Raw genomic sequence first — 57130 nt, forward strand, 5'->3', positions numbered from 1 at the left:
GGGCGGGGACCATCCCAGGTTCCTGTGGTCTTCCCCGCGGGGTGTTCCCCCGGCGCACCCGCGTGGGCACCATGGCGGGGTGCAGACGAGACGGCCGGCCGGGCGACGCGGCCTCGTGAGTTCGGTGCAGGACGTCACCGCGGAGCGCGTGGACCTGCCGACCCTGGCCGAGGAGCTGCTCGCGGCCGTCGCCCGCCACGTCCCCTTCGACTTCGCCTGCTTCGCCACGACCGACCCCGCGACGGGCCTCATCACGTGGGCGCACAAGTCGCGGTCGCTCGGCGTGGGCGACGAGGAGTTCGCCGCGACCGAGTACGGCCCACCGGACGTCAACGGGTTCGCCGAGATCGTCCAGCGCCGCCCGCCGCTGGGTCTGCTCTCCCTCGACACCGGCGGCGAGGTGGACCGGTGCCGGCGCCACCGCGAGTTCACGGCCCCGCGCTTCGGCTTCACCGACGAGCTCCGGGTGGCGTTCCTGAGCCGGGACGCCCCGTGGGCCCTGCTGGCCCTCTACCGCGGCCCGGGCGATCCGCCGTTCACCGCCGAGGAGGCGGCACCGCTGGTCGCGATCGGCGAACTGGTCGCCGAGGCGGTGCAGCGCAGCCTGTTCGACCTGGCCGAACCCGTCGGTGGTTCGGCGGCCGGGGCCGGGCCGGCCGTCCTGCTCGTCGACGGCGACGACCGGGTGACCCGGTTGACCGCCGCGGCCCGCACCGCGGTGGACGAACTGGGCGGCTGGGACCACGGGTCGCTGCCCGCGAACGTCCTGGCCGTGGTGGCCTCGGCGCGGCACGGGGCCCGCGACGGCGAGACCCGGGTGCGGGGGGGTCTCCGGCGGCTGGCTGACCCTGCGCGCGGCGGCGCTGGCTCCCCCGGACGCCGCCGGGGACCCCGGCGGCGACGTCGTCGTCACCGTGGAACCCACCCCCCGCGGGGCGCTGAGCCGGCTCGCGCTGGCCGCCCACGGGCTGACCGCCCGCGAGGAGGACGTCGCCCTGCTGGTGCTGCAGGGCGCCGACACCCGCGCCGTGGCGGCGGCCCTGCACCTGTCGCCGTGGACGGTGCAGGACCACCTCAAGGCGATCTTCGCCAAGCTCGGGGTCGGCAGCCGACGGGAGATGACCGCCCGGCTCGTGCTGGACTGAACCGGGGGCGCTCCCTGCCACACTGACGCGGTGCCGAAAAGACCTCGTCGCCGGCCGCGGTGGCGCGAACGCAGCCGTCTGGTCCGCCTGTGGCGGCTGGCCCGCACCCGCCGCCCGCGGACCTTCACCGAGAAGGTCCGCTACAAGATGCTGCGCGACCACCGCCCGCTGATCGTCACCCTCGCCGACAAGGTGGCCGTGCGCGACCACGTCGAGGCACTCGTCGGTCCCGGTCACCTGCCCGCGCTGCACGCGGTCCTCGACGACCCCTCCGACCTGGCCGCGCTGGACCTGCCGGAGTCGTACGTCCTCAAACCCAGCCACGGCAGCGGGGCGGTCGTCGTGGTGTCCCCGCAGGCCCCCGCCGAGGCCCGGCTGCCCGTGGCCCACTACAGCTGGGTGTACTGCCACGTCCGCCCCGAGCACGCCGACCGCGACCACTTCGTCGCCATCGCCCGGCACTGGACGAGCCAGCTCTACGGGCAGGGACCGAACCGGGAGTGGGCCTACGGGCACGTGCCGCGGCGCGTCGTCGTCGAGGAACTGCTGCGCGGGCCGGACGGCTCCGTCCCCGACGACCACAAGTTCTTCGTGTTCCACGGCCGCTGCCACGCCGTGCAGGTCGACTCGGGCCGGTTCGGGCACCGGACCCAGGACTTCCACCGCCCGGACTGGGAGCACCTGCCGCTGTCCGGTGGACCGCCGTGGGCCGACCCGCCGCACCCGCGCCCGGAACGGCTGACCGAGATGCTCGCCCTGGCCGAACGCCTCGGCGCGGGCACCGACTTCGTGCGCGTCGACCTCTACGCCCTGCCCGACCGGGTCGTCGTCGGGGAACTGACGAACTACCCCGCCGGCGGGAACAGCCCGTTCCACCCCGCGCACTTCGACGCGGAGTTCGGGGTTCCGTGGACCGTCCCGCGCCGCTACCGGTGAGCGCGCGTCACCGGTGCAGCGCCCTCGTCAGGGCCAGGTGGGGAACTCCGATCGCGTTGCCGCCCAGCAGGAGCGCGGCGTTCACGACGGGCAGCGCCCCGCGCCCGCGACCGGGCCACCCGTACCGGCGCGCGACCACCAGGGTGCCGGTCGTGCACAGGCCCGAGCCGGTGAGGAACAGCGCCGTCGTCCCGGCCTCGGCGTGGACCGCGCCGGGTCCCGTGCGGTGCGCGCGCCGTTCGCACGCCACCGCGACGATCCCCGGGACCAGGCTCAGGGCGCCCGCGCGTCGCGGCGGCGAGCACGCCGAGGGCGGCGACCGACGTCGCGTCGAGGGCCAGCACCGCGCACAGCCCGCGCAGCGCCCGACCGGTGCGCACCTCAGCCGTCCTCCGGCCCGGTGCGCAGCCACTTCTCGACCTGCGCCCGGGCGACGCGCGCCATGGTCGTGGCGTGCCGGGTGAAACCGTGCGGGGAGGCGGGGAACACCCGAAGGTCGACGTCGACGCCCGCCGCCGCCAGCCGGGCCGCCATCGCGAGGTTGTCCTCCAGCAGGACGTCGTCCGCGCCGACCACGAGCAGGACGGGCGGCAGGCCGCGCAGGTCGGCGAAGACCGGTGAGACGTCGGGCAGCGTGCGGTCGGGGACGTGGCCGGCGTACGCCCGGAGGAAGAACTCGTCCGCGATGCGCCGCCCCGCGGGGGTCGTCCCGCTGAGGTCGTAGGTGCCGAACTCCAGGGCCGCCCGGGCGAAGGCCCCCGGCACGCGCAGCAGCGTGGTCACGGCGAGGGTGGCGCCCGCCGAGAGACCCCCGATCGTGCGGGGGACGTCCCCGAAGCGGTCGACGACCCAGCGCGCGGCCGCCGCGCAGTCGTCCGGCGCCGCGGGCCAGGGGTGCTCGGGCGCCAGCCGGTGCTCGACACCGACGACCACGACCCCCAGCTCCCCGGCGAGGGCCCGCTGCTGCACGTCGTCCGGGGACCCGAGGAAGAACCCGCCGCCGTGCAGGTCGAGGTGCACCCCGCGGACCGGACCGGCGGGCCGGTGGACCCGCAGCCGGACCCCCTCGGGCGTCGCCTCCACGACCGCCGGGGGGTCGGAGGGCAGGGGCGTGGGGACCGCCGCGCGGGCGGCGGCCAGTTCCCCCGGTCCGGACGGACCGCGCCGCGGGGTGCGACGGGCGTAGAACTCCCGCGACTCGGCGGCGAACTCCGCGAGGCGGGGGTCGATGAGGTGGTCGAGCCCCAGGCGCACGGTCCGACCCTAGGCCGGGAAACGCCCCCGCGGACCCGGGGCCGTCCCCTAGGTTCCCCCTGTGCTCCTCGCCGACCAGGTCGCCCTGCTCCTGCTCGACGGCCGCGGTGGCCGGCGGCTGTCCGCCCGGGCGGCGGGCACCGTCCTCGCGGGGGCGCTGCTGAGCGAACTGGTCCTGCTGCGCCGCCTCGGGGCGGACCCCGACACGGGCGTGCTGCGGGTCCGGCCCGGCCCCGCCCTCGAACCCCGGCTCGCGGCGGCCCTGGCGGCGGTGACGGACTCCGGCGGCGACACCGCCCGCAGCGTGCGCGCGCTGGCCGCCGCGGCACCGTGGGACGACGCCGTGGCGACCCTGGCGAAGACCGGCGCGCTGCGCACCGAGAAGCGGCGGCGGTTCCTGGTGCTGACGTCGGTGCGCTGGTTCCCGCGCAAGGGGTCCGTCGTGGGGCTCCAGACGCGGCTGCGGACGGCGCTGACGGCCGCCCGGAAACCGGCGAGGGCGCGGGCAGTGGACCCGGCGACCGTCAGCCTCGCCGTGCTGCTCGCCGGGACCGCTGCCCTGCGGTGGGTGGTGCCGGACCTGCCGCGCGGTCTGGACGCCGACGACGCCGCCGAGGTCCTGGCCGGGGCCCGCCGGCTGGACCCGGAGTTCCAGGGGGCGCTGGAGGACCTGGAGTCCGCGGTGTCCGTCCGCGCGGGTGCGTGGTCCTCGGACGGGGACTCCTCCGACTGGGCGTCGGGCGACGGCGGGGGGCACCACCACGGGGGGCACCACGACGGGCACCACGGGGGCTGGGACGGGGGTTCCGACGGCGGTTCCGACGGGGGCGGGGGCGACGGTGGTGGCGGGGGCGGCGGGGACTGACCCTGCGCGCGGGCGGGACCGGCCGCACGATGGCCCCACCCGTCGCCCGCTGGAGGTCGCGCCCGTGAACCCGTCCCCGAACCCGCCCGTGAACCCGTCCGTGGTCGTCTTCGACGTCAACGAGACGCTGTCGGACCTGCGTCCCCTGGCGGACCGGTTCGTCGCGGTGGGCGCCCCCGCCCACCTGGCCCCGCTGTGGTTCGCCACCGTGCTGCGCGACGGGTTCGCGCTGGCCGCCGTCGGGGACGCGCGGCCCTTCGCGCAGCTGGGGGCCGAGGCGCTGCGCAGCCTGCTGCCCGGCGCGGGGGTCGAGGCCACCGACGACGCGGTCCAGCACGTGCTGGACGGGGTGGGGCGCCTGCCGCTGCACCCCGACGTCGCCGACGGGGTCCGCGGTCTGCGCGCCGACGGGCACCGCCTGTTCACCCTCAGCAACGGTTCCGCGGAGGTCGGCGAGCGTCTGCTCACGGCCGGCGGGGTGCGCGGGCAGTTCGAGGCCGTGCTGTCCGTGGAGGCCGCCGGGGTGTGGAAACCGGCTCGCGCCGCCTACCGGTACGCCGCGCGCGTCGCCGGGGCGGCGCCGGAGGACGTGCTGCTGGTCGCGGTGCACCCGTGGGACGTGGACGGGGCGGCGCGGGCGGGGCTGCGCACGGCGTGGATCGACCGCTCCGGGGTGCCGTACCCGGCGTCGGCCACCCGCCCGGACGTGCGGGCGACCGACCTGGCGGACCTGTGCGCGCAGCTGGCCGGGTGAGGCGGGACCGTCACCCGCGCCGCGGCAGCCGCCGGTCCGCGAACCGGAACGCGGTCAGCAGCAGCACCGAGAGCACGACCACGAACCCGGTGTTGCGCAACGCCGCCCAGAACCCGAGCTCGTCGACGTCCAGGAACGGGTAGGGGTACCAGTCGACGACCGACCCCCGCACGAACGTGTACGCGATCCACGCCAGCGGCCAGACGAAGGCCCAGGCCAGCGTGCGCCCGTCGACGCGCGGGCGCGGGCCGAACACCAGCCAGCCCAGGAACGCCATGACGGGCGAGACGTAGTGGAACCCGGCGTTGATCCACCAGGCGACCCCCGTCGGGTGCAGCAGCGGCGCGAGGACCGCGCCGAACACCAGCCCCGTGACGGTGATGCCGAGCAGCGCGTCCAGGCGCAGGACCCGCCAGAACCGCCCGTCACGCACCGGGTCCAGGACGAGCGAGACCGCGGCGGCGAGGACCAGCAGGTTGGACTGGACGGTGAAGTAGCTGACGAACCGGACGAAGGCCGTCGTCCGGGAGGTGCCCGACTCCCCCGAGTTCACGTCCGCACCCGCACCGAGCAGGACGACGGTCTGGGTGACGAGGCTCGCCAGGACGACGAGGACGAGGACGGCGTGCCAGGCCCGGGAGACGGCGGGTGATCTCACCCGGCCATCCTGCCCGGCGGGGTTGGTCATCGTTGCCTGATCACCAGCCCAGGAGGCCGGCCACCTCCCCGGTCGTGAGGTCGAGCACCTGGCTGTGGGACGCCCCCTCGGGCGTCACGACCTCGACGGTGCGCTGCTCGGGGTCGACGAGCCACACCTCGCGCACGCCGCGTGCGAGGTAGAACGGCACCTTGGCGCGGCTGGCGTCGTCCGGGGAGACGATCTCCACGACGATCGTGGCGGTGGGGACGTAGAGCTGCAGCTCGGCGTCGACCGGGACGAACGCGAGGTCGGGGACGCGGAAGTCGTTCTCGACGCCGAGGTTGAACTCGGCCAGTCCTTCCAAGCCCCTCTGCGCGGCGCGTCCGTGGAGGGCGACGACGAGGCGGATCGCGAGCCGGGCGTGGCTGGCGTGGGCGTGCGGTGTCACGTGGTAGATCCCGTCCCAGATCTCGTCGCGCTTGTCCAGACCCAGCGCGCGGCGGCGCTCCAGCCAGTCGTCGAGCGCCCCTCCGTGGGCGACGAACGTCGTGGGCGCGGTCATGCCCGCATCCTCTCAGCCCGGAGGCAGGTCGTCACCGCGTGACGGCCCTGTCCACAGCCCGCCGGCAAACCGGTTTCCCGTGTCGGAGCCGGCTCCTAGGGTCGGCCCCGTGACCACGTTGACCGACCGCCCCGCCACCGCCCTGCTCGTCGTCGACGTCCAGCGCGACGTCATGGCCGTCGGCGTCGACGCCGAGCGCGTCGTCGCCACCGTCGCCGGGCTCGTGGACCGCGCCCGCGCGGCGGGCACCCCGGTGGTGTGGGTGCAGCACTCCGGCGACGGGCTGCCGCGGGGCAGCGAGGGCTGGGAGTACGTGCCCGAGCTGGTGCGCGAGGAGTCCGAACCGCTGGTGCACAAGCTCTACGGCGACTCCTTCGAGGCGACGGACCTGGAGGCGGTGCTGGCCGGGCGGGGCGTGGGCCGCCTCGTGGTGGCGGGTGCGCAGTCCGACCAGTGCATCCGCTCGACGCTGCACGGGGCGTTCACCCGCGGCTACGACGTGACGCTCGTGGGCGACGCGCACACCACGGAGGACCTCACGTCCTACGGCGCTCCCGACCCGGAGCTGGTGATCGCGCACACGAACCTGTACTGGAGCCACCAGGCGGCGCCGGGCCGCACGGCCGCCGTGCTGACGGCCGCCGAGGTCGAGTTCGCGTGAGGGTCCAACCGGAGACCGCCGCCGACCACGACGCCGTCCGGGCCGTGCACCGGGCGGCGTTCGGGGCCGAGGGGGAGAAGGTCGCGACGCTGGCCGACCGGCTGCGCGCGAGCGGCGCGGTCTCGCTCGTGGCGGAGGTGGACGGGTCCGTCGTCGGTCACGTGGTGGTGGGGCGGAACCTGCTGGACGCGCCGCCGCAGCTGGTCGACGTGGGCGTGCTGTCGCCGCTGGGGGTCCTGCCGGGGTTCCAGCGCCAGGGGATCGGGACGGCGCTGGTGGCAGCGGCCCGGGAGGCGGCGGCCGGGCAGGGCTAGCCCGCGCTGTTCCTCGAGGGCGACCCGGCGTACTACGGACGGCTCGGGTTCCGCCCGGGCGGCGAGCTCGGGTTCCGGCGGCCGTCGCTGCGGATCCCCGCACCGACGTTCCAGGTGGTCCTGCTGGACGGGTACGAGGACTGGATGACGGGCACGCTCGTCTACGACCGGGTGTTCTGGGACCTGGACGCGGTGGGGTTGCGCTGAGGGGTCAGGCGGCCGCGAGCCGGTCGCGGCCGGCGCGCTTCGCCGCGTACAGGGCGGCGTCGGCCCGCGCGTAGAGGTCCTGGGCGCGGTCGGTGGCCGCCTCGGCGAGCCCGGCGCTGATGGACAGCGGGACGAGCGTGCCGTCGGGCAACCGCAACGGGTTCTCCCGCACCGCGTCGACGAACTGCTGGGCCCGGTAGGAGGCGATGTCCAGCGGGCAGTCGACCATGAGGACGGCCAGTTCGTCGCCCCCCATGCGCGCGACGACGTCCCGGTCCCGGCACCGCGCGGTCAGCAGGTCGGCGACGTGCGTGAGGGCCGCGTCGCCGCCGAGGTGGCCGTGGGTGTCGTTGATCGTCTTGAACCGGTCGAGGTCGATGATCACCAGGCAGACCCGGCCGCCCGCGACGGCGCGGTCGGTGGCGGCGTCCAGGACGCGACGGGTCGACAACCCGGTGAGGGCGTCGACGCCGGCCTGCTCGCGCAGACGCTCCACGAGGCGTTCCTGGTTCGTGCCCGCCCGGGACAGCACCCCGCAGATCAGCACCAGCAGGACCGCCACGTAGGCGAAGTCGGTCACGGCCCGTTCCGGTTCCAGGAACCGCCCGACGACGACCGCCTCGCCCACGAGCGTCGCGGACGTCACGACGAGCGCACCGCCGACCCGCAGCTGGGCGGCGGCCCAGATGACGGGGGCGATGAAGAAGACCTGGCCGGTGACCCCGGCGTCGGCGCTGAGCAGGTCCAGCCAGACGATGGTGGCGACGCCGGTCAGCGGGGCCAACCCCACGAACGGGGCGACGCGGTCGGCGGGCGAGCGCAGCAGCAGGGCCGTGCCGAGCGTGAGCACGGCGAACGCCACGACGTTGTGGGTGTGCAGCCGCCCGTCGGCGAGCACCCCGGCGCCGAGGTTGGTGACGATCGTGGCCATGAGGGCGACGGCGGCCCACACGCGCGCCGACCGGGGGTTGCGGGCGCTGAGGGACCGCACGACGGCGGTCCGGTCGGGGAGGCGCGCGGGACGGGGCACGGTTCCGCATCGGCAGGAGCGGTCGCCGTGCGGAGGGGGACTACCTCGTACGGCCCAGCGGAAGCACCCGCCACGGACGGGTGTTGCCGTGTCCATGAGCACTCGTGAGCACAGGGTCCCTGGGCCCGACCACCCGATCACGATCACCCCGACGGACGGGGAGGTCGTCGTCCGCGTCGGCGGGGACGTCGTCGCCCGCTCCACGTCGACGCTGACGCTGCAGGAGTCGACCTACCCGGCCGTGCAGTACGTGCCGCTGGCCGACGTCGACGCGCGCTTCCTGGAGCCCACCGCGACGCGCACGTGGTGCCCGTACAAGGGCGAGGCGTCGTACTGGACGCTCACCGCCGGCGGCACCGAGCAGCCCGACGCGGTGTGGGGCTACCCGGACGCCTCCCCGGCCGTGGCGCGGATCGCCGGGCACGTCGCGTTCTACCCGGACCGGGTGGACCTGACCGTCGGCTGAGGCCGCGGGCACGACGGTCCGTCGGGGGCGCCCGGAGCGCCCCCGATGGCGCTGCGTCGCGGGCAGGACGACAGTCGGCCCTGTGAAGCCCACCCCGGACCTCCCCGGCGCGACGGACCGTCCCGACGAGCCGGAGGGCGAGGTGGAGGACGCCTTCGACCGGCTGGTCGACGAGGGTGAGGACCGGCTGCGCCGCCCCCTCCTGCCGCTGGTCAGCGTCGGGCTGCTCGGCGGCATCGACGTCGGCACCGGCCTGCTGGCCTACCTCGTCGTGAAGCACGAGACGGGGAACGGCCTGCTGGCCGGGCTGGCCTTCTCCGTGGGTTTCGTGGCGCTGCTGATGGCCCGCAGCGAGCTGTTCACCGAGAACTTCCTCGTGCCCGTCACCGCCACCGTCGCCCGGCGTGGCACCCTCGCGCAGCTGGGCCGGCTGTGGGGGGTCACCCTGCTGACCAACCTGCTCGCGGGCTGGGTCATCACCTGGATCGTCGTGACCGCGCTGCCCGACCTGGCCCCCACCGCGATCGCCTCGGCCGAGCACTTCGTCGACCTCGGCGTGGGGCGGGAGTCCTTCGCCCTGGCCGTCCTGGCCGGAGCGGTGATCACCCTCATGACCCGCCTGCAGCACGCCACCGAGAGCATGGGCGTCAAGCTGGTGCCGGCCGTCCTGTTCGGGGCGCTGCTGGCCGGGACGCAGCTGTTCCACAGCGTGCTGGACTCGCTGCTGATGTTCGCCGCCCTGCACGTGGGCGCCCCCTTCGGCTACCTCGACTGGCTGCGCATGGCGGCGTGGGCGGTGCTCGGCAACGTCCTCGGGGGCCTGGTCCTGGTCACCGCGGTCCGGTTGCTGCGTGTCCCGCACCGCGTCGCCGAGGCCCGCGAGCACCCCGGCGACGCCACCTGAGGGACGGAGCCCCGGGCGCCTTCAGGCGTCGTGCGCCTCGACGTCGTCGCTGCGCTCGCCCTCGCCGCTGGTGAGGTGGTGGGCGGCGACGACGAGCGGGAAGTGGCTGAAGGCCTGCGGGAAGTTGCCCAGCTGGCGGCGCGAGACGGGGTCGTACTCCTCGGCGAGGAGCCCGACGTCGTTGCGCAGCGACAGCAGCCGCTCGAACAGCTCGCGGGCCTCGTCCGTGCGCCCGAGGCCGTGCAGGGCGTCGACCATCCAGAACGAGCAGGCCAGGAACACGCCCTCGGACCCCGGGAGCCCGTCGGAGGAGTCCTCGGTCCGGTAGCGCAGCACGAAGCCGTCCTGGGTCAGGTCGCGCTGGATCGCCTCGATCGTCGCGACGACGCGGGGGTCGTCGAAGGGCAGGAACCCGACGCGTGGGATGAGCAGCAGGCTCGCGTCGAGGTTGTCCGAGCCGTAGCTCTGCGTGAACGTCCCCGTGGTCGGGGAGACGCCGTTGGCCAGGACGTCGGCGCGGATCTCGTCGCGCACCCGGCGCCAGCGCTGGACGGGTCCGGGCAGCCCGAACTCCTCCACGCTGCGCACCATCCGGTCGGCCGCGACCCAGGCCATGACCTTGGAGTGGGTGAAGTGGCGCTTGGGGCCGCGCATCTCCCACAGGCCGTTGTCGGGCTCCTGCCAGCGGGCCTCGAGGTGGTGCATGAGGGCCTTCTGCAGGTTCCAGGAGTCGTCCTCCTTCTCCAGCCGCGCCTGACGGGCCAGGAAGAGGGAGTCGAGCACCTCGCCCCAGACGTCGAGCTGGAGCTGGTCGACGGCCTCGTTGCCGATGCGCACCGGGGAGGACCCCTCGTACCCCTTCAGCCACGGCAGCTCCATCTCGGGCAGGCGCCGGGTGCCGTCGAGGCCGTACATGATCTGCAGGTCGCCGGGATCGCCGGCCACCGTGCGCAGCAACCAGTTCCGCCAGGCCTCGGCCTCCTCGAGGTGCCCGGACAGGAGCAGCGCCTGCAGCGTGTAGGTGGCGTCGCGCAGCCAGCAGTAGCGGTAGTCCCAGTTGCGGGTGCCGCCGAGCTCCTCGGGCAGCGACGTCGTGACCGCGGCCACTATCCCCCCCGTGGGGGCGTAGGTCATGGCCTTGAGGACGACCAGGGACCGGCTCACGGCCTCCTCCCAGCGCCCCTCGACCGTGTCGGCGCGGTTCCAATCCCGCCAGAACTCCACGGTGTCCTCGAGGGCGTGGAAGGGGTCGGGGCGGTGCGGCATCTTCTCGTGGCTCTTGCCCCACGTGAGCACGAAGGGGACCTTCTCGCCCTCCCGGACGACGAAGTCCGACACCGAGCTGAGGTCGCGTCCCTCGACGTCGACGGTGGTCCAGAACCACACGGAGTCGGGGCCGGCGACGGCCTCCAGCTCGTCACCGCGCCGGCGCACCCACGGCACGATCGAGCCGTAGTCGAAGCGGAGCTTGAGCTCGGAGCTCATGCGGACCTCGCCCTCGAGGCCCTCGACGATGCGGATGACGTCGGGGTGGTTGCCGCGCGGCGGCATGAAGTCGGTGACCCGGACGGTGCCGTCGGGGGTGTCCCACTCGGTCTCCAGGACCAGGGACCCGCCGCGGTAGCGGCGCCTGCTGCACGTGCCCGCCCCGCTGGGGCCGAGCCGCCAGCGCCCGGCGTCCGGGGTGTCGAGCAGGGCGGCGAAGCAGGCCGGGGAGTCGAACCGGGGGAAGCACAGCCAGTCGATCGAGCCGGTCCTGTCGATCAGCGCCGCGGTGTGCAGGTCACCGACGAGCGCGTAGTCCTCGATCCGAGCCATGTCCCCATCGTGCCCTGCCCGCGGGGCGCGGGTGACCAGGCTCGCAGATCAGCGCAGGTGGCCGAGGAGCGTGACGCGCAGGTGACCGTCGGTGGTGGTGCGCAGGTGACCTTCGGTCACGGTGACCTTGACGGTGGTCTTGGCGGGAGCGGGCTTGACGGCGGCCGAGGCGGCCGGGGCCATCGCGGCGGCACCGAACAGCAGGGCGCCGGACACGAGGACGGCGGCGAGCGAACGGGACTTCGTCACGGTGGGACTCCTTCTCGATCGTTCGTCGAGACGGAGTGTCACCGACTTACCGAGCATCGGCGTCGATTCCAGCACGCTTGAGCGGTATTTGGGTAGTCTAGATGCTACTCTCCGTTACGTTCTAGAAGGCGGCGACGTCCTGCCCGGGGGCCGTCAGCTCCCGGAAACGGGCCGATCCGACGTTGCCCCCGGACAGCACCAGACCCACCCGCTCGCCCCGCTCGAAGCCCCTGCCGAACAGGACCGCGGCCAGCGCGCAGGCCCCCGACGGCTCGAGGACGACCTTCAGGACGTCGAAGGCGTAGAGCAGGGCGGCGCGCAGCTCGGCGTCGGAGACCAGGACGACGTCGTCGACCCGGCGCGAGTTCACGGCGAACGTCAGCTCCCCGGGGACCTCGGCGGCCTGACCGTCGGCGATCGTGCGCGGCACCTCGATGCGCACCCGGCGTCCCGCGCGCAGCGAGCGCAGCGTGTCGTCCCCGGCCTCGGGTTCGACGCCGACGACCCGGGTCCGCGGGTGCAGGGCCCGGGCCACCGTGGAACTGCCCGCGATCAGGCCCCCGCCGCCGACGGGGACGAGGAGGGTGTCGACGGCCCCGGTCTCCTCGAGCAGTTCCAGCACCGCGGTCCCCTGCCCGGCCATGACGCCGTGGTGCTCGTACGGCGGGACGATCGTCATGCCGCGCTCGGCGGCCATCGCGTTCCCGAGCCCGACGCGGTCCTGGGTGTACCGGTCGTAGGTCACGACCTCGGCGCCGTAGCCCCGGGTGGCCTCGACCTTCACCGCCGGGGTGTCGGCGGGCATGACGATGACCGACCGGGTGCCGACCATCGCGGCGGACAGCGCGACGGCCTGGGCGTGGTTGCCGGAGGAGTAGGCGAGGACCCCCCGCTCGAGCTCGGCCGGGGACAACCGGGAGACGACGTTGTACGCGCCGCGGAACTTGAAGGCGCCCACCCGCTGGAAGTTCTCCGCCTTGCAGAAGACCTGCGACCCCGCGTGCGCGTCGAGCCGGCGCGAGGTCAGGACGGGCGTGCGGTGGGCGACGCCCTCGATCTGCCGGGCCGCGTCGAGGACGTCCTCGAGCTCGAGCCCGGGCTCGGTGAACGCCACCCGCATCTCCAGCTCGCGCTGCGTCCGGTCCAGGACGTACGGGACGCGCACCCCGGTGTCCTCGAAACCCCACCGGCGGTAGAAGGCCTGGGCCCGCGGGTTCTCCTCGTGCACGTGCAGGACCATCCCGTCGGCACCGGGACGCGTTCTGGCCCAACGCATGACCTCGGCCAGCAACCGGTCGGCGAGCCCGTTCCCGCGGTGCCCGGGATCGACGTAGACCGAGACCAGGAACAGACCCTGGCGCGGGTCGGTGAACGCCCCCATCGTGCCGACCCACTCACCGCTCGCCGCGTCCTCGGCGACGACCGTGAAACTGCCCGGTTCCCACGTCCGCCGGCACCGGAAGCGCCACTCGGCCTCGTCGTGGCCGCGGGCGGTCTCGAGCCGTTCGGCGAAGGCCTGCGGGGTGTCGGCCAGCATGCGCAACCGCAGGTCGCGCCACCGTTCCCAGTCGGCCTCGGCGGGCCTGCGCAGCAGCACGGTCACGGCGCCACACTACGGCTGGCGGTCCCCCCGGCCGCGTGCCAGGCTCACTCCCCAGGCGCCGCGACACCCGGCGCACCCTCGAGGACGAGGCGGTGGACCGTGAAGCAACGAGTGACCACGGCGACGAGAGCCACGCAGGCCCCCGCTGCGGTGCCGGCCCTGGACGAGCTGGAACTGCGCGAGGCCGGCCGCCGGGTCGTCCCGGTCGCGGGCACCCGGGCCGCCGACCTGGACGTGCGGCGCGTGCTGCTGTGGTGGCGCGGTTTCGAGCACCAGCTCCGGACGCGGGCGCAGGAGCTGCACGGCCTGGGGCCCGAGCTGGAGGCGGCGGCGGAGGCCACCGACGAGGTCCTGCGCCAGGACGCGCCGGACTCGACGGGCGAGGTGTTCGCGGCGGTGTCCCGCGGGTTCGCCGCCGTCCCGGGGGTGCCGGCGCTGCTGTCCCCGTGGTTCGCCGAGTTCGCCCGCTCGTGCGACCGGTCCGCGGGGACGCACGAGTTCGCCGAGGCCGCCCGGACCGGCCTGCTCGCCGTCCAGCGGGCGGGGGGACCCGCGCCGGGGGCGGGTTCCCTCGTCGACGCCATGGCCCCGGCCGCGGAGGCCCTCGGCGGGGCGGACGTCGCGGGCGTGCCGGCGGTCGCGGCGCTGAACGCGGCGTACCGGGCCGCGGCCGACGGGACCCGGCACACCGCCGTGCGCGGCGACGTCGACCCCGGGGCGCTCGTGGTGACGTGGTTCTTCGAGCGGGGAACCGTCGTCTGACCCAGGTACTTGCAGGTTGAACAACTTCGGCGTACCGTCGGTGGTGAGCAGTTGAAGCTGCAAACATCTACCGGAGGTCACGATGGGCTGGTTCGGCGGCAAGACCAAGAACGACGAGGGAACGACGGCCACGGCCACTGCGACGGCCCCCAGCGGCCTGCCCGCGGTCCCCGGCTACCAGGCCGGCACCTGGACCATCGACGAGACGCACTCCGAGGTGTCCTTCACCGTCCGCCACATGGCCGTCAGCAAGGTCCGCGGCCGCCTCGGCTCGGTGTCCGGCCAGATCGTGACCGCCGAGGACCCCACCGCCTCGACCGTCACCGCCGAGGTCGACGTCACCACCATCACCACGTTCAACGAGGCCCGCGACGGCCACATCAAGAGCGGTGACTTCTTCGAGGTCGAGACCCACCCCACCGCCACGTTCCGCTCCACCTCCCTCACCCACGACGGTGACGACTTCGTGCTCGTCGGCGACCTGACGATCAAGGGCGTCACCCGTCCCGTCACCCTGACCGTCGAGGTCTCCGGCTTCGGCCCCGACGCCTACGGCGGCACCCGCGTCGGCTTCTCGGCCAAGGGCCGCATCGACCGCCGCGACTTCGGCATCAGCTTCGACGCCAAGCTCGACAACGGCGGGCTCGTCGTCGCCGACAAGGTCGACCTCGAACTCGACGTCGAGGCCGTCCTCAGCGTCTGACCCCCTCACCGCGATCGAGGGGTCCCGCGGCGTGATCGAGGACCGGTGAGTCCTCGATCACGCCGCGGGACCCCTCGATCGCGGGAGGGAGTGGGCGAGGGCCAGCGCGAGCATGTCCGCGCGCGGGGACGTCGCCATGAGCGCCAGGTCCTGCGCCGGGCTCGTCGTCCCGTCCAGGAACCCCAGCACCCGCTGCACCGGGTTGCGCGCGAACAGGTCCACGAAGAACCGCGCCCCCAGCCGGCCCTCGGCCATCCCCCGCAGGACGAGGGAGTCCATCAGCAGGTGACGGCGCCGGTGCGGGGGCGGCAGCCGCAGGTCCGGCCACCGCGCGACGATCGCGTCCGCCTGCCGCTGCAGCGTGCTGAACGAGTACCCCGTCGACGGCCGGATCGAGCCCGCCCCCGCCCCCCAGCGCAGCACCCCCGGCTCGGAGGCCGGGAACGCCGCGTCCGTCATGGGGATCACGCCCGTCTCCACGCCCAGCACCTCGTGGGTCCCGATCCCGCTGCGCTGCAGGTACTCCCTCAACCTCGCCGCGTACTGCCCGGGCGTCAGCAGCCCCGGTGAGAACTCGGTGTACTCCACCAGCGCCTCCGTCGCCGACGTCGGCAGGACGTAGCCGAAGGCCACGCCCCCGGCCGGCTGCGGCGTGCGGAAGTCCATCAGCGTCGCCGTCCGCACGTCGAACGCCGGACGGGCCGTGCGGACCCGGTGGCCCAGGAAGTGCTGCCACAGCAGCGTCCGGCCCGTCGTGGGGACGGGCACGGGCCGGGTGTCGACGGCGGGTACCGGCGGCCGGCCCGTCAGGACCCGCTCGTGCACGGGCACCCCGGCGCGGGCCAGGCGCTCGCGGACCGCGCGGTCGAGGTCGGTGGAGTGCAGGCTCCGGTAGCGCCACCCGCCGAGGTCCGCGGTGACGGTCGCGCCGTCCGTCCCGACGACGCGCACGCGCGGCCAGCTCGCTCGCACGAGGTGCCCGAACGGCCCCGGACCCGCGGCGCCCCAGGTGCTCCACGTCCGCTCCGGGCTGCGCTCGGCGGCGCCCGCCGGGGCCTCGACGACCTCGAAAGGGATCCCCGCGTCCAGCAGCCGCCAGGCCAGGGACGCTCCCGCCGCGCCGAGCCCGACGAGCGTGATCCTGGCCCGACCGTGATCGCGGGGCCTAGGGTTCAGCACGTCGTCGCACCCCGTCCGAGGAGGAACGCTGTGAAGGTCGTCAACGGGTTCAAGGACTTCATCCTGCGGGGCAACGTCATCGACCTCGCGGTCGCGGTGGTCATCGGGGCGGCGTTCTCGGGGATCATCACGTCGATCGTCGACAACCTCATCACCCCGCTCATCGCGGCCATCGGCGGGGCTCCGAACACCGAGAACCTGTGGATCGTCACGCTCAACGGGGCCGAGTTCAAGTTCGGTGCGATCATCGGCGCGATCATCAACTTCCTCATCATCGCCGCCGCCGTCTACTTCGTCATCGTGCTGCCGGTGAACCGCCTGCTGGCCCTGCGCAAGAAGGGCGAGGTCGAGGCGCCCAAGGCTCCCACCGAGGACGTCCTGCTGCTCACCGAGATCCGCGACCTCCTCGCCCGCCAGACCGGTGAGACCACCCGCACCCTCGACACGTGACTCCCACCGGGATCTGAGCGCGTCCTGGGCGCGTTCACAGGACCGCTGCCGACCGTCGGTGTGCACCGTCCGCTGAGGACGGTGCGCACCGCGTCCGAGGAGCCACCTGTGAGCCAGACCGTCACCGAGCAGATCCCCACCCCGCCCGCGGGCCGGTGGTGGCAGAAGCCGGTCGTCGCCATCGCGACGGTCGTCGTCGTCACGGGCCTGACGGGCGGCGTCGCGTACGCCGCGACCCGGGGGGACTCCGCGGGCACCGGGACCCGGCAGACGCAGTTCCCCGGCGGCGGGCAGTTCCCGGGCTCCGGAACCGGACGGCAGTGGCAGCGGGGGCAGTTCCCCGGCGGTGGCCCGCAGGGTCTGCAGGGCCGGGGCTCCACGGGGTCCGTCCCCGCTCAGACCTCGCGGAACTCCGCCCGCACGAACTGAGCAGGCGGCGGCAGCGCGGCCAGCCACCGCGCGAGGTCGGCCGGCGGCAGCGGCCGCGAGTGCAGGTACCCCTGCGTCTCGTCGACGTCGAGGCCGCCGAGCACCGCGCGGGTGGCCTCGTCCTCGACCCCCTCCGCCACGACGCGCAGCCCCAGCCGGTGCGCCAGCGCCACCGTAGCCTCGACGATCTGCGCCGTGCGCGGTTCGGCCAGCACGCGCGCGGTGAAGGCGCGGTCCAGCTTCAGCTCCGTCGCGGGCAGGTCCGTCAGGTAGGCCAGCGAGGAGTACCCCGTGCCGTAGTCGTCGATGCTCAGCTGCACCCCGCGGCGGGTCAGGCCGTGGGTGACGGCGAGCGCCAGGTCCGGGTCGGCCATGAGCGTGGTCTCGGTGACCTCCAGGACGAGGCGCCCCGGGACGAGACCGGTGGCGGCGAGGAGGTCGTCGACGACGGGCAGCAGGTCGGGGTGGGTCAGCGAGCTCGCCGACAGGTTGACGGAGATGCGCAGCGGGACACCGTCGTGCTGCCAGCCGGCGGCCTCGCGGGTGGCGCGGCGCAGGACGTGGACGGTGAGCCGTTCCATGAGGCCCTGCTCCTCGACGAGGTCCAGGAACACCAGGGGCGGCAGGAGCCCGCGGTCGGGGTGCTGCCAGCGGACGAGGGCCTCCACGCCGACGACGCGACCGGTGACGACGTCGACCTGCGGCTGGTAGTGGACGACGACCTCGCGCTCCACGCGGTGCCCGTCACCGGTGAGCAGGCGCCGGACGTCGGCGGCCAGCGCGGCCCGGTCGCGCAGCCCGGCGTCGACCTCGGAGTCGTAGACGCTGACCCCGCCGCCGCTGGTCTTGGCCGCGTACATGGCGGTGTCGGCCTGCTGCAGGAGCCGGTCGGGGTCGACGGCACCGGCGGGTGCGGAGCGGACACCGACGGACAGCCCGACCTCGGCGAAGTGGACGACGGCGTCGTGGACGGCGTGGCCGATCGTGGTGGCCTGGGCCTCGTCGCGGCCGGGCAGCAGCACGGCGAACTCGTCACCGCCGATGCGGGTGACGACGGCGTCGGCCGGCGTGGTCTTGCGGACGGCGGTGACGATGCGCCGCAGCAGCGCGTCGCCGGCGTGGTGGCCCTGCCGGTCGTTGACCTCCTTGAAGCGGTCGACGTCGATGAGCAGGAGCGCGGCGGCGCGGCGGGACTCGACGACGAGGTCGAGCGCCTGCAGCAGGGCGCGCCGGTTGCCGGCGCCCGTCAGCTCGTCGGTCAGGGCCTGGCGCCGGGACTCGGCGAGGTGGGCGAGCTCGCGGACGAGGCGGACGACGCGCACGCTGATCCCGGCGACGGCGGCGGCGGCGTAGGCCGTGGGGGCCCACCCCTGCCGGCCGCCGTCGAGGGCGAGCACGGCGACGGCGAGGGCGAGCACGACGAGGGCCCCGACGGCGGGGGCCTGGCTGGTGGCCGGGACGGGGCGGGTGCGGCTGCGCAGGGCCGAGGCGCCGGCGACGGCGAGGCTGGCCAGGGTCCAGCCGAGCTGGGCGCGGGTGAGGTCGTGCGGGCCGCCGCGCACGGTGGCGCTGAGGACGGCGAGGCCGGCGAGGGTGGCGATGACCAGCCAGGACCGGGGGTCGCGGATCAGCCCGCCGATGGAGCACACGGTGGCCGCGGTGCCGAGCAGGATGACGACCGAGGCGAAGACCAGCAGCGTCAGGTGGATCCGCCACGCGGACCACGTGGGCGGCAGGAGGACGAACCACCGGTTCAGGACGAGGGTCGCGGCGGTGAGGGCGCTGATCGCGCTGAGGCCGTTGAGCCAGTCCCCGGGGTCGGAGACGTAGGTGCGGAAGCGGTTCCAGCGCACGAGCGCCCCGTAGACGAGCGGGGTGGCGGCGACGACGGCGAGACCGAGCGCGTGCCCGGTGCCGGCGCCCGGGAGGAGGTCGACGACAGGGGAGACGGTGAGCACGCCGACCGCGAGCGACCACCACCGCCAGGTCGAGACCTCGTCGTCGATCCCGCGGGGGCGGGCGACGAGCACGGCCAGGGCGCACAGCTGGGCCAGGCACACCAGGGCCGCGGCCGCGCGCGGGGTCCCGGGCAGCACGGAGAGCCCGGCGGCGGCGGCGCCGACGAGCAGCCCCGCCCCCCGCACGCGGGTGGACCCCCGACCTGACCTCACCCGTGGGTCATCGGCCCGCAGGTGCCCGTCCTCGCTCGCCCGATCGGGTCAGGGCCGGTCGGGGGGTTCCGGCACGCTGTCCGGCGCTGCGCGCCGGCTCCATCCCCGGTCGCTTTCACCGCGACCGTTGAGCCGACGTGCCCCTACGCGTGGCCGGGGCGGTATCGGCACGTTGTCCGGCGCTGCGCGCCGGCTCCATCCCCGGTCCCTTTGACCGGGACCGCTGGGTCAACGTGCCGTTCCGTCGGGGCGCAGGGCGAGGACCCGCAGCGCCCGCAGCCGGTCGAGGGCGGCGGCGACCTCGTGGCGGCGGGGGACGGCGACGTCGGCGGGGGCGCCGCCCGTCCAGCCGGCGACGGGCCCGGCGAGGTCGGCGTCGAGCAGGTCGAGGACCTCGGGCAGGGTGCGGCGGCCGTCGAGGTGGCCGGCGGCGACGGCGTGGTCGAGGGCGAGACCGGCGCCGGTGACCTGGGCGGCGTCGGTGAACTGGCGGACGGCGCGGACGTCGACGTCGTGCTCGCCGAAGCGCAGCGTGTCGGTGCCGACGGCGGAGACCCGCCGCCTCCCCTTCGCGGTGGCGTCGACGCTGCGGGGGTCGGGGACGCGGGCGCGGACGGCGGGGAAGGTCCCGGCCTCGGCGACGCGGCCCGTGGGACGCCGGGCGACCTCGCGCGCCCGGTCCGTGACGTCCGTGCAGCGGTAGGACTCCATGAGCAGGACGCGGTCGGCGACGTCCAGGTAGTCGCCGGAGGACCCGACGACGAGGACGGTGGAGACGCCGTGGTCGTCGGCGAGGGAGCGGACGAGGTCGACGAACGGGTTGAGCGGTTCGGAGGCCTTGGCGACGAGTTCCTGCATGCGGGCGTCGCGGACCATGAGGTTCGTGGCGGCGGTGTCCTCGTCGACGAGCAGGACGCGGGCGCCGGCTTCGAGGGCCTCCAGCGTCGCGGCGGCCTGGGAGGTGGACCCGGAGGCGTCGGCGGTGGAGAAGTCGCGCGGGTCGAGGCCCCCGGGCAGGCCCGAGACGAAGGCGCCGACGTCGACGCGGGTCACGGCCCGCCCGTCCTCGGCGCGGATCGCGGCGGCGCCGGGGTCGGTGACGACGAGCTCGCGCCCGTCGCCGGGGACGTGGTCGTGGACCCCGGCCTCCAGGGCGCGCAGCAGGGTCGACTTGCCGTGGAACCCGCCGCCGACGACGACGCTCACCCCCGTCGGCAGGCCCATCCCGGGCACGCGGCCGGCGTGCGGCAGGTCGACCTCGACGCGCAGCGAGTCCGGGGAGGTGAAGGGCACCGCCCCGGGCAGCGGGTGGTCGTCGACGCCGCTGGCGCGGGGCAGCACGGACCCGTCGGCGACGAAGGCGACGAGCCCGAGGCCCGGCAGCAGGGACCGCAGGTGGTCGGCGTCCTCGACGGCGTCGACGAAGGCGCGGGCCTCGTCGAGGTCGACGCCGAGCACGTGGTCGAGGACGAGGCGGGGCAGGTCGCCGGCGAGGTCGGCGGCGGCCCCGTACCCGTCGACGCGGCGGCGCGGACCGGGCAGGTGGTAGGCCGGGCGCAGCACGGTCGAGGCGTCGGCCAGCACCTCGACGCTGCTGCGCTGCACCACCTCCTGGCCTCCGGCGTCGATGCGGAACGGGCTGCGCACCGCGGCGGCGGACCGGGCGAGGAACGAGGCCAGGGCTCGGCGGCGGACGGGGTTCCCCACGTCGAGCGCGGCGAAGGGCGTGCGGGTGCAGCGGACCTCCCAGCGCGACGGCGGGGCGTACGGGTCGGCCTGCCCGTGCCGCAGGACCGCGCCGACGCCGGGGGCGAGCTCGAAGTCCCGTCCCGTCAGCGACCGGTAGCGCGCGTAGGGGGCGCCGTCGAGGCGTTCGAGGGTCTCCCGCAGATCCGGCACCCGTGCACACTAGGGGTGATCCAACCGGGTGGGGGTCTGTCAAGGTGCCCGGTGGGTGGTCGATGCTGTCCCTGTGCTGACGGGACCGGGGGCGGACGCGCAGGTGCACGAGGTGCCGGACACCTCGACTCTCCTGCTGCGCTCGGAGGAGGCGCGCACCCGCGGGGACTACCGCGAGGGCCGGCGGCTGGCCGAGGAGGCCGTCGCCCTGGCCACCGACGCCCGCGACGACCGCTCCCTGGCCGAGGCGCTGCGGCTGGTCTGCAACCAGGCGCTGCGCCTGGGCGACCTGGAGGACTCCGCCCGCGCGGGCAGCGACGCGGTCCTGGTCGCCGAGCGGCTCGGCGACCGGCCCGGGCAGGTCGACGCGCTGAACCTGCTCTCGTTCGCGTACCTGAACCTGGCCCTGTTCGAGGAGGCCCTGGAGGCGATCGAGCGCAGCATCGAGCGGGTCGCCGCCGTCGCCGACCCCGAACTGCGGTCCGGGACCTTCAACCGGGCCGGGACGATCCGCTCGGCCATGGGCGACTTCGACGAGGCCGCCGACCTGTTCGACCGGGCCGCCGCGGAACTGGGGTCGGGGGACGTCTCCAGCGAGACCCGGTTCTGCCTGCTGACGAACACGGCCGACCTGGTGCTGCAGATGGCCTACGCCGGGCAGGACGTCCCCGCGGGCGAACTGCGCCGCGGGGTCGAGCTGGCTCGGGAGGCGCTGACCCTGGCCGAGGAAGCGGGCAACCCCTACCGGCAGGCGCTGTCGCTGCTGAACGCCGGGAGCCTGTCGACGTACCTGGACGACCTCGACGTCGCGCACCCGACGCTGCGGGCGTCGATGGAGCTCAGCCGCACCCACGGCTACCGCAGCCTGGAACTGGGCGTGCTGGACGCCTTCGCGATGGACGCCTTTCGGCGCAAGGACTTCGCCGAGGCCCTGGACCGGTTCGGCGAGGTCGTCCGGCTCGCCGAGGAACTCACCGACGCGACCGTCCTGGTCCGCGCGCACCAGCTCAGCTCACGGTGCCACGAGGAGCTCGGCCGGTTCCGCGAGGCCCTGGACTCCTACCGGTGCTTCCACGAGCTCGAGACGCGGCAACGCACCCAGACCGCGCAGGTGCGGGCCCGCCTGCTCGGTCAGACGTTCGAGATCCAGCGGTTGCGCTCGCAGGCCGTCGCGCTGGGCCGGCAGGCCCACGAGGACCCGCTGACCGGGCTGGACAACCGCCGCTCGTTCGACGCGACGCTGCCCGACCTGCTCGCCGGGCTGGGCGAACGCGACTGGGTGTGCGTCTGCCTGCTGGACGTCGACCACTTCAAGCGCGTCAACGACACCTTCGGCCACGCCGTCGGCGACCGGGTGCTGCGCCGGCTCGCGGAGGTCATGCGCGAGGAGGTCCGCCGCCGCGACGTGCTGGCCCGCATCGGCGGGGAGGAGTTCGCGCTGGTCTGCGTCCTGCCCGCCCCCGAACGGGTCGACCACCTCGCCGACGGGCTGCAGCAGCGGCTGGACCGCCTGCGCCGCACGGTGTCGCAGACGTCGTGGGCGGACATCGCCCCCGACCTGCGGGTCACCCTGTCCATCGGCGGGGTCCTGACGCGCAGCACCGACGCTCCGCCGGCCGAGGACCTGCTGCGGCAGGCCGACCGGTTGCTCTACGCCGCGAAGGACGCCGGGCGCGACCGCGTCCTCACCCGCTCGCTCAGCGTCCCCTGAGGACGTCCTCGAGGGTGCGGGCGGGGTGGCCCGTGACGGCCTCGACGACGTCGGTCACGACGTCCAGCTCACCGCTCGCGACGGCCGTGTACGTGCTCACCCAGCCGTCGAGCATCCACTGCGGCGCACCGAAACCCGACCGGGAGGCGTAGGCCTCCTCGACCGTCTCGTCGACGAACGCGACGGGTGTCCCGCCGACCGCCGACAGGGTCGCGGCGATCTCGGCGAAGGACAGCGCCTGCGGTCCCGTGAGGTCGTAGCTGCGCCCGGCGTGGCTCTCGTCGAGGACCGCGGCGAGCGCCACCTCGGCGACGTCGGCGCGGGCGACGGCCCCGACGCGTCCCGTGCCCGCCGGTCCGCGCAGGGCGCCGTCGGTGACGAACTCCGGCAGGACGTCGAGGTAGAAGGAGTCGCGCAGGAACGTCGTCTCGAACCGGGCCGCCGTCAGCATCTGCTCCGTCGCGGCGTGGTCGCGCGCGAAGGTGAAGGTGCACTCCGGTGAGGCCCCCAGGAACGAGGTGTAGACGACGCGGCGGACCCCGGCGGCGGCCGCGGCCTCCGTGACGGTCCGGTGCTGGTCGAGGCGGTGGGCGTCCTCGGACCCGGAGACGAACAGCAGGACGTCGGCGCCGTCGAGGGCGTGCCGCAGGGCCTCGCCGTCGCCGTAGGTCGCCACCCGCACGTCCGCCCCGTCGAGGTCGGGTGCCCGGGAGGGGTCGCGGACGACGAGGCGTTGCGGCGCACCGGCCGCCGCGAGACCGCGGGCCACCCGGCCCCCGATCTGGCCGGTGGCTCCGGTGACGGCGATGAGACCCATGGCCTCAGCCTGCCACCGCAGCCCGCGGCGTGCTGCGCGCGAACTCCTCGACCTGCGCGAGGTCCACGATCCCGGCGTCGGAGCCCAGGCCCGTCGCGACGAGGCTCCCGCACGCCAGTCCCCGCTCGGCGGCCGCGTGCAGGTCCAGCCCGTCCAGCAGGCCGGAGACGAACCCGGCGGTGAGCGCGTCCCCGCAGCCGGTGCTGTCGACGACGTCGACGGCGAAGGCGGGCAGGACCGTCCCGCGCTCGCCGGCACGCGCGACGTGGACGCCGTCACCGCCGAGGGTCAGCAGCGTCGTCCCGACCCCGCGGTCGTGGAACCAGCGGGCGATCTCGTCGTAGTCCTCCCGGCCCGTGATCCAGCCGGCCTCCTCGACGTTGGGCAGCAGGAAGTCGACGTGCGGCAGGACGGGCGCGAGCAGGTCCTGGGCGTCGGGGCGCGGGCTGGCGAGCAGGTCGACCGTCGTCGTCAGGCCCAGCTCCCTGGCCCGCGCCAGGATGCGGCCCGCGGGTTCCCCGTCGACGCCGGGCAGCACGAACAGCCCACCGAGGTGGAAGACCTGCGCCTGCGCGACGACGTCCCACGGCACGTCGTCCTCGCGCAGCCCCGCGTTGGCCCCGATGACGTGCAGCGCGGGGCGGGACCCGTCGGCGCGGATGGGCAGCAGGCTCGCGGAGGTCTGCAGCACCGGGTCGGTGACCAGGTGGGTCGTGTCGACGCCGTACCCGTCCATCGTCGTGCGGACGAAGTCGCCGATGGTGTCCGCCCCGACCCGGCCGACGGTCGCGACGTCGACGCCGAGCTTGGCCAGGTTCACCGACGGCGCGGCGGCGGTCCCGGCGACGGTGAACCGGATCTGCTCCAGGATCGCGAGCTGCTGCCCCGGGGGGACCTGCGTGAACGGCCAGCCGAGCGCGTCGGCGATGTGCGCCCCGAAGGAGACGACCTGCGGCATGGAGAGCCTTCCTGTCCTCGGACGGTCCCCAGCGACCGTCCTTGATCACGGCCAGTCTCCGGGCGGGGCCGGTCCGGGCGCAAGGACACGCCGACCGGGAGGGGGCTCAAGTCGTCACCCGTTCGGACCGATCTAGAAGACGTCACCCCCGTCTTGCGCCCGTCCCCGAGAGGCCCCCCGTGAACCGACTCCGCGACCTGAACGTCGCCTCCAAGCTCTTCGCCGGTTTCGGCGTGGTGTGCGTCCTGCTCGTCCTCGTGGTGGTGCTCGGGATCAACCGCCTCGGCGCCTCGCAGGCCAACCTGTCCACGATGTCCACCTCCGGCATCGCCTCGGTCAGCACCATCGCGAAGGTCAAGTTCGCCTACGCGACCCTGCGCCAGGACATCGCCAACGCAGCGCTCGCCCAGGGCCCGGACGCCACCGACGCCGCCCTGCAGCAGATGGCGACCGACGACACCGCCTACGACGACGCGTGGAAGGCGTACCAGGCGACCGGCCCCGCCGCGTCGGCGACCGACCGCGCCCAGGTCGAGACCCTCGTCGCGGACTACCGCGACAAGCGCCAGCAACTCGTGACGTTCGCGAAGGCCGGGGACGTCAAGAGCTTCATCGACTACCGGACCAAGACGACCACCCCGATCACCAAGAACGTCTTCGCCGAGCTCGACAAGATCGACGGCATCGAGCAGCAGGCCGCCAAGGACATGGCCGCCAAGGGGTCCTCGGACTACCACGCGGCGGTGATGCTGCTGATCGTCATCGGCGCGATCGCCCTGGTCGTGGCCGCGGTCGTGGCCGTCATCGTGGCCCGCTCGGTCTCCGCGCCCCTGGCCCGCACCCTGACCGTCGTGCGGGGCCTGGCCGAAGGCCGCCTGGACCAGCGCGTCGGCATCGCCTCCAAGGACGAGGTCGGTCAGCTCGCCGCCGCCGTCGACGCCACCCTGGAGCGCCTGACCACCACCATGCGCCGCATCGCCGGCAACGCCGGCACCCTGGCCGCCTCCAGCGAGGAACTCAACGCCGTGGCCACCCAGCTGTCCTCCGGTGCCGAAGAGGCCTCCACCCAGGCCCAGGTCGTCTCGGCGGCCACCGAGGAGATCAGCGCCAACATCGGCACCGTGGCCGCCGCCGGGGACCAGATGAGCTCGGCCATCCGCGAGATCGCCACCTCCACCGCCGACGCCTCGGCCACCGCCGCCTCCGCGGTCGCCGCCGCGAGCACGGCCGGGGAGACCCTGGACCGCCTCAGCGCGTCCTCCCGTGAGATCGGTGACGTGGTCAAGCTCATCACCTCCATCGCCGAGCAGACCAACCTGCTCGCCTTGAACGCCACCATCGAAGCGGCCCGGGCCGGGGAGATGGGCAAGGGTTTCGCGGTGGTGGCCGGGGAGGTCAAGGAACTGGCCCAGCAGACCGCGCGGGCCACTGAGGAGATCGTGGGGCGCGTGGCCGCCACCCAGACCGACGCGGCCTCGGCGGCGGCGGCGATCACTGAGATCACCGAGGTCATCGCCCGCATCGACGGGCTGCAGGCCACCATCGCCGCCGCGGTGGAGCAGCAGTCCGCGACGACCAGTGAGATGGTCCGCAACGTGACGGAGGTGTCCACCGGCAGTCAGGAGATCGCGGCGAACATCTCCGGGATCGCCGCCTCGGCCGAGCAGACGACGTCGGGGGCCACGCACACGGCGACCACCGCCGGGGAGGTCTCGCGCACCGCCGCGGAACTGAACGAGCTGGTGGGGTCCTTCACCCTCCCCCGCTGACCTGAGAGCGGTCGCCCGAAACGGCACGTTGCCTCCGCGGTCCCGATGAACGGGACCGCGGAGGCAACGTGCCGTTTCCGCATCCCGGGTCAGTCGGTGAGCACGACCAGCACCTGCGGGTCGCCGTCGCCCCACGTCCCGGTCAGGGTCTCTCCCGCCGGCGCGGCCGCCCCCACCTCGCGCAGCAGGACCAGGTCACCGTGCCCCGTCGCGATCGTCGTCAGCGCCCCCTGCGTGCGGACGCGGACGGCGCTCACGGTCGGCGAGTCCGCCGCGGACCCGCTGCCGACGGCGAACCCCTCCTTGGACCCGGGCTCGAACCGGCCGTCGACGGCGTGCTGCAGGTCCGCCTCGTGGCCGCCCGTGGCGATCGCCCGGCGGACCGTGTCGGCGTAGACGGGGTCGCCCGCGGCGTCGTAGACCCACCGGCGGCCGAGGACGGAGTGGTCCATCTCGGTCACGAGGAACTCCCCGGCCCCCTCCAGCAGTGCCCCCCGGTACGTCAGCGGCACCTGCAGGACGCGGTCCCCGACGCGCACCAGCAGGGTCTCGACGCCGACCTCCCCCGCCGGGTCGTCGAACCGGAACCGGCCCGCGACGGCGGCCTCGTCGCCGACGGGACCGCCCCACGGCTGCGACGGCAGCCAGTCCACGATCGCCTCGAGCTTGGTCGGCGTCAGCTGCGCCCGGTGGATGACGGCCATGCGCCGACGCTATCGGGTCGTTCAGCCGGGCAGTTGCCCGTAGACCCGCCCGACGGGCAACCGCACGACGCGGCGACGGTCGCGCACCATCGCGCGGCGGTAGTCGTCCCAGTCCGGGTGCTCGCCCAGGAGCGCCCGGTAGAGGTCGACCAGTTCATCGACGGTCTCGTCGTCCTCGCGGGCGGCGACGGGTGACAGCGTGGCGCCGCCCTCGACGACGACCCAGCTCCAGAAGTCCGCGCTCGTGACGTGCAGGCTGGCCCGCGGGTCGCGTTCGAGGTTCCTCGCTTTCGCCCGGTCGGCCGTGACCGAGACGCGCACGAGGCGACGGTCGGGGTCGTAGTGGTGGGTGACGTTCGACAGCTGCGGGCGGCCGTCGCGCTTGAGCGTCACCAGGACGCTGTTGCGGGTGGAGCCGACCAGGTCCAGGAGCGCGTCGTCCGTCATGCCGGGTCGAACCCGGGGCCGGCGCGAACTCTTCCCCGTCCGTGCAACAGAACGGGCCCCGACGGCGTCCTCAGAGCAGGCGAAGGAGAGGTGAGGGGTGTGGAGGACGATCCGCTCGTGGCGGCGTTGCGCCGGTACGACCCGGCCGACCACCCGCTGGGCACCGAGGAGCTGCTCGCGGGGTCGCGGCGGCGGGCGGCGAGGATCCGCACCCGGCGCCGGGCGGGGGTCGCCGTGCTGGCCCTGGCCCTGGTCGCGGTCCCGGTCGGGGTTGGCGTGAACGGGGGGCTGCCGGGGGGCACCTCGCGCACGACGGTCGTCGCCGCGGACCCGACGACGTCCGGGACCCCCGTCGACGCGGCGCAGGTGCTGCCGGACGCGACGGTGGCGGCCGTGCTGCCGGGGGCGGTGCGCCAGCCGGACGCGGTGGAGGTCGCGGGAGGGGACGTGAACGCCGGGTTGTGCACCGACGTGCCGTTCGCGGCGGCCCCGCTGCTGGGCGGGCGGACGGCGAACTGGACGGAGACGGCCTCGCGCCAGGGCGTGACCGAGTCGGTCCGCCGGTTCTCGGCGGACGGCGCCGTCGCGTACGTGCAGACGGCCCGCGACCAGGCGGCCTCGTGCGCGGCGTCGGCGCAGGAGACGGGCCCGTGGACGATCGTCGGGGACGGCAGCACCGGGCCCGACGACCTCGTCACCGCGTACGCGGTGGAGCAGGAGGACGTCGACGGGAAGGGCGGCACCCTGTACCGCGTTCGCGGCGTCGTGGAACGCGACGGCGTGGTGGTGGACGTGTCCGCCACCCTGGTGCGGGCGACCCCCGACGGGTTGTCCTCGACGGTGGCCGACCTGGCGGTCGGCGGGCTGGACGCGGTGCTGGGTGGCTGACCTGGACTACGAGGCGTTCGTCGCGGTCCGCGGCCCCGTGCTGCAGCGCCTCGCGCGCGGCCTGCTGCGCAACCCCGCCGACGCCGAGGACGTCGTGCAGGACGTCCTGGCCAAGGCGCTGCTGAAGTGGGGCCGGATCGCGAAGGCCGACGACCCCGTCGCCTACGTGAACCGGATGCTCGTCAACGAGAGCACGTCGTTCTGGCGGCGGGCGGTCCGGCGCGAGGACCCCCTCGCTCCGGAGGACCTGCCCGCTTCGGAGGCGGCGGACGCGAACCAGCGGTTCCTGGACCGCGATGCGCTGCTGGCCGCCGTCCGGACCCTGCCGACCAAGCAGCGCTCGGTCGTCGCGCTGCGCTACCTGGACGAGATGGCCGACGAGCGGATCGCCGACGTCCTCGACATGAGCGTGGGGGCGGTGCGGGTGAACGCGAGCCGCGGGCTCGCGACGCTGCGCAAGGCCATGCGGTTGCCCGCCGAGGTCTGAGGGGCGTCAGGACGGGCGGGCTCGGGGGTTGGACCGTTGACGCGTCGGTACCGAAGGTTCGTACCGATGCGTCAACGGTCCGACCCAGCCGCGCCACCCCCGGGAACGACGAAGGCCCCGGTCTGCTGACCGGGGCCTTCGCCACACGTGCGCGAGGGGGGAGTTGAACCCCCACGCCCTTTCGGGCACACGGACCTGAACCGTGCGCGTCTGCCTATTCCGCCACTCGCGCGTGCTGAGAGCAACCGTACCAGCTCACGGGTGGCCCTCACGCCACCTCCACGTCCGCGCACCCGCGCTCCACGGGCGGGCAGGGGGTCCCCGGCTACGATTGCCGGGCTGGAGGCACCAGCGGGATCTCGGGAGGAGGCTCGACGTGGGAGTGCTCGACCGCTTCGAGCGTGGCGTGGAACGGGCCGTCAACGGTGTGTTCGCCCGGGCCTTCCGCAGCGAGGTGCAGCCGGTGGAGGTCGCCAGCGCCCTGCGCCGCGAGCTCGACGACCGCGCGGCGGTGCTGTCCCGCGGCCGCACGCTCGTGCCCAACAGCTTCATCGTGGAGCTCGGCCCCGCCGACCACGACAAGATCGCGTCCTGGCAGGACACCCTCGCCGACGAGCTCGTCGCGGCCGTCACCCAGCACGCCGAGAAGCAGCGGTACAGCTTCGTCGGCCCGGTGCGGGTGGGGTTCCACGAGTCCGACGACCTGGAGACGGGCGTCTTCCGCGTCCTGTCCTCCACCGTCAAGGGCCGCATCGCGCCGTCCACCCCGAAGACGGACCAGGCCGGCCGGCCGCGCCTGGAGGTCGACGGCCGCGGGTACGTGCTGACGGAGGCCGTGACGGTCCTGGGCCGCGGCTCGGACGCCGACGTCGTCCTGGACGACCCGGGCGTCTCGCGCCGGCACGCCGAGATCCGCGTCGCCCCCGGCGGGGCGCGGTTGTCGGACCTGAGCTCCACGAACGGCACGTTCGTCGACGGCGACCGGGTCTCCTCGCTGGACCTGTGGGACGGGGCGGTCATCACGGTGGGCCGCAGCAAGCTCGTCTTCCACTCCGCCCGGCGGGACGAGGCCTGGACGTGACGGGACGTCGTCCGTGAGCGAACTGACCCTCACCGTCCTGCGGTTGGGGCTGCTCGTCGTGCTGTGGCTGTTCGTCCTGGCGATCGTCGGGGTGCTGCGCGCGGACCTGCTCGGGACACGGGTCACGACCCGCCGCACCGAGCGCGCCGCGGCCAGGCCCCGCCGCGACCCCGTCGAGGCGCCGCCGGCCCGGCCGCGGGCGACGCTCGTGGTCACGGAGGGCTCGCTGCGCGGGACGACGCTGACCCTGGGCCAGGCCCCCGTCCTCATCGGCCGCGGCAGCGACTGCACGCTGGTCCTGGACGACGAGTACGCCTCCACCAAGCACGTGCGCATCACGCCGGCCCCCACCGGGGACGGCTGGGTCGTGGAGGACCTGCAGTCCACGAACGGCACGTTCCTCGGCCGCGACCGCCTGACCACCCCCGCCCCCTTCGAGCCCGGGACGCCGTTGCGCATCGGCAAGACCGTGCTCGAGCTCCGGAGGTAGCCCCGTGGCCATCGCCCTGAACTACGCCGCCCGCTCGGACGTCGGCCTCGGACGCACCACCAACCAGGACTCCGGCTACGCGGGGCCGCACCTGCTCGTCGTCGCCGACGGCATGGGCGGGCACGCGGGCGGGGACGTCGCCAGTTCCCTGGCGGTCGGCGAGATGTCGGTCCTGGACGGTGAGTCGCACGGCAGCGACGACGCCGCCGAGCACCTGCGCCACGCCATCGAGGCGTCCAACGAGCAGCTGCGCCACCGGGTCGCGGACGAACCGGACCTGGCGGGGATGGGCACGACGGTCACGGCGATCCTGCGCGCGGGCTCGCGGCTGGTCCTGGCGCACATCGGCGACTCGCGCGGGTACCTGCTGCGCGAGGGGCGGCTGACGCAGCTGACGAAGGACCACAGCTACGTGCAGTCCCTCATCGACGAGGGGCGGATCAGCCCCGAGGAGGCCGAGCGGCACCCCCAGCGGTCGGTGATCATGCGGGTGCTGACGGGCCGCGACGACGACGAGGCCGACGTCTCGGTGCGCGAGGCGAAGCCGGGCGACCGGTACCTGCTGTGCAGCGACGGCCTGTCGGGCGTGGTCAGCCACGACACGATCGCCGAGACCCTCGCCTCGGGCCTGGACCCGGACACGACGTGCCAGCGCCTCGTCGAGCTCGCCCTGCGCGGCGGCGGCCCGGACAACATCACGTGCCTGGTCGCCGACGTCGTCGAGCTGGGCGTGGGCGCCGCCCCCTCCACGACCCCGCAGGTCGTGGGGGCGGCCGCGTTCCACCGGCCGCGCCGCTCGTCGGCCGCGGGGACCCCCGCCGCGCGGGCCGCGGCCCTGCGCGCGGCCGCGCACGACGGCGACGACTCCGCCGACGACTCGGAGGACGACCATGACGGCACCGGCCGCCGTCCGCTGACCGACCGCGAGCGCCGCCGTCGCCGCGTCCGGTGGGTCGCGGGGCCGCTGCTGCTCGTGGTGCTGCTCGCCGCTGGGGGCCTGGCGGCGTGGCGGTGGAGCCAGCAGCAGTACTTCGTGGGTGCCGACGGCGGGACGGTCGCGATCTACCAGGGGTTGTCGCAGGACGTGGGGCCGGTGCGGACGTCGCACGTGCTGGAGAGCACGACGGTTCAGGTGGCGGACCTGCCGACGACGTGGGCGCGGCGCGTCGAGGCGCGGGTGACGTCGAACAGCCTGGCGAGCGCGCGGGAGCTGGTGTCCAACCTGGAGGGTTTCGCGGCCGCGTGCCGGGCGGCGACCACCCCCGGCACGCCCACCCCCGGTACGCCCACCGCCGCACCCACCGACTCCCCCACGACCGCACCCACGACCACGACCCCCGCGCCCAGCCCGTCCCGGACCGTGGCGCCCGAGGACTGCGGAGGTGTCGGCTGATGGCCACCGTCCTGCCCGTGTACCCGACGACGCGGCGCAACGTCGAGCTCGCGCTGGTGCTGCTGGCCGTCGTCATCGCCGGCGGCGCGTGGGCCGTGGTGGGCCTGACGGTCGACGGGTCCCTGCCGCCGAACCTGTTCGCGTACGCCGGTGGGCTCGGCGGGCTCGCGGTGCTGCTGCACCTGGTGCTGCGGTGGCGGGCCAAGCACGCCGACCCGATGCTGCTGCCGGTCGCGACCCTGCTCAACGGGATCGGCCTGGTGATGATCCACCGGATCGACGTGGCCGAGGACACCTCGTCGGCGTCGCGGCAGTTCGTCTGGTCGGCGCTGGGGATCGTCGCGGCGGGTGCGGTGCTGGTGGTCGTGCGCGACCACCGGATCCTGCGCCGGTACACGTGGACGGCGGCCGTGGCGGGTCTGGTCCTGCTGCTGCTGCCGATGGTCCCGGGGCTGGGCCGCACGGTGAACGGGGCGCGCATCTGGATCCACCTGGGGTCGATGTCGTTCCAGCCGGGGGAGCTGGCGAAGATCTGCCTGGCGGTGTTCTTCGCGGGGTACCTCGTCGTGCACCGCGACGCGCTGAGCCTGACGGGCCGCAAGGTCGTGTTCCTGCAGCTGCCGCGCGCCCGCGACCTGGGGCCGATCCTGCTGGCGTGGGTCGCGGCCGTCGGGATCCTGGTGCTGCAGCGCGACCTGGGGACGTCGCTGCTGTTCTTCGGGTTGTTCGTCGCGGTGCTGTACGTCTCGACGGAGCGGGTGTCCTGGATCGTCCTGGGCCTGCTGATGTTCGCGGCCGCGGCCGTGTTCGCGGCGACGACGATGGGTCACGTCCAGCAGCGCGTCGACATCTGGTTGCACCCGTTCACCGCGCAGAACCGCAGTGGCTCCAGCTACCAGCTCGTGCAGGGCCTGTACGGGATGGCGAACGGCGGCCTGACGGGCACGGGCCTGGGTGAGGGCCGCCCGCAGACGGTGCCGTTCGCGAACTCGGACTTCATCTACTCCTCCCTGGGCGAGGAGCTGGGGCTCGCGGGCCTGTTCGCGGTCCTGACGCTGTACGTCGTGATCGTCGAGCGCGGCTTGCGGACGGCGATCGGGGTGCGCGACGGCTTCGGCAAGCTGCTCGCCGCGGGGCTGGCGTTCTCGGTGACGCTGCAGGTGTTCGTCGTCGTCGGCGGCGTCACGCGGGTCATCCCGCTGACGGGTCTGACGATGCCGTTCCTCGCCGCGGGCGGCTCGTCGCTGCTGTCGAACTGGATCGTCGTCGCGCTGCTGCTGCGCGTGTCGGACCTGGCCCGGCGCCCGGCCGCGGAGGTCCGCAACGGGCCCGACGGCGACACCGGGGTGACCCAGGCGGTGAGGACCGCGTGAACCGTCCCCTGCGCCGGTTGTCCCTCGTCGTCGCGTTCCTGTTCTTCGCGCTGTTCGCCTCCACGACGTGGGTCCAGTTCATCTCCGCGGGCAAGCTCAACGCGATGCCCGGCAACTCCCGGCAGCTGTACGCCGAGTTCGGCCGCGAGCGCGGTGCGATCCTCGTCCAGGGCGGTGCGGCGGTCGCGACGAGCGCGAAGGTCGAGGACCCGTACCAGTTCCAGCGCGCCTACCCGGCGGGTCAGCTGTACGCGCCGGTGACGGGCTTCTACTCGCTGCGCTACGGCACGTCCGGCGTGGAGCGCGCCGAGAACGACGTGCTGTCGGGGTCGGCCGACGAGCTGTTCTACCGGAACCTGTCGACGCTGCTGACGGGGGAGAAGCCCAAGGGCGCCGACGTGACCCTGACGATCCAGCCGAAGGTGCAGCAGGCCGCATGGGACGCCCTGGCCGGCCGCAAGGGCGCCGTCGTCGCCCTCGACCCCGAGACCGGGGACGTGCTGGCGATGGTGACGAGCCCCAGCTACGACCCGAACGGGCTCGCCAGTCACGACGGGAAGACCGAGCAGAGCACGTGGACGTCGCTGAACGCGGACGACGACGACCCCATGGTGAACCGGGCGACGGGGTCGCTGTACCCGCCGGGGTCGACGTTCAAGCTGATCACCGCGGCGGCGGCGCTGGAGAGCGGCGACTACACGGCGGACACGCTGCTGAAGGGCCCGCAGGAGCTGCCGCTGCCGCAGACGAGCAACACGCTGAAGAACGACGAGGGCACGGCCTGCGGCCCGAACGACCAGGTGTCGCTGGCCGACGCGCTGAAGATCTCGTGCAACACGGCGTTCGGCGACCTGGGCCTGACGCTGGGCGCCGACAAGCTCGCCGAGCAGGCGGGCAAGTTCGGCTTCGGCCAGTCGCTGTCCATCCCGACCTCGGTGGCCACGAGCAGCTTCCCGACGGGTGAGAAGGTGGCCGGGCCGCTGCTGGCGTACTCCGCGATCGGGCAGGGCAACGACCTGGCGACGCCGCTGCAGGTCGCGATGGTCTCCGCCGCGATCGCCAACGACGGGGTCGTCATGGAACCGAACCTCATCGCCGACGTCCGCGAGGCCGACCAGACGGCCGACGTCATCGACCAGCCGTCGCCGCGCGAGCTGGGCCGCGCGGTGAGCTCGGGCACCGCGAAGACGCTGCAGCAGATGATGGAGCTCGTCGTCTCGGACGGCACGGGGACGCGCGCGCAGATCCCCGGGGTGACCGTGGGCGGCAAGACGGGAACCGCGCAGCACGGCACGGGCCTGCCGCCGTACGCGTGGTTCACGTCGTTCGCGGACGACGGGAAGAAGAAGGTCGCCGTCGCGGTCGTGATCGAGGACGGCGGGTCGACCGAGAGCGCCTACGGTGGACGGTTGTCCGCACCGGTGGCCAAGACCGTGATGCAAGCAGCCCTCGATGGGTGATCCGACGGGACGGGGAGAGCAGTGACGGACACGACGACTGGCCACGGGGTGCCGGCGCCGCGCGTGCTCGGCGGCCGCTACGAGGTCGGGAACCTGCTCGGTCGTGGCGGCATGGCCGAGGTGCACGTGGCGCGCGACACCCGCCTGGGGCGGACGGTCGCGGTGAAGCTGCTGCGCTCGGACCTGGCGCGCGACCCGTCGTTCCAGGCGCGGTTCCGCCGCGAGGCGCAGGCCGCCGCGGGGCTGAACCACCCCTCGATCGTCGCGGTCTACGACACCGGCGCGGACACGATCACGGAGCACGGCGGCGCCCGCGTGGAGCTGCCGTGGATCGTCATGGAGTACGTCGAGGGCCGGACCGTGCGGGACATGCTGCGCACCGACCACCCGTTGTCGATCGACGAGGCGCTGTCCATCACCGAGGGGGTCCTCGCAGCGCTGGAGTACTCGCACCGGATGGGGATCGTCCACCGCGACATCAAACCCGCGAACGTGATGATCACCCCGGCGGGCGAGATCAAGGTCATGGACTTCGGGATCGCCCGGGCCGTCAGCGACTCCTCGGCGACCCTGACCCAGACGTCGGCCGTCATGGGCACCGCGCAGTACCTGTCCCCCGAGCAGGCCCGGGGCGAGCAGGTCGACACCCGCAGCGACCTGTACTCCACGGGGTGCCTGCTGTACGAGGTGCTCACGGGCCGCCCGCCGTTCACCGGGGACGCCCCGGTGGCCGTGGCGTACCAGCACGTCTCCGAGCAGCCGCGGCCGCCGTCGGCGCTGGCGCCGCAGATCCCGCCGGCCGTCGACCAGGTCGTGCTCATGGCCCTGTCGAAGGACCGCGAGAACCGGTACCAGACCGCGGCCGACTTCGCCGACGACCTGCGCCGCGCGGTCGAGGGCCGGCCGCTGCGCGGGGCGAGCTTCACCGACCCCGCCGCGCAGCAGGCGACGCAGAAGTTCGCCGCGGCCGCGGCGGCGACGACCGTCGCGCCGACGGTCCCCGCCGGGCCCGCGACGGGGACGCTGCCCCGCGTCGAGGAGACCCCCGGTCCGGAGGAACGGGGCAGGCGCTGGCCGTGGATCGTGCTCATCGTCGCCCTGGTGCTGGGGATCGGCGGGGTCGGGTACGCGCTGCTGAACGACAGCGGCGGTGGCCGGTCGGGGGCGCAGGGGACCGCGACCACGCCCGCGACGGTCACGATGCCGACCGTCGACGGCAAGACGCAGGCCGACGCCGTGGCCGAGATCGAGGCCGCGGGGCTGACGGCGAACCCGACGCAGGAGGCGAACGACACCGTCGAGGCCGGGAACGTCATCCGCACCGACCCGACCGGCGGGACGCCCGTGCAGAAGGGCGCGACCGTCAGCATCGTGGTCTCCTCGGGGTCGAACTCGGTGAAGGTGCCCGACGTGTCGGGGTTGTCCCAGGAGGCGGCGCGGGCCGCGCTGACGGATGCGGGGTTCACCATCGGCAACGTGACGACCACGGACAACGCGAACGTCGGCAAGGACAAGGTCGTCGCGACGAACCCGGCGATCGGTTCCTCGCAGCCCAAGGGGACGACCATCGGGATCCAGATCGCGAGCGGTCAGGTGACCGTCCCGAACGTCACGGACAAGTCCCAGGCCGAGGCGTTGAAGGAACTCAACGCCCTGGGGTTCCGGGTCAACACGAGCGAAGCGCCGAACAGCGACCAGGAACCGGGCACGGTGGTCGACCAGGACCTGCCGGCGCAGACCAGGGTCGACGTCGGCAGCACCATCAACCTGACCGTCGCGACGCAGCCGACCGCGACGAGCACCCCCACGTCCACCCCCACGGACTCCCCGACGTCCTCGTCGTCGTCCTCGTCGACGAGTTCCCCGACGGACGGGGCCTCGGCCGTCGGCAACCCGGCGGGCTCGCGGGGGAACGGCAACGGGAACGGCGGTGGCAACGGGAACGGGAACGGGAACGGCAACGGAAACGGGAACGGCGGCGGCGGCGGCAACGGCGGGGGGGACGAGCAGTGACGCGCATCCTGCACCTGTCCGACACCCACCTCATGGCGGCCGGTGCGCTGCACGGGGGCCTCGTCGACACGACGGCGGCCCTGGGGCACGTGCTGGAGTCGTTGCACGGCATCGGGTCCCTCGACGCGGTCGTGGTCTCCGGGGACGTCTCCGACGACGGGACGGTCGCCTCCTACGAGACGGCGCGCGACCTCGTCGGCGAGTTCGCGCGCTCGCACCGCGCGGTGGCGGTGTTCGCGATGGGCAACCACGACCTGCCGGGGGAGTTCGGGCAGGTGCTGGGGCCCACCCGGTCCGTCCACGACGTCGACGGGTTCCGGATCGTCGTGCTCGACTCCTCGGTGCCCGGCAAGGGGTACGGGTCCCTCGGGGCGGAGCAGCTCGACTGGCTGCGGTCGGTGCTCGCGACCCCGGCGGAGAAGGGTTCCGCGGTCGTCGTGCACCACTCCCCCGTCCCGGCGCCGACGGTGCTGCACGAGGGGCTCGCGCTGCAGGACCCCGCCGACCTGCTCGCCACCCTGGAGGGTTCGGACGTGCGGGCCGTGCTGTCCGGGCACTACCACCACCCGTTCGCGCAGACCCTCGCCTCGGGGCTGACGCTGCTCGTCGCCCCGGGGGTGGCGAACCGCAGCGACCCGCTCGTCGTCCGGGGCCGGGAACGGATCGTGCGCGGGCACGGGGCGCTGGTCGTCGAGATCGGTGAGACGGTCCGCTCGACCGTCCTGACGATCCCCTCCCCCGGCGACGGGCAGGAACTGTTCGAACTCGACGAGGCGACCGTCCAGCGGATCCTCGAGGAGTCGGGCGTCCCGCGCTGAGGGCGGGGCGTCGGGTGGTCAGGGGGCGAGACCTCCACGGCGGGCCGACGAGGCCGACGTCCTCGCCGAGATCGCGCAGATGCCCGACGACGACCGCGCGCTGGCCGAACGCGTGCACCGGATCGTCACCGGGGCCGCTCCGGACCTGGCGCCGAAGCTGTACCACGGCCAGCCCGGCTACGCGCGCGGGGGAAGGTCGTGTGCTTCCTCCGGAGCGGGCAGGCGGACGGGCTGCGGTGCTCCACGTTCGGTTTCAGCCCCCAGGCGCAGCTCGACGAGGCCTCCGGCCTGTGGCCGACCTCGTACGCGCTGACGCCCGGGGCGACCGAGCGGGCCTGGGAGCACGTCGCCGAGCTGGTGGCCCGGGCCGCACCCTGAGCGGCCTACCCGGCCGGTGAGCGGCGCCCCACCAGCCCGTCCCCCAGGTCCGTGCGCCGGTAGACGACCGAGCGTCCGGTGCGGGCGCTGACGAGCAGGCCGGAGGCGCGCAGCACCCGCAGGTGCTGGTTCACGGCCGACACCGTTGTCCCCCGGCGGGCGGCGAGTTCCGTGGACGACGCGGGGTCGGCGAGGTCGGTGAGCAGTTCCGCGCGGGTGCGGCCCAGGAGGTCGACGAGCGCGGTCCCGGCCGGCGCGGCGGCACGCTGCCACAACGTCCCCACCCCGCGCGCCCCGTACATGAGGAACGGCGGTTCGGCCGCCGAGATCGGGGCGGACACCCCGCGGCAGAACACCGACGGGACGAGGGTGAGGCCGTCGCCGGCGGTGGTGCGCGTGTACGTCACGGGCGAGCGCAACCGGACCTCGACGACGTTGTCGACGAGCCGGACCCCGTGCGTGAGCTCGGCGAACATCCGCGCGCTGCCGTGCTGCACGGTCTCGCGCGCCCGGTGCGCCACGTCGGCCTCGAGCAGCGCCCGCAGCCTCGGCCAGTGCGGGGTGAAGCACGCCTGCCAGTACTCGCGCAGGGCCCGCACCACGCGGCGCAGGACGACGGCCGGTGAGCCGGTCAGCGCGGCCGGCACGTCCCCGCCGTGCAGTTCGGCGAGTTCGGCCGCGAGGCGACGGGGATCGGCCGCGGCCAGGGTCTCGAACTGCTCCTCGACCCGGGTCAGGGGTGAGGCCGGTCGCGGGGTCAGCAGGTCCGGCGTCCACAACCGGTCGTTGGTGAGCGAGGTGAGGGCTCCGGCGTCGAGGTCGGCGCGCACCGACCGCACCTCGTGCAACCACGGCAGGTGCAGCGGGTAGCGGCCCGGGTCGCGGAACGAGCGCAGCGACAGGGTGAGCTCGGTCAGCGGGGAGACGGCGAACCGCACTTCGCCGAGGTCCATCCCCGTCAGTTCGTACCGGATGACCATGAAGCTGGACGCTACACACGTGGAACCAGCCCCGGGGTTTCCGGGAGAACTGCGGGGTGACCCCGTCCCGCTCCGCGCACCCCCGGTCCTCCTCCGCCACGGGGTGGCGCGCCGTCGTGCGCCCCGCCGACCCGCTGGCGCGCGCGCTGACGTCCGCCACCGCGACCAGTTCCTTCGCCAACGGCGTGTTCTACGCCGTCAGCGCGCTGTTCTTCACCCGCGTCGCCGGGCTCAGCGCGACCACCGTCGGGCTGGGCCTGTCCGTCGCGGGGGCCGTCGGCGTCGCGGGGGCGCTGCTGGCCGGCTGGGTGTGCGACGCCGTCGGGGCCCACCGCGTGCTGCTGGCCGCCACGGCGGTGCAGGGCGGCGCCCTGCTCGTCTACGTCCTGGTCCGCGACCCGCTCGCGTTCACCGTCGTGGCCTGCGCGGCCGTCGGGGGCCGCGCCGTCCAGGGCACCGCCCGCTCGGCCGTGCTCGCCACGGCGTTCCCCGGTCCGGACCGCGTCGCGGTCCGGGCGCGGCTGCGCGTCGTCACGAACGTCGGCATCGGGCTCGGCACCTGCGCGGCCGCGGCCGCGCTGCTGGTCGGGTCCGCGAGCGCGTACGCGGTCGCGCTCGTCGCGACGGGGCTGCTGGCGCTGTCCGCGTGCGTCCCCCTCGTCCGGCTCGCGCGGACCCTGCCCGGGACGCCCGGCACCGGCGCGCCGGCCGGCCGGCCGGTGCCCGCGCCCCGAGACGGTGGGCCCGGCGGGGGACGCTCCCCGCTGCGCGACCGGCGCTACCTGGCGGTGACCGCCCTGAACGCCGTCGTGGGGCTGCACTTCGGCGTCCAGACGGTCGGGGTCCCGCTGTGGATCGCCGGGCACACCGACGCCCCGCCGGTCACCGTCTCGATCCTCATGGTCCTCAACACCGTGCTCGTCGCGACGCTGCAGGTCCGCGCGTCGCGGGGGACGCACGAGGCCGGGCGGGCCGCCCGCGCGGTCGCCACGGCCGGGGCGCTGCTCGTGCTGGCCTGCGCCCTGTACGCGACGGCCGCCGCCGGAGGCCCGCTCGCCGCCGCGGCCGTGCTCGTCCTGGCGGCCGGGGTGCACGCGCTCGCCGAGGTCCGGGCCGAGGCCGGGGCCTGGGGGCTGGCGTTCGAGCTCGCCGACCCGCGGCGGGCCGGGGCCTACCAGGGGGTCAGCCAGACCGGGATCGCGGCCAGTTCGATGGTGGCGCCCGTCGTCGTCACCACCGTCATCGCCCACGGCACGCCCGGCTGGCTCACCCTCGGCGCGGTCTTCGCCCTCGCCGGTGCGCTGACGGTCGTCGTGGTCCGCGTCGCCGTCCGCTCGCCGCGTCCCACCCCGCTGGACGCGGTGCCCCTGGCTCCCGCCGCGCGGTGAGCGGCGGGGGACGGCGTGGAGCACCGGTCCGTCGTCGACGTGGGGACCGACGCGGGGCCTGGTGGGGACGGCCTCCGGTCCCGTTCCCGGTGGCCGGGGTGCGCCTCAGGCTCCGCCCGTCAGGTCCCCCACCCCGTCGAACCAGTCGAGGACGGCCCGCTCGTACCGCAGCCCGAAGTCCAGGGTCACGAGGTCGAGCGGGCCCGCCCCGGCCGCGCGGGCCTGCTCGTCCTGCAGGCGGTACGCGTCCCACCGGGCCTGGTGGAGGGCGCGGTGGGTGGTGAGGAACTCGGCGAGCCGTTCGGGCGGGAGGTGCCGGGCGAACGCCAGCGTCAGCAGCAGGGGGTAGCGGATGTTCTCCTCGCCGGGGGTCCGCGCGATCCACGTGCGGAACTCCTCCCGCCCCTGGTCGGTGAGCCGGTAGACGCGACGATCCCTGGCCCCGGTGGAGTCGGTGACGATGAGCCCGGCGTCGGCCATCGCCGCGAGTTCCCGGTACACCTGGCTGCGCGTCAGGGACCAGAAACCCCCGATGCGGGCCCGGGCCGTCTCCATGAGGTCCCACCCCGACTGCGGTCCGTCGTGCAGGAACCCCAGGAGCGACCCCACGGTCGCGTTGACGCCGGCCATCCCACTCCCTTGACAGTCCACTGTGGACGGACGACGCTGGTAGCACCGTCCACAAGGGAAGGTACGACATGGATGCCCACGCAGTGCTGCTCGGAACGCACGTCGCCGCCGGGTGCACCGGCCTGCTCGTGGGCGCCGCAGCGCTCGCGGTCCCCAAGCGCCGCGGGTGGCACGTGCGGTGCGGCCTCGCCTACCAGGTGGTCGTGGCCGTCATGACCTCGACGGCCGCCGTCCTCGCCGTGACCGCGCCGCAGGTCCGGTGGGGGTTGCTCGTCATCGCCGTCGCGACGGAGGCCGCCGCGTCGGCAGGGTGGGTCGTGGCCCGGCGCCGGCGTCCGGGCTGGCTCCCGGCGCACGTCTCCCTCGTGGCGGGTTCCTACGTCTCGTTCACCACCGCGGCCCTGGTCGTGAACTGGTCGAGCCCGCTGGCGTGGATCGTGCCCACCCTCGTCGGTTCCCCCGCGATCGCCTGGGCGGCAGGGCGCGCCGGGCGGAGGGGACGGCCCGCCCCGGCGCCGTCCTGGTGACACCGGCTCGTGCCCGACGGGCCACCGTCCGGCCATCGGACGACCGCCCCTCGCCGCCCACCCCGTGCTGCGGCACCCTGGAGCGGTGGAGGAGCACCGCCGGTACCGACCCCTCGGCACCGTGCGCGCCCGCCTGGGAGGGCAGGCCGCGGTGAACGCGATCCCGCTGCCCAGCCAGCGGGCCCCGCGTCCCGGGCCGGTCACCGACGCCGACGACCCCCGGCTGGCCGGGCTGCGCCGGCGCGTCGTCGAGCCGGTGGTGCGCAGCCTCCTGCGCCCCGAGGAGGTCGAGCACCTCAGCGTGCACTGGGGTCTGGACGGTCGCGACGGCGACGTCTGGGTGCGCCTCGACGTCCCCGGCGAACGGCACGAGGACCTGCTCCTGTCGCCCTGGTGGACGCCGGACCCGTGGGACGTGGACGTCCCCACCGGTGACGCCGAGGTCGCCGCCCACCTCGCCGACCGCCTGGAGGACTGGGTCTGCGAGACGTCCTTCGCCTGGGGGCAGCGACGGCGGGCCACCTACGAACTGCCCGAGGGGTAGCCCACGGCGCCGGGCGCCCCCGCCTACGGTGGCGGTCGTGGACGACCCCGCGCACCTGCAGCGGACCCGGCACGCCTACGACGTCGTCGCCCGCTCCTTCGCCGACCTGCTGCCGGGCCTGGACGCCGAGACGGCCCTGGACGTCGCCGTCCTCGACGACTTCGCCCACCGCTGTCGCACCGCCGGCCTCGGACCGGTCGCGGACGTGGGCTGCGGGGCCGGGCGCGTCAGCGCCCACCTGGCTGCTGCCGGGCTCGACGTCGTCGGCTACGACCTCTCCCCCGGCATGGTCGACACCGCCCGCCGCGACCACCCCGGCCTGCGCTTCGAGGTCGCCGCGCTGCACGACCTGCCCGTCGCGGACGGCGCTCTCGGGGGGTTGCTGGCCTGGTACAGCCTCATCCACACCCCGCCGGCCGAGCTGCGGGCGGCGGCCGCGGAGTTCGCCCGGGTCACCGCGGCCGGTGCCCCGCTGCTGACCGCGTTCCAGGCCGGGACGGGTGAACGCGTCGAGCGGGCGCACGGGTACGGCCACGCGGTGACCTTCACGAACCACCGCCACGACCCGCAGGTCGTGGCCGACGTCCTGACCGGTGCGGGTTTCGACGTCGTGGTCCGCCTGCACCGGGCGGCAGAGGGGCGGGAACGGACACCGCAGCACCTGATCACCGCGCAGCGCCGGTCCTGACGGCATCGACCGCCTCGTGCCACAGTGGGACCGGGAGAGAGGGGACCACCGTGACGCTGCTCGTCGCACTGATCGCCGTCGTGGTCCTGCTCGTCGTCCTGGTCGCCGTGCTGGCCCGGCGCGACCACGGCCGCGACCGCTCGTCCGCCGAGGCACCGCACCGCGACGACTGGGACCACGCGAGTTCGCAGGGCGTCGCCGGGTACCGGCACGAGCAGGGCGGTCCCTGGGCCTGACGCGGCCTGAGGTCAGGCCCGCCAGCGCGGGTCCCGGCCGGCGTGGGCGAGGACCTTCTCGAAGCGCGTCGCGTCGTCGCCGACGGGCACGGGGGGTCCGAACAGCCCCTGCCGGGCCGCGGGGTCGGCCGGGATCCCGAGCACGAACTCCTCCACCGCGGCGAGGCTCTCGTCGTCGGGGACGTGCGCGCGGCCGGTGGCGACGGCGAGGTCCCAGGCGTGCAGGACGAGTTCGTCGACGGCGACCGTGGCCGCGACGGGCGCCGGCAGGTCGATGCCGCCCGCGCGGGTCGCGCCCTCCCAGGCGGCGGGGTCGGTCCAGGCGCGGGCGAGGTCGTCGAGGCGCGCGGGGAACTCGGTGCGCCACGTGGGCGGCAGCTCGTCGGGCATCTCCCCACCGGGCGGGGTGCTCGTCGTGGGACCGAGGTCCTTGCGGGCGGCGTCGGTGAACGCCACCGTCAGCCCGCCGACGTGGGTGAGCAGCGCGGCGACCGTCCCGCCGCAGGGGGTCCGCCGGTCCAGGTCGTCGTCGGAGAGGGTTCGGAGGAGGGCGGCCATCGCACCGGCCGCGGGGCTGAGGTCCATCACGGACGGTGGACTCCCCGCAGCCGGTGGACTCATCGGCGCGCGGCCTGCCCGGTGTCCTCGGCGTCCCGGACCGGGACGTCGGCGGCGGCGACGTTGTCGACGAACCGGCCGGGCCGGCGCAGGGCCTGCTCGACCTGCTCCAGGCTGCGGCCCTTCGGTTCGGGCACGTACCGGACGACGAACACGATGCACAGCACGTTCATGAGGGCGTAGAGCCCGAACGTGGCGGTGCGGCCGATGCTGTTCACGGCGCTCAGCGCGGTGACGGCGATGAGCAGGTCGAAACCCCACAGGGTGAGGGCCGCGAGGCTCGTCGCGGGACCGCGGACCGCCAGCGGCAGGATCTCCGGCCCGAGCAGCCACACGACCGACTGCATGCTGACACCGTTGAGCCCGATGTACGCGAACAACGCCCCGACGATGACCCACTGCTGGGCGGTGGACGTCTGCTCGGGCAGGAACGACAGCGCGAGGACGCCCATCGCGATCGCCGAACCGGGCATGAGCAGCAGCAGGATGCGGCGCCGGCCGACGCGGTCGAGCAGCAGGGTCCCGGCGATCCCGGCCGCGACGAGCATGACGCCGATGCCGATGCCGGTGAGCAGGGCGACGGAGTCGCCGAACCCGGCGTCGGTCAGCACGGTGGGGGCGTAGTAGACGACGGCGTTGATCCCGGTGAGCTGGGAGAACATGGCGATGCCGAGCGCGGCGACGAGGGCGGGACGGATCCAGCCCTTGCGCAGTTCCTTCCAGGGGTTGGTCGGCAGCCGGTCCTGCACGGCGTGGATCCCGGCGATCTCGGCGTCGACGTCGTCCTCGGGCCGCCGCAGCCGGGCCAGGACCCGGCGGGCCTCCTCGACGCGACCGGCCTCGACGAGCCAGCGCGGGCTCTCCGGCAACCGGGTCATGCCGAGGGCGAGGACGACGGCGGGCACGACGGCGAGGGCGAACATCCACCGCCAGCCGCCGCTGCCGGCGAGCAGGTAGCCGCAGACGTAGGCGACGAGCTGGCCGATGGCGACCATGAGCTGGAACAGGACCATGAGCCGGCCCCGGATGCCCGGGGGTGCCATCTCGGCGATGTACACGGGGACCATCGCCGAGGCGCCCCCGACGGACAGGCCCAGGACGAACCGGGCCGCGATGAGCGAGCCGGTGTCGGGGGCCAGGGCCGCGGCGATCGCGCCCACGCCGAACACGACGGCCACCGCGGCGACGATCCGCCTGCGGCCCAGCCGGTTCGAGAGCGCACCGCCGCCGAGGGCGCCGACCATGGCACCGACGAGGATGGCGCTGACGACGATCTCCTGCTGCCGGGAGGACAGGTCGAAGTCGCGGCTGAGGAACAGCAGCGCGCTGGAGATGATCCCGGTGTCGTAGCCGAACAGCAGCCCGCCGAGGGCGGAGGTCGCGGCGACGGCGTAGACGAGCCGGGGCTGGCCGGTCGCGGGCGTGGACCCGCTCGCGGGGACGCTCACGCCTCTCCCATGACGAGGCCCTCGATGGTGTGCTTCTGGGTGATGGGGGTCAGTTCATCGACGACGGGGCAGTGCAGGTGGGCCCTGACCCGCTCGGGCAGGTTCTCCCAGTACCCCTTCGTGACGGCCATGTCGTGGTGCTCGGCGTTGCCGGCGCCGGGGGCGTCGACGCCGAGGACGAGCACGGGCCGGGCCTTCTCGGAGTGGTTCTTCGTGCCGCGGTGGATGGTGAGCGCCGAGCGCGCCGAGACGTCACCGCGCTGCGGGTACTTGCGCACGGCGCGTTCGGTGTAGCGGCCGTAGTCCGCCTTGTCGGGGAACATCTCGTGCGTGAACTCCGAGCCGTCGTCGAACTGGGTGCCGAGGGCGATCTCGAACGGGCCCATGTCCTCCTCGGTGTCGACGGCGGTGAGGTTGAAGGCCAGCGAGGTCAGGCGCCCGTCCCGCTTGGTCTCCTCGGGGGCGGGGAAGTCGCGGTGCCAGGGCTGGTTGACGGCGCCGGCGAAGGGGACGTCGAACCCGAGTTCGACGATCTCGTAGTCCGGCCCGAGGACGCCCTCGCACACCTGGCGGACCCACGGGTGGTCGACGAGGTCGACGAACCCGCGCACCTGCTCGGGGTGGATCTCGACGTAGTAGCGGTTCGGTCCGCGCCCGACGGCGCCGTCGGGGCGGGAGCGGGCCTCCTCGAACGCGGCCTCGATGTCCTCGCGGAGCCGGTCGGCCCACTCGGTGCTGAAGGCGCCCTTGCGGGCGACGATGCCGTCGCGGTGGATCGTCGCGACGAGGTCCTCGGTGCTGGGGCCGTTCTCCGTGACGGGCTGGGCCTGCGTGGTCATGACGTCCAAACCTCTTCCTCGAGCTACGGGGTCGCCCCCAGTCTGCAACGTGGCATGCCACGTGGCAAATAGAGCCCCGGGAGGACCGTGCGACGATCGGCGGCACAGCGGACGAGAGGGGTGCACGGGTGGCGAACCTGCGGGAGGTCGCGGCAAAGGCCGGGGTCTCGGTGCGGACGGTGTCCAACGTCGTCAGCGGCGCCGGCCCCGTCGCCCCCGCCACCCGCGCCCGCGTCCAGCAGGTGCTCGACGAGGTGGGCTACCGCCCCAACCTGGCCGCCCGCCACCTGCGCGGCGGCCGGACCGGCGTGGTCGGCCTCGTCGTGCCCGAGCTGACCTCCGCCTACTTCGCCGAGCTCGCCGGCCTGGTCGTGGCCAGCGCCGGCGAACGGTCCTGGACGGTGGTGGTCAACGAGTCCGGAGGCACCGTCGAGGGCGAGCGCCGCCTGCTGGACGACGTCGGCGGCCGGATGCTCGACGGACTCGTCGTCAGCCCCTGGGCGCTGCCGCCGGAGGAGCTGACCGCGCAGGCGGGCGAGCTGCCGCTGGTGGTGCTCGGCGAACGCGACCCCGCCGGGGTCGCCGACCACGTCACGGTCGACAACGTCGCCGCCGCGCACGCCGTGACCACCCACCTGATCGGTCTGGGGCGCCGGCGCATCGCCGCGGTGGGCCTGCAACCGCACCTGGCCAACGGGACTGCGGCGCAACGACTCCTGGGGTACCGGCAGGCCCTGACCGACGCCGGCCTGCCCCCCGAGGAGGCCCTGGAGGTGCCCGTGGCGACGCTGCACCGCGCCGAGGGGGCCCGCGCGGCGCAGGCCCTGCTGGACGCCCCGCACGCACCCGACGCCGTGTTCTGCTTCAGCGACGGTCTCGCGCTGGGAGCCCTGCGCGTCCTGCTGCGCAGCGGTCGGCGCGTCCCCGAGGACGTCGCGCTCGCGGGGTTCGACGACATCGAGGACGGCCGCTACGCGACCCCGTCGCTGACCACGGTCTCCCCGGACAAGCGGCAGATCGCCGACCGGGCCCTGCAGTGCCTCGCCGACCGGATCGGGCGGCGCGGGCCGGCCACCGCGCAGCGGATCGTCGTGCCGCACCGGCTGCTCGTGCGCGAGAGCACGGCGGGGGACCTCACCGCCTGACCTCACGCCGGACCGGGCCCGGGGAGGACGCCGGGACGGACGACGCGGTGTGCACAGGCTCCGCACCCCGGGCGACCGGTCGGTTCCTGTGGACGGCCACGGGACCGGGCCCGTCGCGGCCCGCAGGCTGTGCGCATGTCGATCCCGCACCGCGTCCTGCTGCCACCCGTCACCACCCCCGGGGACCTGACCACCCGGTGGGCCCTGGTCGTCCGCGAGGGCGACCTGACCGTCCGCGACCAGCCCCGCAACGACCTCCTGGTCCAGCTGTTCGACGCCGAGGGGCACCAGCAGTCGGCGCTCGTCGTCGTCGAGGACGTGCCCGACCGCCCCGAGGGGCCGTTCCTGCGCAACCTCGCCGCGATGCTCCACGAGGTGCTCGCCGAGCAGACCGCGGGGATCGGGGCCGCCGCCTTCGCGCTCTCACCCCCCGGGCCGCGGGACGTCGGCGCGGCGGACCTGGAGTGGGCGCAGGGCCTGGTCGAGGCCTGCGCGGCCGAGGCCTTGCGCGTCCTCGGCGTGCACCTGGTCACGGACGGGGGTGTCCACCCCCTCCGGTGACCGCGCGCCGGGACGTCAGACCGCGGCCGGTTGCCCCACCGGTCGCGGCTGCTGACGCGGGGCGGGGCGCCGCACGGCCTCCTGCAGCGTCATGCCGCTGATCGCGTCGCACAGCTCGGGCAGCGACTCCAGCACCGCCTCGGCGATCTCGAGGGGCACGGCCTGCGGGGAGAGGATCGTGACGGTCACCTTGCCGCGGCTGCTGGGCCCCTGGGACACGAAGCAACCGGGGACCCGCTCGGAGATGCCGGAGATGAAGCCGTTGAGGTCGCGGACCCCGATGGGTCTCGTGGTCTCGATGGCCAGGACAGTCTTCATCGCACTCCTCGCGGGCACTCGGTCGGTCTAGCTGGTCGTTCGGTGGTCGGGGGCCCGGCGGGGCCTCTCACCTTCCACCGCATCGGCAAGGACCAGGTGCCACAACACCGCGGGTGTCTGGATTCACCCTGAACGGAGCAGGCTCCCCGTCGACGCCGTCCCCGGGGTCAGCGGGGCAGGGTGAAACTGGCGACGAGGTCGTTCAGTTCCGTCGCGGTGCGCGAGACCTCACCGGCGGTGGTCGCGGTGTGCGTGGCCCCCGACGTGGTCTGCTCGGCCGAGGCGGCGATCCCGGAGATGTTCGCCGCGATCTCCTGCGACCCGGTGGACACCTCGGTGACGTTGCGGACCATCTCCGACGTCGTGGCCGACTGCTCCTCCACCGCCGCGGCGATGGTGGCCTGCAGGCCGTCGATGCGGGCGATGACCTCGGTGATCTCGGTGATCGCCGCCGCCGCCGAGGCCGCGTCGGTCTGGGTCGCGTTGACGCGGCCCACGATCTCCTCGGTCGCGCGGGCGGTCTGCTGGGCCAGTTCCTTGACCTCGCCGGCCACGACGGCGAAGCCCTTGCCCATCTCCCCGGCCCGGGCGGCTTCGATGGTGGCGTTCAGGGCCAGCAGGTTGGTCTGCTCGGCGATGGAGGTGATGAGCTTGACGACCTCGCCGATCTCGCGGGAGGAGGCCGACAGGCGGTCCAGGGTCTCCCCGGCGGTGGAAGCGGCGGCCACGGCGGAGGCGGCGGTGGCCGAGGCGTCGGCGGTGGAGGTGGCGATCTCGCGGATGGCTGAGCTCATCTGGTCCCCGGCGGCGGCCACGGTCCCGATGTTCGCCGAGATTTCCTCGGTGGCTGCGGAGACGACCTGGGCCTGGGTGGAGGCTTCCTCAGCACCGGAGGACAGTTGGGTGGCGACGGCGTTCAACTCCTCCGAGGAGGCGGCCAGGGTGGAGGCGTTGCCGGCGATGCGGCGCATGGTGGCCGTCAGGCGCTCCATGGTGGCGTCGACGGCGGCGGCGAGTTGCCCGACCTCGTCCTTGGACTGGATGCCGACGCGCTGGTCCAGGCGGCCTTCGGCCAGGCCGCGCACGACGGTCAGGGTGCGGGCCAGGGGGGCCGAGACGGAGCGGGACACGACCACGGCCACGACCGCGGCCACGACCAGGGCGAGAGCACCCAGCACGATCAGGACGACGACGGTGGTGCGGTAGGCGCTGGCCCCGTGGTCGGAGGTGGCGACCGCGTTGGCGACCTCCGCGGCGCGGATGGTGTTGATGGTCGTGAGGGCCTTCTCGGCCAGGGGCGTCGTCTCGGCCTCCCGGACCCGGATGAAGCCGACGATGTCGTCCTTCTCGGCGAGCGTGAGCAGCTGCTGGCGCGAGGCGCGGAACTGGCTCAGCGTGCTCGCGAAGGTGTCGCGGTCCGCCTGCGTGGACACCGGGTACGTGGCCAGGTAGCGCGCCCACGCGGTGTCCAGCGCCTGGTCGTCGGCCGCCATCGCCGCCTCGGCGGCCTGCGTGGCGGCCGCGTCGTTGGTCAGCGCGGCGTTCGCGAGGTCCAGCCGGGAGGCCAGGAAGTCGGCCTTGACCTCCCCGATGCTCTCGACCCCGGGCACGACGACGGAGGACATCGCCGACACCGTGGCCTGCGAGGTCCCGAGGCGGTTGACGCCCAGCAGGACGACCCCCGCGAGCAGGAGGCAGACGACGCCGAAACCGGCGAAGAGCTTGGAGGTGACGGTCAGGTCGCGCAGGGTCTTCACGGGGGTCCTCATCAGAGCATCGGAACGGACAGCCCGGGTGATGCGCGGGACGACCGCGCGACGCCACCACTTCTCGAGCTCGGTGGGGACCATCGGCACGCCCGGTGCTTGCCTTGAGCACCCGCACCACCCCGGTCCAACGAGCCGACGGACGCGCCGGGTGACACCCTCAGCGTTCCGAGACGACGAGGTGAGGCAGTGGTGACAGGCCGGCACGACGACCCGGACGCAGCGCTCGACGACGGCCGCGCGCAGGACTTCGTCGGCTCCCGGGACCTGACCCGCTGGCCCACCGCCGCCGGTCGCCGCCTGGCGGGCGCGACCCTCGCGGCCGGGCACCGGCTGGCCCCGCACCAGGTGCTCCTGCTCACCCTGCTGATCGGCCTCGGGCTGACGGCGGCGCTGGCCGCGACGACGGACGCCGTCTACGACAGCGTCGTCGAGGACGACGGGGTCGCGCGGCTGGACCACCCCGTCCTGGCCCTGGCGGTGCACCACCGCACCCCGCTGCTGGACACCTGGGTGACGGGTTTCACCCACGTCGGCGGGCCGGTGGGGGCGCCGGTCCTGGCGGTGGCGGCCGCGGTCGGCTTCTCCCTGGCCTGGCGCAGCCGGACCCCGGCGGTCCTGACGGTGGCGACGATGCTCGGCTCGCTCCTGCTCACCGTCGCCGGCAAGGACGCGGTGACGCGGGCACGCCCCCCGCACGTCGACGCGGTCCCGCCCTACGAGTGGGGTTTCTCCTTCCCCAGCGGGCACGCGCTGAACGCCGTGGCGCTGGCGGGGATCGTGGCCTACCTCCTGCTGCGGCGGCTGCGCCGGGCGTGGGCGCGGCGGCTGACCGTCGCGCTCGCCATCGTCTACGCCGCGGCGATGGGGCTGAGCCGGGTGTTCCTAGGGCACCACTGGCTCACCGACGTGCTCGTCGGCTGGGTGCTCGGCCTGGCGTGGCTCAGCGTCGTCATCACGTCGCACCGGCTGTTCCTCACGGTGCGCCGGGCCCGCGCGCGCTGACTCCCGCGCGACCCTGCTCCCACCTCGATCCCAGGACGACCGGTGGCGTCGCGGCAGGGGAACGGAGTCGGGTCGCGGGACGCCACGGGCGTGGTGCACGGCTCTGGAGCCGAGCAAGAACGCCGAAGCGCCACGCAGGGCATCCCCGTGCTGCAACAGTGAGGTTCCTTTGAACCCTTGGAGCCGATCGAGGCAGGACGGGACCCATGAATCGTTGGAAAGCGGTGATCGCTGCGGCGAGCGCAGCGGTAGCTCTGGTGGCGACCGGGGGGCACGCAGCTGCGGCTCCGACCGACCCGGCGGTGGGGCGGGAACGAGTGATCGTCCAGCTCAAGGCCCGCGCCGATGTCCAGTCGGTCGCCGACCAGCAAGGCCGTGGCGGGGGCAGGGTGCGGCACGTGTACGAGCACGTGCTCGACGGCTTCGCGGCGGAACTCCCCGCCCAGGCGGTCGCAGCGCTGCGCAAGAACCCGAAGGTCGAGTCCGTGACTCCCGACGTGCAGACCCACGGTTCCACGACGCAGGTCGACCCGCCCTGGGGGCTGGACCGCATCGACCAGCGACCCACCGCACCGGACGGCGGGTACTCCTACGACACGACCGGTGCCGGGGTCACCGTGTACGTCGTGGACTCGGGCATCCGGTTCAGCCACACCGAGTTCGGTGGCCGGGCCAGCAGCGGGTACGACTTCGTCGACGGCGACTCCGACGCCTCCGACTGCGCCGGACACGGGACGCACGTCGCAGGCACCATCGGCGGTCGCACCTACGGCGTCGCCAAGGACGTCCGGCTGGTGTCCCTGCGCGTCTTCGCCTGCACCAACGGCGGCTGGAGCAGCGACACCATCGCGGCCTTCGACTGGGCGGTCGCCCACAAGCAGGGGCCTTCCGTCATCAATTACAGCGGCAGTGGTGGGGCCGACGACCTCACCGACGAGGCAGCGGCCCGTGCGACGGCCGCGGGCATCCCCGTCGTCGTCGCCGCGGCGAACGACAACACTGACGCCTGCACCAAGAGCCCCGCCAGAGCGCCCTCGGCGATCACGGTCGCGGCCTCCGACTCCAGCGACGTGCGCGCCTGGTTCTCCAACTACGGGCCCTGCGTCGACCTCTTCGCCCCGGGGGTCTCGGTGCTGTCGAGCACGATGGACTCCGACACCTCCAGCGGGTACATGAGCGGCACGTCGATGGCCACACCGCACGTGGCCGGGGCCGTCGCGCGCTACCTGCAGAGCAACCCCAGCGCGTCGGTGGCGCAGGTGACCGACGCCTTGAGGTCGTCGGCGACCACCGGCGTCGTCGTCGATCCCCAGTCGGCGAACAGCGGCCTGCTGCACGTCGCCCCTCCCGCCGCGACCGTTCCGGGCGCCGCGACGACGGTGAGCGCCGCCCAGGTCGGCACGACGCAGACCGCGACGTTGTCGTGGGCGCCACCGGCGAGCGACGGCGGCTCGGCGATCACCGGCTACCGGGTCTCGCGCAACGGCACCGACACCAACGGCACCGGACCGTGGTCGACGACCGTGTCCGCCGCCACGCGCAGCTTCAGCTTCGGCGCCCTGGCCTACGGGTCCAGCTACACCTTCACCGTCGCCGCCCTCAACGCCGTCGGCACCGGAACCAGCACCTCAGCCGCACCGGTGACCATCACCCGACCCGCCACGACCGTTCCCGGGGCACCGACGACGGTGAGCGCCGCTCAGGCGGGCACGACGCAGACCGCGACGTTGTCGTGGGCGCCACCGGCGAGCGACGGCGGTTCCGCCGTCACCGGCTACCAGGTCTCGCGCAACGGCACCGACACCAACGGCACCGGCCCCTGGTCCACGACCGTGTCCGCGACGGCACGGACGTTCTCCTTCGGTTCCCTCGCCTACGGCTCCAGCTACACCTTCACCGTCGCCGCCCTCAACGCCGTCGGCACCGGAACCAGCACCTCAGCCGCACCGGTGACCATCACCCGACCGGCCACGACCGTTCCCGGCGCACCGACGACGGTGAGTGCCGCCCAGGTGGGTACCTCCCAGAGCGCCACCCTGTCGTGGGCGCCCCCGGCGAGCGACGGAGGCTCGGCCATCACCGGCTACCGGGTCTCGCGCAACGGCACCGACACCAACGGCACCGGACCGTGGTCGACGACCGTGTCCGCCGCCACGCGCAGCTTCACCTTCGGCGCCCTGGCCTACGGGTCCAGCTACACCTTCACCGTCGCCGCGATCAACGCCGTCGGCACCGGAACCAGCACCTCACCGGCCGCGGTGACCGTGAAGCGCGCCACCGTCCCGGACGCACCCACCGGCGTCAGCGCCGCGCGGGGCAACGCGTCGGCGAGCGTGAGCTGGACCGCACCGTCGTGGCCGGGAACCTCCGCCATCACCGGCTACCGGATCCGCCGCTACGCCGGCACCAGCACCACCGTGCAGGCCACCACCACCGTGGCGGCCAGTGCCCGCAGCTTCACCGCCACCGGGCTGACCAACGGGACGGGCTACAGCTTCGACGTCACCGCCGTCAACGCTTCGGGCCTCGGCGCGGTGTCCGCCCGCACCGCGGTGGTGACGCCGGCCACGGTGCCGGGAGCACCGGTCGTCGGGACGGCGACCTCGGGAGCCTCCGGGGGCAGCATCACCGCGACCGCGACCTGGAGCGCCCCCGCGAGCAGCGGCGGCAGCTCGATCACCGGTTACCGGGTCAGCGCGTTGCGGATGAGCTCCTCGGGAACGGTGCTGGGCACCACCGTCTCCTCGACGCAACCGGCCTCGGCCAGGTCGCTGTCGATGACCCTCCCCCAGACCGGCACCTACCGGTTCACCGTCCAGGCCCTCAACGCCGTCGGGGCCGGCAGCCAGTCCGCCCGCTCCAACGCCGTCACCGGTCAGTAGACGTCCACGAGACCGGACCGTCCCCGGCAGCGGCCGTACCTCGGCCGTTGCCGGGGACGGGCGTCGGCTGTCTCGTCGGTGCGGCCTCGGGAACCGTCACCGACGTCCTGCGACCGGGGACCTCACCCCGGCGGCGCCGAGGCAGGCGGCCGCGATCTGCTCCGCCAGGTCCGGCGCCCCGGCGGGGGGCCGGGGCAGGTTCGCGGCCATCTCGACCAGGTGCAGGCAGGTGGCCCCGACCACCTCGGGCGTCACCGGGTGCCCCGGCGGGACGACCTGGGCGGCCAGGTCGGTGTAGACGGCCCCGAGCTGGCGGCGGTGCTCGTGGAACGGCGCGAAGCGCGGGTGCTGCGTCTCGGGCGCCACGTACAGGGCGGCGATCCCCAGCGGTCCGGCGAGCACCGTCCCCACGTCGGCCACCACGAGTGCGTGCAGCGCGGCGACGGCGTCGGGGGCGGCCGCCCGGATGGCGTCGACGAGGTCGAGGGTCGGCCGGACGGAGGCCTCCAGGAGCTCGAGGAGGATCTCGTCCTTGCCCGCGAAGTGGTGGTAGAGCGAGGCCTGCCGCATCCCCACGCTCTCGGCGATCGCGCGGGTCGACGTCGCCGCGAAACCCGACTCGGCGAACAGGGCCGCGGCGGCGTCGAGGATCTCCTGGCGCGGGGTGCGGCCGTCCTCACTGACCGCGCGGCTGCGCGGCCGGCCCACCCGTCCCGTGCTCACCCCGCCGATGCTGCCACGACCTGCCCGGACTCCGACCGCCGGGCGGCGAGCCAGGAACCGGCCGCGGTGATCTCCTGCGCCCCGGCCAGCGCGGCGGGCTCGGCGAGGAACCCGCGGACGACGCGCCCGTCGGACAGCGTGACCGCCCCGATGGTCATGGGCTGCGGCAGCGCCGCGACGAAGGCGCCGAAACCGCGCGCCGGCAGCCGCCACACCTCCCCCTCGATCGCGGCGCCCCCGGCGTCGCGGACCATCCCGGGTTTCGGCGGGACGGTGTCGAGGGCGTGCAGGCGGTACTGCGGTGCGGTGACCGCCGGACCGACCAGGCTCGCGCCCGCGGCGACGAGTTCGTGGTTGAGCGGCTGGCCGGACAGGTGGGCGCCGACGACGAGCAGGTCGACGCCGTGGTCGGCGAAGCGGTCGGCGAGCACCGCCAGCGTCCGGTCGCTGAACGCCGGGCCGGTGAGCATGACCCCGAAGGGCAGGCCGTCGACCGTGCCGGCGGGCACGGCCAGGGAGGCCAGGTCGAGCAGGTTCGCGAAGTTCGTGAACCGGCCCAGCCGGGAGTTCGCGGCGACGGGTTCGGCGGCGACGTCGGCGAGGGTGGGGTGTCCCGTCGTCGTCGGGGTGAGCAGCGCGGCGGTGCCGTCGAGCAGTTCCCGGGCGAGCGCGGCGATCTCGTCGACGCGCTGCCGGTCGCGGAACACGTCGACCGCGCCGACCGCCTCCCCCGCCCGGACGATCGCGGCGACCGTCGGGTCGAGGTCGGTGCCGACGAGGTCGGCGTGGGCGGCGATGTGGTCGCCCACCGCGGCGGTCCGCTCGGCGACGAACGCGCCGCCGTAGAGCAGTCCCGCAGCCTCCAGGAGCGGGGCGATGTCGACCTCCACGACCTCGGCCCCGCTCGCACGGACCTGCTCGACGTAGCGGGCGAACGCCTCGGCCCACCCGTCCGCCATCCCCGTGAGGTGCTCGGGGGTGGGGATCGCGACGCGGGGGCGGGCCGGGGGCGCGGGCAGCGGCGCGTCGGTGCGGGCGAGGGGGTCGCGGCCGTCGGGCCCGACCATCGTCTCGGCGACCCGGCGCGCGGTGGCCAGGTCGCGGGCGAAGACGGTGACGCAGTCGAGGCTGCGGCACGCGGGCACGACCCCGGTGGCCGGGACGAGACCGCGCGTGGGTTTCACCCCGACCAGGCCGTGCAGCGCGGCGGGCACCCGGCCGGACCCGGCCGTGTCGGTGCCGAGGGCGACGTCGACGAACCCGAGGGCGACGGCGACGGCCGACCCCGAGCTCGACCCGCCGGAGATCCGGTCCGGGGCGAACGCGTTGCGGACCGCGCCGTACGGGCTGCGCGTGCCCACCAGACCCGTCGCGAACTGGTCGAGGTTCGTCTTGCCCAGGACGAGGGCACCGGCGGCGCGCAACCGGGCCACCGCCGTGGAGTCCTCGGCGGGTTCGCGGGCGAAGGACGGGGCGGCCGCGGTGGTGGGCAGACCCGCGACGTCGATGTTGTCCTTGACCGCGACGAGGGTCCCCGCCAGGGGCAGCGCGGGGTCGATCGTCGCGGCCTCGGCCAGCACGTCGTCGAGCTCGCGCAGCGTGATCCACACCTCCGGCCGGTCGGCGTCGGCGATGCGGGCGTAGGCCTTCCGGACCTTCAGCTCGAGGTTCACGCGGCCACCTCCAGGGGTTTGAGGGCGAACAGCACCTGGCCGGCCGTGACGGCCTCACCGGGTTTGACGTAGACCTCCAGGAGTTCCCCCGCGGCGGGGGCGGTCACGGCGGTCTCCATCTTCATGGCCTCCAGCGCGAGGACGCGCTCACCGTCGGCGACGTTCTCGCCCGGTGCCCCCGACACCTGCCAGACGGTCGCAGCGAACGGGGCCTGCACCCCGACCGACCCCGCGGGCAGGTCGACGGGACCGGCGGCGACGGCCGCGGGCGGTTCGGGTTTGACGTCGAACTCCCCCGACGCGCGCCAGGCGGCCTTCTCGGCCTCGAAGGCGGCGGTCTGGGTGGCGCGGAACGCCTCGATGGAGGCTGCGTTCTCGGCGAGGAACGCCTCGTGCTCGGCGAAGGAGAAGACGCCGTCCTCGACGTCGACGGGCCCGCGCCCCGCGGCCGTCTCCTCGCGCAGTTCGAGGAGTTCCTCCGCCGAGACGGGGTACCACTCGATGCGGTCGAAGAACCGCAGCGCCCAGGGGTTCTCCGCGAACAGGCCGCTGCGCCGGAAGCGGTTCCAGATCTGCGTGGTCCGGCCGACGAACTGGTACCCGCCGGGTCCCTCCATGCCGTAGACGCACAGGTACGCACCGCCGATGCCGACGGAGTTCTCCGCCGTCCAGGTGCGGGCCGGGTTGTACTTCGTGGTGACGAGGCGGTGGCGCGGGTCCAGCGGGGTCGCGACGGGTGCGCCGAGGTAGACGTCCCCGAGGCCGAGCACGAGGTAGCTGGCGTCGAACACGGTGCGGAACACGTCGTCGACGGAGTCGAGGCCGTTGACGCGGCGGATGAACTCCAGGTTCGACGGGGTCCAGGGGGCGTCGTCGCGGACCCCGGCCATGTACCGCTCGATCGCCAGGTGCGTCGCGGGGTCGTCCCAGGACAGCGGGAGCCGCACGCGCCGGGACGGCACGACGAGGTCGCTGGTGGGCGGCAGCGCGTCGTCGAGCTCGCGCAGCAGACCCACGAGCTGGGAGGCGCGCAGCACGCTCGCGTCCGTGTGGACCTGCAGCGAGCGGATCCCCGGGGTGATGTCGAGGATCCCCGCGGGCCGGTTCTCCTGCAGCGCCGTCATCAGGGCGTGGACGCGCATCCGCAGGCCGAGGTCGAGGACCATGTCGCCGAACTCGACGAGGACGTTGTCGTCGCCGTCGCGCCGGTACGTCGCCGCGGGCCGGGTGGCGGTGCCGGGGACGCGGGCGAGGATCCCGTCGTCGCCGTCACCGCCGGAGGCGGGGTCCAGGCGCTTGAGCCGGGGCTGCGCGGCCTCGGCCTCGCGGACGGGGACGAACCGCACGCGGTCCCCCGGGCGCAGCTGGCCG

57 protein-coding genes, 1 tRNA gene and 2 pseudogenes (1 of these 60 cut by a window edge) are annotated in these 57130 nt (G+C 74.4%); 33 read left to right on the forward strand and 27 right to left on the reverse strand.

The window, feature by feature from the left end:
* Positions 1 to 914: 914 nt before the first annotated feature.
* The gene (locus CLV37_RS28190; RefSeq protein ID WP_211298797.1) at positions 915 to 1145 is read left to right on the forward strand and encodes a helix-turn-helix domain-containing protein; all 231 of its coding nucleotides are present in this window, start codon (positions 915 to 917) and stop codon (positions 1143 to 1145) included.
* Between the two features lie 30 nt (positions 1146 to 1175).
* Positions 1176 to 2081, forward strand: a complete 906-nt coding sequence (locus CLV37_RS19725; RefSeq protein ID WP_211298798.1) for an ATP-grasp fold amidoligase family protein — start codon at positions 1176 to 1178, stop codon at positions 2079 to 2081.
* 7 nt (positions 2082 to 2088) lie between these two features.
* Here CLV37_RS19725 and CLV37_RS19730 read toward each other — a convergent pair whose 3' ends face one another.
* Positions 2089 to 2331, reverse strand: a complete 243-nt coding sequence (locus CLV37_RS19730) for a hypothetical protein (RefSeq protein WP_106213626.1) — start codon at positions 2329 to 2331, stop codon at positions 2089 to 2091.
* Between the two features lie 131 nt (positions 2332 to 2462).
* Complete coding sequence (locus CLV37_RS19735) at positions 2463 to 3335, reverse strand: alpha/beta hydrolase (RefSeq protein ID WP_106213628.1); 873 nt, start codon at positions 3333 to 3335, stop codon at positions 2463 to 2465.
* Between the two features lie 61 nt (positions 3336 to 3396).
* Here CLV37_RS19735 and CLV37_RS19740 point away from each other — a divergent pair, with 61 nt between their 5' ends.
* Positions 3397 to 4200, forward strand: coding sequence for a GOLPH3/VPS74 family protein (locus CLV37_RS19740; protein ID WP_106213630.1), 804 nt, complete (start codon positions 3397 to 3399; stop codon positions 4198 to 4200).
* A 64-nt stretch (positions 4201 to 4264) separates the two neighbouring features.
* On the forward strand, positions 4265 to 4954 hold the full coding sequence (locus tag CLV37_RS19745) for a haloacid dehalogenase type II (protein ID WP_211298799.1): 690 nt from the start codon (positions 4265 to 4267) through the stop codon (positions 4952 to 4954).
* A gap of 10 nt (positions 4955 to 4964) precedes the next feature.
* On the opposite strand, the gene CLV37_RS19750 is transcribed toward CLV37_RS19745, so the two are convergent.
* On the reverse strand, positions 4965 to 5612 hold the full coding sequence (locus CLV37_RS19750; RefSeq protein WP_106213632.1) for a Pr6Pr family membrane protein: 648 nt from the start codon (positions 5610 to 5612) through the stop codon (positions 4965 to 4967).
* A gap of 40 nt (positions 5613 to 5652) precedes the next feature.
* A complete protein-coding gene (locus CLV37_RS19755) occupies positions 5653 to 6156 on the reverse strand; it encodes a Uma2 family endonuclease (RefSeq protein ID WP_106213634.1) in 504 nt (167 codons plus the stop codon).
* Between the two features lie 109 nt (positions 6157 to 6265).
* On the opposite strand from CLV37_RS19755, the gene CLV37_RS19760 reads away from it, so the two are divergent.
* Positions 6266 to 6817, forward strand: a complete 552-nt coding sequence (locus CLV37_RS19760) for an isochorismatase family protein (protein ID WP_106213636.1) — start codon at positions 6266 to 6268, stop codon at positions 6815 to 6817.
* Positions 6814 to 7131: a GNAT family N-acetyltransferase gene (locus CLV37_RS28195; protein ID WP_211298800.1), complete on the forward strand. Its 318-nt coding sequence runs from the start codon at positions 6814 to 6816 to the stop codon at positions 7129 to 7131. Before CLV37_RS19760 ends, CLV37_RS28195 begins: the two co-directional genes overlap by 4 nt.
* Before the next feature lie 211 nt (positions 7132 to 7342).
* Here CLV37_RS28195 and CLV37_RS19770 read toward each other — a convergent pair whose 3' ends face one another.
* Positions 7343 to 8368, reverse strand: a complete 1026-nt coding sequence (locus CLV37_RS19770) for a GGDEF domain-containing protein (RefSeq protein ID WP_146149502.1) — start codon at positions 8366 to 8368, stop codon at positions 7343 to 7345.
* 94 nt (positions 8369 to 8462) lie between these two features.
* On the opposite strand from CLV37_RS19770, the gene CLV37_RS19775 reads away from it, so the two are divergent.
* Positions 8463 to 8834: a DUF427 domain-containing protein gene (locus tag CLV37_RS19775; protein WP_106213640.1), complete on the forward strand. Its 372-nt coding sequence runs from the start codon at positions 8463 to 8465 to the stop codon at positions 8832 to 8834.
* Positions 8835 to 8916: 82 nt separating this feature from the next.
* Positions 8917 to 9738 carry a formate/nitrite transporter family protein gene (locus CLV37_RS19780; RefSeq protein ID WP_106213642.1) on the forward strand — a complete coding sequence of 274 codons (822 nt, stop codon included), beginning with the start codon at positions 8917 to 8919 and terminating at the stop codon, positions 9736 to 9738.
* Positions 9739 to 9759: 21 nt separating this feature from the next.
* Here CLV37_RS19780 and CLV37_RS19785 read toward each other — a convergent pair whose 3' ends face one another.
* The 4 genes and pseudogenes from CLV37_RS19785 to CLV37_RS29060 all read right to left on the reverse strand — a co-directional run.
* Complete coding sequence (locus CLV37_RS19785) at positions 9760 to 11556, reverse strand: glycoside hydrolase family 15 protein (RefSeq protein ID WP_106213644.1); 1797 nt, start codon at positions 11554 to 11556, stop codon at positions 9760 to 9762.
* A 48-nt stretch (positions 11557 to 11604) separates the two neighbouring features.
* Complete coding sequence (locus CLV37_RS19790; protein ID WP_106213646.1) at positions 11605 to 11805, reverse strand: hypothetical protein; 201 nt, start codon at positions 11803 to 11805, stop codon at positions 11605 to 11607.
* A 121-nt stretch (positions 11806 to 11926) separates the two neighbouring features.
* Entirely contained in the window at positions 11927 to 12919 is a 993-nt protein-coding gene (locus tag CLV37_RS19795) for a pyridoxal-phosphate dependent enzyme (protein WP_342762292.1), read from the reverse strand.
* A gap of 60 nt (positions 12920 to 12979) precedes the next feature.
* Positions 12980 to 13408 (reverse strand): annotated as a pseudogene (locus CLV37_RS29060) (N-acetyltransferase family protein); the annotation flags it as partial.
* Between the two features lie 99 nt (positions 13409 to 13507).
* Here CLV37_RS29060 and CLV37_RS19800 point away from each other — a divergent pair.
* On the forward strand, positions 13508 to 14170 hold the full coding sequence (locus CLV37_RS19800; RefSeq protein WP_170127386.1) for a DAK2 domain-containing protein: 663 nt from the start codon (positions 13508 to 13510) through the stop codon (positions 14168 to 14170).
* Positions 14171 to 14252: 82 nt separating this feature from the next.
* Positions 14253 to 14873: a YceI family protein gene (locus CLV37_RS19805; RefSeq protein WP_106213650.1), complete on the forward strand. Its 621-nt coding sequence runs from the start codon at positions 14253 to 14255 to the stop codon at positions 14871 to 14873.
* 57 nt (positions 14874 to 14930) lie between these two features.
* Here CLV37_RS19805 and CLV37_RS19810 read toward each other — a convergent pair whose 3' ends face one another.
* A complete protein-coding gene (locus CLV37_RS19810) occupies positions 14931 to 16052 on the reverse strand; it encodes a lycopene cyclase family protein (protein WP_106213652.1) in 1122 nt (373 codons plus the stop codon).
* Positions 16053 to 16082: 30 nt separating this feature from the next.
* Between CLV37_RS19810 and mscL the strand changes: the two genes are divergently transcribed.
* Positions 16083 to 16502, forward strand: a complete 420-nt coding sequence (mscL, locus tag CLV37_RS19815) for a large conductance mechanosensitive channel protein MscL (protein ID WP_106213654.1) — start codon at positions 16083 to 16085, stop codon at positions 16500 to 16502.
* Positions 16503 to 16610: 108 nt separating this feature from the next.
* The gene (locus CLV37_RS19820; RefSeq protein ID WP_106213656.1) at positions 16611 to 16931 is read left to right on the forward strand and encodes a hypothetical protein; all 321 of its coding nucleotides are present in this window, start codon (positions 16611 to 16613) and stop codon (positions 16929 to 16931) included.
* Here CLV37_RS19820 and CLV37_RS19825 read toward each other — a convergent pair.
* Positions 16898 to 19075, reverse strand: coding sequence for a putative bifunctional diguanylate cyclase/phosphodiesterase (locus CLV37_RS19825; RefSeq protein ID WP_106213658.1), 2178 nt, complete (start codon positions 19073 to 19075; stop codon positions 16898 to 16900). The genes CLV37_RS19820 and CLV37_RS19825 overlap by 34 nt on opposite strands.
* Before the next feature lie 255 nt (positions 19076 to 19330).
* Positions 19331 to 21001 carry an ABC-ATPase domain-containing protein gene (locus CLV37_RS19830; RefSeq protein WP_106213660.1) on the reverse strand — a complete coding sequence of 557 codons (1671 nt, stop codon included), beginning with the start codon at positions 20999 to 21001 and terminating at the stop codon, positions 19331 to 19333.
* Positions 21002 to 21074: 73 nt separating this feature from the next.
* On the opposite strand from CLV37_RS19830, the gene CLV37_RS19835 reads away from it, so the two are divergent.
* Positions 21075 to 22712, forward strand: coding sequence for a GGDEF domain-containing protein (locus CLV37_RS19835; RefSeq protein WP_106213662.1), 1638 nt, complete (start codon positions 21075 to 21077; stop codon positions 22710 to 22712).
* On the opposite strand, the gene CLV37_RS19840 is transcribed toward CLV37_RS19835, so the two are convergent.
* Positions 22699 to 23529, reverse strand: coding sequence for an SDR family oxidoreductase (locus CLV37_RS19840; RefSeq protein WP_106213664.1), 831 nt, complete (start codon positions 23527 to 23529; stop codon positions 22699 to 22701). The two genes, CLV37_RS19835 and CLV37_RS19840, sit on opposite strands and share 14 nt — an antisense overlap.
* A 4-nt stretch (positions 23530 to 23533) precedes the next feature.
* Positions 23534 to 24487, reverse strand: coding sequence for a carbohydrate kinase family protein (locus tag CLV37_RS19845; protein ID WP_106213666.1), 954 nt, complete (start codon positions 24485 to 24487; stop codon positions 23534 to 23536).
* A 179-nt stretch (positions 24488 to 24666) separates the two neighbouring features.
* Here CLV37_RS19845 and CLV37_RS19850 point away from each other — a divergent pair, with 179 nt between their 5' ends.
* Positions 24667 to 26256 (forward strand): methyl-accepting chemotaxis protein, encoded by a 1590-nt coding sequence (locus CLV37_RS19850; protein WP_106213668.1) that lies wholly within the window; start codon positions 24667 to 24669, stop codon positions 26254 to 26256.
* Between the two features lie 89 nt (positions 26257 to 26345).
* Here the strand turns inward: CLV37_RS19850 and CLV37_RS19855 are convergent, their stop codons facing one another.
* Positions 26346 to 26960 carry a CG0192-related protein gene (locus tag CLV37_RS19855; protein WP_106213670.1) on the reverse strand — a complete coding sequence of 205 codons (615 nt, stop codon included), beginning with the start codon at positions 26958 to 26960 and terminating at the stop codon, positions 26346 to 26348.
* A 21-nt stretch (positions 26961 to 26981) separates the two neighbouring features.
* Positions 26982 to 27407, reverse strand: a complete 426-nt coding sequence (locus CLV37_RS19860; protein WP_106213672.1) for a PPOX class F420-dependent oxidoreductase — start codon at positions 27405 to 27407, stop codon at positions 26982 to 26984.
* A 99-nt stretch (positions 27408 to 27506) separates the two neighbouring features.
* On the opposite strand from CLV37_RS19860, the gene CLV37_RS19865 reads away from it, so the two are divergent.
* Together CLV37_RS19865 and CLV37_RS19870 are read left to right on the forward strand one after the other, a co-directional pair.
* Positions 27507 to 28295 carry a sensor domain-containing protein gene (locus CLV37_RS19865; protein WP_245885497.1) on the forward strand — a complete coding sequence of 263 codons (789 nt, stop codon included), beginning with the start codon at positions 27507 to 27509 and terminating at the stop codon, positions 28293 to 28295.
* Complete coding sequence (locus CLV37_RS19870; RefSeq protein WP_106213676.1) at positions 28288 to 28782, forward strand: SigE family RNA polymerase sigma factor; 495 nt, start codon at positions 28288 to 28290, stop codon at positions 28780 to 28782. Before CLV37_RS19865 ends, CLV37_RS19870 begins: the two co-directional genes overlap by 8 nt.
* Before the next feature lie 148 nt (positions 28783 to 28930).
* On the opposite strand, the gene CLV37_RS19875 is transcribed toward CLV37_RS19870, so the two are convergent.
* A tRNA-Leu gene (locus tag CLV37_RS19875) sits at positions 28931 to 29014 on the reverse strand.
* A gap of 144 nt (positions 29015 to 29158) precedes the next feature.
* Between CLV37_RS19875 and CLV37_RS19880 the strand changes: the two genes are divergently transcribed.
* From CLV37_RS19880 to CLV37_RS29065, 8 genes and pseudogenes are all read left to right on the forward strand, one after another.
* A complete protein-coding gene (locus CLV37_RS19880) occupies positions 29159 to 29863 on the forward strand; it encodes a DUF3662 and FHA domain-containing protein (protein ID WP_106213678.1) in 705 nt (234 codons plus the stop codon).
* A 13-nt stretch (positions 29864 to 29876) separates the two neighbouring features.
* Positions 29877 to 30353 (forward strand): FHA domain-containing protein FhaB/FipA, encoded by a 477-nt coding sequence (locus CLV37_RS19885; protein WP_106213680.1) that lies wholly within the window; start codon positions 29877 to 29879, stop codon positions 30351 to 30353.
* Between the two features lie 4 nt (positions 30354 to 30357).
* Positions 30358 to 31746 (forward strand): Stp1/IreP family PP2C-type Ser/Thr phosphatase, encoded by a 1389-nt coding sequence (locus CLV37_RS19890; protein WP_106213682.1) that lies wholly within the window; start codon positions 30358 to 30360, stop codon positions 31744 to 31746.
* Positions 31746 to 33119: an FtsW/RodA/SpoVE family cell cycle protein gene (locus CLV37_RS19895; protein WP_106213684.1), complete on the forward strand. Its 1374-nt coding sequence runs from the start codon at positions 31746 to 31748 to the stop codon at positions 33117 to 33119. The genes CLV37_RS19890 and CLV37_RS19895 overlap by 1 nt, the downstream gene beginning before the upstream one ends.
* Entirely contained in the window at positions 33116 to 34579 is a 1464-nt protein-coding gene (locus tag CLV37_RS19900; protein WP_106213686.1) for a peptidoglycan D,D-transpeptidase FtsI family protein, read from the forward strand. Before CLV37_RS19895 ends, CLV37_RS19900 begins: the two co-directional genes overlap by 4 nt.
* A 21-nt stretch (positions 34580 to 34600) precedes the next feature.
* Positions 34601 to 36592, forward strand: coding sequence for a Stk1 family PASTA domain-containing Ser/Thr kinase (pknB, locus tag CLV37_RS19905; protein WP_211298801.1), 1992 nt, complete (start codon positions 34601 to 34603; stop codon positions 36590 to 36592).
* The gene (locus tag CLV37_RS19910) at positions 36589 to 37410 is read left to right on the forward strand and encodes a metallophosphoesterase family protein (RefSeq protein WP_211298802.1); all 822 of its coding nucleotides are present in this window, start codon (positions 36589 to 36591) and stop codon (positions 37408 to 37410) included. The genes pknB and CLV37_RS19910 overlap by 4 nt, the downstream gene beginning before the upstream one ends.
* Positions 37328 to 37788 (forward strand): annotated as a pseudogene (locus CLV37_RS29065) (DUF1801 domain-containing protein); the annotation flags it as partial. The gene CLV37_RS19910 and the pseudogene CLV37_RS29065, both read left to right, overlap by 83 nt.
* A gap of 5 nt (positions 37789 to 37793) precedes the next feature.
* On the opposite strand, the gene CLV37_RS19920 reads toward CLV37_RS29065, so the two are convergent.
* A complete protein-coding gene (locus tag CLV37_RS19920; RefSeq protein WP_106213691.1) occupies positions 37794 to 38768 on the reverse strand; it encodes an ArsR/SmtB family transcription factor in 975 nt (324 codons plus the stop codon).
* Between the two features lie 56 nt (positions 38769 to 38824).
* Between CLV37_RS19920 and CLV37_RS19925 the strand changes: the two genes are divergently transcribed.
* A complete protein-coding gene (locus CLV37_RS19925; protein ID WP_106213693.1) occupies positions 38825 to 40156 on the forward strand; it encodes an MFS transporter in 1332 nt (443 codons plus the stop codon).
* Between the two features lie 105 nt (positions 40157 to 40261).
* On the opposite strand, the gene CLV37_RS19930 is transcribed toward CLV37_RS19925, so the two are convergent.
* On the reverse strand, positions 40262 to 40786 hold the full coding sequence (locus CLV37_RS19930) for a PadR family transcriptional regulator (protein WP_106213695.1): 525 nt from the start codon (positions 40784 to 40786) through the stop codon (positions 40262 to 40264).
* A 68-nt stretch (positions 40787 to 40854) separates the two neighbouring features.
* On the opposite strand from CLV37_RS19930, the gene CLV37_RS19935 reads away from it, so the two are divergent.
* The 4 genes from CLV37_RS19935 to CLV37_RS19950 all read left to right on the forward strand — a co-directional run bounded on the left by CLV37_RS19935 (position 40855) and on the right by CLV37_RS19950 (position 42781).
* Positions 40855 to 41313: a hypothetical protein gene (locus CLV37_RS19935; RefSeq protein WP_146149504.1), complete on the forward strand. Its 459-nt coding sequence runs from the start codon at positions 40855 to 40857 to the stop codon at positions 41311 to 41313.
* Positions 41314 to 41398: 85 nt separating this feature from the next.
* Positions 41399 to 41857, forward strand: coding sequence for a hypothetical protein (locus CLV37_RS19940; RefSeq protein ID WP_106213699.1), 459 nt, complete (start codon positions 41399 to 41401; stop codon positions 41855 to 41857).
* Between the two features lie 37 nt (positions 41858 to 41894).
* Entirely contained in the window at positions 41895 to 42545 is a 651-nt protein-coding gene (locus CLV37_RS19945) for a class I SAM-dependent methyltransferase (RefSeq protein WP_211298804.1), read from the forward strand.
* Between the two features lie 50 nt (positions 42546 to 42595).
* A complete protein-coding gene (locus CLV37_RS19950; protein ID WP_106213701.1) occupies positions 42596 to 42781 on the forward strand; it encodes a hypothetical protein in 186 nt (61 codons plus the stop codon).
* A gap of 12 nt (positions 42782 to 42793) precedes the next feature.
* On the opposite strand, the gene CLV37_RS19955 is transcribed toward CLV37_RS19950, so the two are convergent.
* From CLV37_RS19955 to CLV37_RS19965, 3 genes are read right to left on the reverse strand one after another with little or no spacing between them, the layout of a single operon-like run.
* Entirely contained in the window at positions 42794 to 43366 is a 573-nt protein-coding gene (locus tag CLV37_RS19955) for a TIGR03086 family metal-binding protein (RefSeq protein WP_211298805.1), read from the reverse strand.
* Between the two features lie 32 nt (positions 43367 to 43398).
* A complete protein-coding gene (locus CLV37_RS19960; protein WP_106213705.1) occupies positions 43399 to 44847 on the reverse strand; it encodes a sugar porter family MFS transporter in 1449 nt (482 codons plus the stop codon).
* Entirely contained in the window at positions 44844 to 45686 is an 843-nt protein-coding gene (locus CLV37_RS19965; RefSeq protein ID WP_106213910.1) for a phytanoyl-CoA dioxygenase family protein, read from the reverse strand. Before CLV37_RS19965 ends, CLV37_RS19960 begins: the two co-directional genes overlap by 4 nt.
* A 128-nt stretch (positions 45687 to 45814) precedes the next feature.
* On the opposite strand from CLV37_RS19965, the gene CLV37_RS19970 reads away from it, so the two are divergent.
* On the forward strand, positions 45815 to 46831 hold the full coding sequence (locus CLV37_RS19970; protein WP_106213707.1) for a LacI family DNA-binding transcriptional regulator: 1017 nt from the start codon (positions 45815 to 45817) through the stop codon (positions 46829 to 46831).
* A 135-nt stretch (positions 46832 to 46966) separates the two neighbouring features.
* The gene (locus CLV37_RS19975; protein ID WP_146149505.1) at positions 46967 to 47392 is read left to right on the forward strand and encodes a hypothetical protein; all 426 of its coding nucleotides are present in this window, start codon (positions 46967 to 46969) and stop codon (positions 47390 to 47392) included.
* A gap of 15 nt (positions 47393 to 47407) precedes the next feature.
* Here the strand turns inward: CLV37_RS19975 and CLV37_RS19980 are convergent, their stop codons facing one another.
* On the reverse strand, positions 47408 to 47710 hold the full coding sequence (locus CLV37_RS19980; protein WP_106213712.1) for an uL22 family ribosomal protein: 303 nt from the start codon (positions 47708 to 47710) through the stop codon (positions 47408 to 47410).
* 167 nt (positions 47711 to 47877) lie between these two features.
* Positions 47878 to 49479, reverse strand: coding sequence for a methyl-accepting chemotaxis protein (locus tag CLV37_RS19985; RefSeq protein WP_106213912.1), 1602 nt, complete (start codon positions 49477 to 49479; stop codon positions 47878 to 47880).
* Positions 49480 to 49668: 189 nt separating this feature from the next.
* Here CLV37_RS19985 and CLV37_RS19990 point away from each other — a divergent pair, with 189 nt between their 5' ends.
* The gene (locus tag CLV37_RS19990; protein ID WP_211298806.1) at positions 49669 to 50481 is read left to right on the forward strand and encodes a phosphatase PAP2 family protein; all 813 of its coding nucleotides are present in this window, start codon (positions 49669 to 49671) and stop codon (positions 50479 to 50481) included.
* 206 nt (positions 50482 to 50687) lie between these two features.
* A complete protein-coding gene (locus tag CLV37_RS19995) occupies positions 50688 to 53363 on the forward strand; it encodes a fibronectin type III domain-containing protein (RefSeq protein ID WP_106213716.1) in 2676 nt (891 codons plus the stop codon).
* A 96-nt stretch (positions 53364 to 53459) separates the two neighbouring features.
* On the opposite strand, the gene CLV37_RS28205 is transcribed toward CLV37_RS19995, so the two are convergent.
* The 3 genes in view from CLV37_RS28205 to uca are tightly spaced (each overlapping or abutting the next) and all read right to left on the reverse strand, a layout consistent with a single transcriptional unit that may run on beyond the window.
* Positions 53460 to 54086: a TetR/AcrR family transcriptional regulator gene (locus tag CLV37_RS28205; protein WP_211298807.1), complete on the reverse strand. Its 627-nt coding sequence runs from the start codon at positions 54084 to 54086 to the stop codon at positions 53460 to 53462.
* Positions 54083 to 55759 (reverse strand): allophanate hydrolase, encoded by a 1677-nt coding sequence (locus CLV37_RS20005; protein WP_106213718.1) that lies wholly within the window; start codon positions 55757 to 55759, stop codon positions 54083 to 54085. Before CLV37_RS20005 ends, CLV37_RS28205 begins: the two co-directional genes overlap by 4 nt.
* On the reverse strand, positions 55756 to 57130 hold the 3' portion of the coding sequence (uca, locus tag CLV37_RS20010) for an urea carboxylase (protein ID WP_106213720.1). Its footprint extends 2228 nt past the window's final position; only the last 1375 of its 3603 coding nucleotides appear in the window; its start codon lies off the right edge, out of view; its stop codon occupies positions 55756 to 55758. The genes CLV37_RS20005 and uca overlap by 4 nt, the downstream gene beginning before the upstream one ends.

It is taken from the genome of Kineococcus rhizosphaerae (assembly GCF_003002055.1).
GTDB lineage: Bacteria > Actinomycetota > Actinomycetes > Actinomycetales > Kineococcaceae > Kineococcus > Kineococcus rhizosphaerae.

Bases quoted from the DNA above. Each gene is read 5' to 3' on its own strand.
- CLV37_RS19920 (WP_106213691.1), bottom strand. From the start codon at position 38,768: ATGGTCATCCGGTACGAACTGACGGGGATGGACCTCGGCGAAGTGCGG.
- CLV37_RS19785 (WP_106213644.1), bottom strand. From the start codon at position 11,556: ATGGCTCGGATCGAGGACTACGCGCTCGTCGGTGACCTGCACACCGCG.
- CLV37_RS19965 (WP_106213910.1), bottom strand. From the start codon at position 45,686: ATGACCACGCAGGCCCAGCCCGTCACGGAGAACGGCCCCAGCACCGAG.
- CLV37_RS19855 (WP_106213670.1), bottom strand. From the start codon at position 26,960: ATGGCCGTCATCCACCGGGCGCAGCTGACGCCGACCAAGCTCGAGGCG.
- CLV37_RS19840 (WP_106213664.1), bottom strand. From the start codon at position 23,529: ATGGGTCTCATCGCCGTCACCGGAGCCACCGGCCAGATCGGGGGCCGG.
- CLV37_RS19995 (WP_106213716.1), top strand. From the start codon at position 50,688: ATGAATCGTTGGAAAGCGGTGATCGCTGCGGCGAGCGCAGCGGTAGCT.
- CLV37_RS19935 (WP_146149504.1), top strand. From the start codon at position 40,855: ATGGATGCCCACGCAGTGCTGCTCGGAACGCACGTCGCCGCCGGGTGC.
- CLV37_RS19845 (WP_106213666.1), bottom strand. From the start codon at position 24,487: ATGCCGCAGGTCGTCTCCTTCGGGGCGCACATCGCCGACGCGCTCGGC.
- CLV37_RS19805 (WP_106213650.1), top strand. From the start codon at position 14,253: ATGGGCTGGTTCGGCGGCAAGACCAAGAACGACGAGGGAACGACGGCC.
- CLV37_RS19895 (WP_106213684.1), top strand. From the start codon at position 31,746: ATGGCCACCGTCCTGCCCGTGTACCCGACGACGCGGCGCAACGTCGAG.
- CLV37_RS19980 (WP_106213712.1), bottom strand. From the start codon at position 47,710: ATGAAGACTGTCCTGGCCATCGAGACCACGAGACCCATCGGGGTCCGC.
- CLV37_RS19975 (WP_146149505.1), top strand. From the start codon at position 46,967: ATGTCGATCCCGCACCGCGTCCTGCTGCCACCCGTCACCACCCCCGGG.
- CLV37_RS19955 (WP_211298805.1), bottom strand. From the start codon at position 43,366: ATGGACCTCAGCCCCGCGGCCGGTGCGATGGCCGCCCTCCTCCGAACC.
- CLV37_RS19860 (WP_106213672.1), bottom strand. From the start codon at position 27,407: ATGACGGACGACGCGCTCCTGGACCTGGTCGGCTCCACCCGCAACAGC.
- CLV37_RS19930 (WP_106213695.1), bottom strand. From the start codon at position 40,786: ATGGCCGGCGTCAACGCGACCGTGGGGTCGCTCCTGGGGTTCCTGCAC.
- CLV37_RS19775 (WP_106213640.1), top strand. From the start codon at position 8,463: ATGAGCACTCGTGAGCACAGGGTCCCTGGGCCCGACCACCCGATCACG.
- CLV37_RS19985 (WP_106213912.1), bottom strand. From the start codon at position 49,479: ATGAGGACCCCCGTGAAGACCCTGCGCGACCTGACCGTCACCTCCAAG.
- CLV37_RS19755 (WP_106213634.1), bottom strand. From the start codon at position 6,156: ATGACCGCGCCCACGACGTTCGTCGCCCACGGAGGGGCGCTCGACGAC.